The sequence below is a fragment of the Arthrobacter sp. ISL-65 genome (genome assembly GCF_018613795.1).
In the GTDB taxonomy this organism is placed as follows: Bacteria; Actinomycetota; Actinomycetes; order Actinomycetales; family Micrococcaceae; genus Arthrobacter.
Map to the genome: position 1 here is coordinate 1 of NZ_JAGGPN010000041.1, position 57,671 is coordinate 57,671.

A 57,671-nucleotide genomic window follows, 5' to 3' on the forward strand; every position below is an offset into this window, starting at 1 on the left:
GACGAGGTCGTTGAGCTGACTGGCTGGCACCGGGACTATGCCCGGGCGGTGCTGCGGCATGCCCTTGACCCGCCCAAACCCTGGCGGGTCAGGCCCGGCCGGGTACCGGTGTATGGTGCGGATCTGCAGCCGGCCCTGGTGTTTTGCTGGGCGGTGCTGCGGGCACCTGCCGGAAAACTCCTGGCAGCGGTGATGCCCGAACTCGTTCCGATGCCTCGCGAGGAAAAGGCCCTGGACATCACCGACGCGCAGGCGGAGCTGCTGCGGCGGATGAGTGCGGCTACAATCGACAGGCGCCTGGCCGGTGAACGGGCCAAGCTGCTGCCGCGCGGACGGTCCCACACCAAGCCGGGATCGTTGTTGAAATCGCAGATTCCGATCCGCACCTGGGCGCAGTGGGATGACGCCGTACCCGGGTTCGTGGAGATCGATCTGGTCGGCCATGAGGGGTCAAACAGTTCCGGGCAGTACTGTTTCACGCTCACCGTCACGGACATCGCCACCGGATGGACGGTGAACAGGTCCGTGCCGAACAGGGCGCAGAAGCACGTCTTCGCGGCCCTGCAGCACGTCCTGTCGGTCTTTCCGTTTCCCGTGGTCGGGATTGATTCGGACAACGGGGGTGAGTTCATCAACAACGAGCTTTTCGACTTCTGCCAAGAACACCAGATCACGTTCACCCGCTCCCGCCCCTATAACAAGAACGACGGCGCCCACGTCGAGCAGAAAAACTGGTCCAGGGTCCGCGAGCTGGTCGGCTACCTGCGCTACGACACCGCCGCGGAACTGGAACTGCTGAACCAGATCTGGGAGCTGGACCGGACCTTCACCAATTACCTGCTTCCGCAGCAGAAGCTCGTAGCCAAGACCCGCCACGGCGCCAAGGTGACAAAGATCCATGATGCTCCGGCCACCCCGCACCGGCGCACCGCCGGCGACCCTCGTGCTGACCGAAAGACAGCAATCCTCATGAACACCGAATACCGGAACGTCAGGCCAGCGGCGCTGTCCCGGCAGATCCTGTCCCTCACCGGCCGGCTCGAAACCCTGGCCACCGCCAAGCAAGCGGCACCCATCAAACCGCCGGTCAACGAGGACTGGAACCGACGCCCCAACCGGAGGTTTTCCAATGACGCAACGTATGCCCCTTCGCGGAGGTATTGACATGAGGCAACAGGGAGTGTTAGGGAGAGCGTTGGGCAGTGTATTCGGAACCGGGTACGTAAACGCACCGTTAGCCCGATGCCCTCTGCGTGTTCGAGTTGGAAGCGAGCACGTTGGGCGGATTAAGGAGGGGGCACGAGCCGCTCAGATGGCCTGAACTTTCCCGTCCAGCAACGGTTTTGTGTCTTCTTCAATTCTCGTCATTCGCCTGTCGTACCACCCTCTCCGGACGGCTGCCGATTCCTTGGAGACGTGGGCATCGGGCACCATCAGATCGGAACCATGAATTGTGCCCGCCCATTGGTGCAGGTCTGCTGTGCCTCCGGAACGCCAGATTGCCTGAGCCAAAGCCGTTGTGTCGTCTCGGAAGGCATCACTGGCGCCGCACATGAGAAATACGGGCGGGAAGCCGGAGAAGTCTTCGTCGACCAGTCGGCCAACAGCAAGGTGGGGATAGTCCGCAAGTATTGAGGGCGAGGCCTTTCCCAGGACGGCGTTCCACATCATGCGGTACATGCTGGCGACGTCTGCAGCACTGCTGTCCAATTGTTGATAGGAGAGCGAGCGCATCCGATCGTCAATCATGGCGCCGTCGATGACCAAGCCGGCATAGTCCAAGCCGGCGGCCCGCGCTTCAAATGCCACTGCGGCGGCCATACCTGCACCGCCGCTGAGTCCATGAAGGAACAGGGCGTTCCGTGGATAGTTGAGCTCGTTTGCATGGGTTGCGACCCATTTAAAAGGCATCGAGAGAATCCAGCATTCCCGCGGGGGCGGGGTGTTCGGGTGCCAGGCCGTATTCCACTGCAACGACGAGCAGGGACTCATCTTCAGCGATGTCCAAAACTTGGGGAAGATCCAGTGAGAGAGCCGCCCCGGAAACCATCCCGCCGCTATGCAACCAAACGATGGCACCACGTGCCGGTTGGTGTGCCGGATCTATGAGATGCATGGTCAGGAGCGTCCCTGCTGGCCCTGCATGACCCTCGTGCGAGCGGTGAACGTCCCATTACGAGTAATCTGATCCTCCCCTAGAACGCATTCCCTCTGGTGAATCATCGCTTCGAGCGCCGCCCGTTGGTCTTCATAGGCAGGGATGCTGGCCATGAACCGCGCAATTTCTGGATCATAGGGAGGGAGGGGACCGACGGCAGAGGGCTGAACTGACATTGACTAATCCGTTTCTTCGGGCGAATGCGGTACGAGTAATAGGGTGCAGGAATGAACCGCGCGGAGAGCCAAATGCAATGAGCCAGTATCCTACTGGTCCGGCACCAAAACGGGCGGTGTGAGCACATCCAGCTCAGGAATATCGCCTGACCATGCTTCAACCTCAACGAGCGCGTGCTGCGCAGTAGTGGCCTGCGAAAGAATTGAGGACGGCCTGTCGGATGTCAGCACATTGGGATTACCGTGGCGGCAGAACGATGGATCATCGGGTGCAGGGTCGTACCAGGCCCCTGCTGAAAGCTGGACAACTCCCGGACGTATGGCAGCGGAAACCACCAGGCCGGCCAGGCACCTTCCCCGGTCGTTTCGAACCAGGACAACCTGTCCGTCCGAAAGTCCCCGGGCGGCGGCATCTTCAGGATTCATTCGAAGGGGCTCGCGTCCCTGTATTTTGGACTTTTGACTTGTGGCCCCTATGTCCAGCTGGCTGTGTAGCTTGGTCTTAGGTTGATTCGCTATCAGGTGCAGCGGGTAATCGCCAGCCGACCCAAGCCACTCGTCGGGCTCAATCCAAACGGGATGGCCGGGACAATCAGGGTAGCCAAAACTTTCGATCGTCGAGGAGAAAATCTCAATCTTGCCGCTAGGGGTGGCCAGTGGATTCTCAATTGGATCGCGCCGGAATTCGGAAAAAAGTACCTGATCCGGCTTTATTACGGGGATCTCGATTTTCTCGCTCGCCCAAAATGTGTCGAAATCCACGACGACCGTTCCCTTGTCAGCGAGCCTCTTCTGCCACCCGTCGTATAGATGGCGAAGCCAGCCCATCGTGTCCCGGTTTTCGGTGAAAACATCACCCCGTCCCATCTTTTCCGCTACAGCGGCGAAGATATCGAAATCGTCGCGTGCTTCTCCAGCGGGTGACGTTAGAGCGTGCATGGGAAAGAACGTAGGGTCGTTACGGCCGGCCCCATAGTCGTTTCGCTCAAACGTCATGGTTGCAGGCAGAACTATATCGGCGTGCCGCGCGGTACTCGTCCAGAACTGCTCATTGACGATAACGGTTGCGGGTTTTGACCATGCTTTACGGAATTTGGCAAGGTCTTGGTGATGATGGAAGGGGTTGCCCCCGGCCCAATAGATCAGCTCGATTTTTGGCAGAATCAAACGATTGCCATTGAAGTCGATCTGGCTACCCGGTTCAAGCAGCATGTCCGAGATTCGAGCTACCGGGATATAGGACGGTTCTTGGTTTCGCCCTTGGGGAAAGGAGGGCGCGCTCGAGACTCGCAAGGGCAACCCGACGTCTGCTGAGGAGCCATATCCATGCTGGAAACCACCACCCGGCAGCCCGATCTGGCCGAGCATGGCTGCCAGCGTCACACCGAGCCAAACAGGTTGCTCGCCATGCTGCTGCCGCTGCATTGACCAACTGATGTTGATCATCGTCCGGGAGGCTGCCATCTCGCGCGCAAGCCGGACGATTCGCTCGGCAGGTATCGACGTCAACTTTTCTGCCCACTGGGGGTTCTTGGGCGCTCCGTCAACTTCACCGCGGACGTAGGACAAGAATTTATCCGCCCCAACGCAATAGCGGTCCAGGAATTGCGAGTCAGCGAGGTTTTCAGCATCCAGAACGAAGGCCAATGCCAGCATCAAAGCGGCATCACTGCCGGGAACGGGGGCGATCCATTCGGCCTGGGCCTCCCCATAAGTATCATCTGCGATTGGTGATACATCGATGAAGCGGCAGCCGCGCGCAACCGCGTCCTTAATTGCGTTGCGAGCGACGTGGCGGCCAATTCCACCAGGGCCTATTCCACTGTTCTTTTCTGACAATCCGCCAAACGCAACGAACAGTTGCGTGTTCTGGCTGACCACGTCCCAGGATGTTGCCTTCGCCATGATTTCAACCGGGGGAGCGATCACGTGCGGAAGCAGTACGCCGGAGGCCCCGTAACTGTAGTCGGTCACACCTGCAACATATCCGCCGAGGGAGTTCAGGAATCTGTGGATTTGGCTTTGGGTATGATGGAAGCGGCCGGCGCTGGCCCATCCATAGGAGCAGCCGTATACAGCCGTGGGGCCGTATTCCGCGTAGACACGACTGAGTTCCGCACTGACCAGCTCTATGGCCCGTTCCCAAGACACCTCAACGAAGGGTTCAGAACCACGTCCTGATCCACTCCCTGGTCCGTGCTCCAGCCATCCCGAACGAACGGCCGGGCGCAGCACGCGAGTTGGATGATGTTGCGCTGAGGCCACATTATTGAGAATGTCTCTGGGGTCCGGATCTCCAGACCATGGTTTGACGGACCGCAGCGACGTTCCGTCGCTCTCAGCTTCGAAGGCTCCCCAGTGTGTCAAATGCGTGCCCATGCTTTGGGTCCCCTTGCGTCATGTCGTGTACGTCGATCTGGATCCCGTTCACGTCGTTAGACGTACCAGTCCACTTTGAGAACAGACTAGATGCAGAAACGGAGTGGTGAACATTGGACTAGAGCCGACAGTCCGTTCGTATGCTCGGGGAAACTCCAAACCTGCTCTGATTGGAAGTTCCGATGCACTCGCTGCCGGACTCATGGCCCTTATCGTCGGTGTGTTCGTCTTAGGCGTTGTGACGGCGAGCGTCCATCGCCGTAAGAACGCTGATTTTTACAGCCGTATAGGCCGGCAGTAATCGTCATGTTCCGCAGGTGAATGACGACGGCGACGCGCACCTCGGAAGCGAGCTCGCCGTCGTCGTTTACTCAGTGCTGTTAGAGGCCAGATGGGGTGACTGGCCCGGAACCGATGGCCGTCCCCGATGCCCGGCAAGAAAAGCGAAAACGCTGGCCGGGACCATCAAGTCCCGGGTCAGCGCCTTCAAATGTTTCAGTTCTGGGTACTTGAACCGGAAGTCATGGAACCGTAGGTATGACGACAATCTTGCCAATATGGGTTCTCTTCAGCATCGTCTCCTGAGCCTTACTGAGCTCAGAGAGCGGAAAGACCTCTTCTACGAGAGGCTTGATCTTTCCCTCCTCGATGAGACGAACGAGACGCGCGAACGTCTCGGGCGTTGGGTTAGTGATCCCGTGCAACTCCAGATCCTTATAGATGAGCTCTCGAAGGTCGATACGGCTCACCGGTCCGCCGATGGCTCCCGCTGTCGCGTATCGACCCCCGCGCCGAAGCATGAGGAGCAAGCTCTCGAACATGCTGCCCCCGACAACATCGATAACGACGTCGGCACCACGTTCACCGATGACATCTGCTACAGCAGCTGCGAGGTCCGGTGCGTCTCGAGGGACAAATCCGTCGACACCGAGTTCCCGCAGTCGAGCCTCTTTGCCAGCACTCGCAATCGCGATAACACGGGCCCCACGTGCCTGCGCCAGTTGGATTGTAGCAGTGCCCACCCCGCCGGCTGCGCCGGTGACGACGACTGTCTCGCCATCGCTCAGTTCGGTCCGAGCCAGCATCTCCTCGGCAGTGTCGTAGGAGCAGGGGAAAGTGGCGAGTTCAGCGTCACTGAGGTCGGTGCTCACCCCATGCGCATTCACAGACGGCACATGCACATACTCCGCGAATCCTCCGTCCCGGTCACCACCCAGGTACTCAACAATCTGTGCACGGCGAGGAAGCTTCGGATCCCGAACAGACGGGTCCACGACGATTCGGGTACCAATCCGGCTCTCATCCACTCCTTCCCCGACTGCCACGATCGTTCCAGCCACCGAAGCCCCCTGAACCCGGGGAAACGACATCTTCGTGCTATTCCAGGTGGCACCGGCATCGTCGTCTCGCCCCGACCGACCAAGCTCCTCCGAGACAGACTCCTCTACCACCCGGTCGTACCATCCAGTGCGCGTGTTGATTTCGGTATTGTTGAGCGCGCACGCACCAACCTTGACCAGCACTTCTCCCGGCCCCGCCACAGGGGTTGGCACATCGGTCCGATACACCAGCTGGTCGAGACCGCCGTGGCCGAGCAGCTGAACCGCAGCCATCATTGTGGGAATGTTCGTAATCGTGGTCACTGATCTCTCTGTCATCTCTTAGTCCTCCCTGCTTCTTAAAGGTCGAGCCCTGGCTTGACCATGACGTGCTTGAGCTGGGAGTACTCGTCTAGGCCGTGCAGCGATAGCTCGCGGCCGTAGCCCGACTCGCCGTATCCGCCGAATGGCATTTCCGACACATTGGGCGTGTGCTGGTTGACCCAAACTGTGCCGAAGCGCAGTTCTTTCGTGAAGCGCAGCGTGCGCGCAAGATTGGTCGTCCACACGCTGGCCGACAGGCCGTAATTGACGTCGTTGGCGAGCTGCAGCATTTCGTCATCGCTTTTCGCCGACTGGATACTAACTACCGGGCCGAACACTTCGCTCTGAACGATCTCATCCGTCTGCTTTACGTCGGTGATCACAGTCGGCTCGATGAACCAGCCTGGACGATCTGCCTGTCGCCCGCCCGTCTTGATCGTGTTGCCGGCTTCCCTGGCGCGTTCGATGAACCCGAGGACTGACTTCAGTTGTTTTTCTGATATCACCGGCCCCAGAGTCGTGGCAGGATCGGATGGGTCGCCGAGGACAAGCTCGCTGACTTCCTTGCAGTACGCTTCGACGAATTCCTCGTAGACGGACTCTTCAACGATGATGCGGCAAGCAGCCGTGCAGTCCTGGCCAGCGCCCGAATACCCGAAAGTCACGAGGTCCTTGGCCGTCTTGCGAATTGGACTATCCGCGAACACCAGCACCGGTGCCTTGCCGCCGAGCTCGAGGCCCACCTTCTTGACGGTCTCTGCGGCCGTTGCTGCCACAAACTTGCCGGTCGAGGTTGCGCCGGTGAACGCGATCTTTCGAATTGCTGGGTGCTTGGCCATTGCGGTGCCCGCCGATCCACTACCGAGGATGAGGTTGATCACGCCTTCAGGAAGGAATCGGTTGGCGATCTCGACCAGCTTGAGGGTACTGAGCGGGGTCACCGTTGCCGGCTTGAGCAGCATAGTGTTGCCGGCCGCGAGAGCCGGCGCGATCTTCCAGGCTCCCATCAGTAGAGGGTAGTTCCAAGGTGTGATGAGTCCAACGACACCGAGCGGCTCCCGCCGAACCCATGAAGTGCTTTCGTTGTCGTACTCGTCGACGGCGGGCGCCGTCGAGATGCGAGCAGCACCCGCGAAGAATCGAAGAACATCCACGACAGTCGGCACCACGAAGTCGCGCACATCTCCGATCGGAAGGCCTACATTCAGGCTCTCGATCCGTGCGAACTCATCGGTCTCCTGCTCGACCGCGTCCGCGATTTTGAGCAGCGCGGCCGCGCGCTCAGCTGGGGAGGTGTTTCCCCAAGTCTTGAACGCCTCGGAGGCCCGCTGCGCGGCAGCATCGACGTCGGAGTCAGACGCTATGGGGAATCTGGCGATTACTTCGCCGGTCGCCGGGTTGAATACCTTCGAAGCGTCTTCACCGTTCGTATCAGCGAGGTACGTTTCCGCAAAGGCCATAAAGTCCATGCTTTCCAGGGTCATTGTCGAGTTGCTCCTCAGTGGTCGTGGTCGTGGTCGTCGTCCAGGTATGGTCACTGTCAAGCTCAATCATGGCTTTCCGCGATGGGCGCCGCCTCGTAGATTTTCTGAAACGAACGCAGAAAAGTGAGCCCTGGCACAACTGACCACGACGTATCGGCACCTGGATCGGCTTCCTGGGTCGCTCCGTCTGGGAACACGGAGACCCCGTGATCTGTCATCGCTCACAAGACGCCGTCCGGTACTTCGTAATCTTCCCTAGCCCCTCGCTCCGGCACTTGGGGAAGGATGTGAGTAAGACCACGGCTTTCGGTCGGATCGACGCCGATCGACAATGCCATCTACCAAGTGAGGACAAACAATGAAGCTTGACGCTTATGACTACATCATTGTTGGGGGAGGTTCCGCAGGTTGCGTCCTCGCGAACCGTTTGAGCGAAGATCCACAAAACCGAGTATTGGTCCTTGAAGCCGGTCACAGATACTCGTCACTTGATGTCCCCGTGCGAGTGCCGGCAGCATTCCTCTTCCTAATGGGCCACCCCTTGTATGACTGGCGTACCAAGTCGGAGCCGGAGACAGGGCTCAAGGGTCGTCGCATTGACCACTACCACGGCAGGGTCATGGGTGGAAGCAGCTCGATCAACGGGATGTTTTATCAGCGCGCCAATCCGCTCGTCTACGAGCGTTGGGCCCAAGAAACCGGAACCGAGGAATGGGACTACGCTCACGTTCTTCCGTATTTTAAGCGGATTGAGACGTTCAAAGGCTCGGATCCAACCGGTACGTACCGAGGTCGATCGGGACCTATTCCAGTTAATCAGCATCATCACAACGGCTCCCGAAACCCGTTGTTCGATGCGCTCTTTGAAGCGGCCGAGCAATCCGGCTACGAACTCGTCGACAACGTGAACGGCTACCGGCAGGAGGGCTTCTCCTCTTTCGATTCAAACATCGAGAACGGTGAACGCTACAACGCTGCGCGCACTTATTTTGCCCCGGTGAAGAAGCGGAAGAACCTCGATGTCATCACAGGCGCTCGAGCAACACGGGTGGTGTTCGAGGGGACACGCGCAGTCGGCGTCGAGTTTGCCACCCGGTTTCGGAAGCGGACCATCGCGAGAGGCGCTGAAGTCATTCTGAGCGGCGGCGCGTACAACTCGCCACAGCTGCTGCAGCTTTCGGGCGTCGGTAACGCCGCCGAGCTAAGGGAGCACGGCATCGACGTCGTCGCCGACCTGCCTGGCGTCGGCGAGAACCTGCAGGATCACCTTGAAGCGTTCATCATGTTCGAGTGCAAACAGCCCGTCTCCAACCAGAGCGTCGTCAAAAGGCACACCTATCCAATGACAGGTCTCAAGTGGTTGCTCAATAGGACCGGGCCGGGCGCGTCGAATCACTTCGAGGGCGGCGGGTTCGTCCGCTCGTTCGATGACGCCCCGATGCCGAACCTGATGCTCACCATGCTCACGCTTGGGGTGCGGAACGACGGCACCCCCGCAGAGACGCCTCACGCGTATCAGATTAACCTCGGGCCGCAGCAGCCACAGTCGAAGGGGCACATCAAGTTGCGGAACAGCGATCCGTTCGAACAACCCGTTGCGACGTTCAATTATCTGTCCACCGAACGTGATCGCCAAGAATGGATTGACGGTGTTCGCACTACACGAGCCCTCATGAATCAGCCCGCCTTCGCAGCATTCAACGGCGGCGAGCTCTCGCCCGGCCCCGAAGTCCAAACGGACAAGGAGATCCTCGATTGGGTATCCCAGGATGCCGAGACCACCTACCATCCGTGCGGGACCTGCAAGATGGGGAACGATGACCAGTCCGTCGTTGATCCCCACAGCTTCCGAGTACACGGCGTTGAAGGTCTTCGAGTTGTCGATGCGTCGGTGATGCCATCTATCCCGAATGCCAACCTCTATGCGCCGGTCATGATGATCGCCGAGAAAGCGGCCGACGTCATCCTCAACAAAGATCCGCTCCCCGCGGAGCACGTCGATTTCTACCGGCATACTGCGGCGGAGGATATGAGCCTCTAGCACGAGCATTCGGCCGGCTCGCGGGCTTGGGGGCGTCCGCAGCAGTCTGCCTCTTCTCCAAGGCACTACGACGGCGGGTGCGGCTTCTTGAGTTCTAACGGTCGTTGCGACACCTATAGATTTTGGGAGTTGCAACGACCGTGCCGCATTTAAGCGAAGTTTCGTCAAAGCCTCGGAAGTATTTGAGGTCGACTGTTCAGCAGAAGGAAGAGTTCTTCCGGGTTTTTGATCGACTGGGGAACGCGTCCGATGCCGCGGCAGAGCTCGGGCTGAACCGGAACATCTGCTACCAGTGGATTAGGAAAGCCGGCCTGGCCCGGAAGCGTTCGGAACGACCCACCCGGGAGGACTTCTTCCGGCTTCGCCAGTCCGGCGTTTCGCGCCGGGATGCTGCCAGGACATTGGGTATCCACCGTAAGACTGCCGATGAATGGGACACGGGCATCCGCAGGACTCAGAACGGCAGAATTTACCCTAGCGGCCGGGCGGTGGACTACAACAATGGAGTGACCACCACAATCCCAGCCACCGGAATCGGCATAGTTCCGCTGCCTGCGTTGGAGCAGGCTATTGATGAACGCTACCTCTCGATCAAGGAACGCGAGACGATCCGTGACCTGCTCACGGCCGGGAAATCGCAGCGGAAGATCGCCGAGGCCCTGGGCCGCTCCGTCTCTACGGTCAGCCGCGAGATCGCCCGTAACAGCACCCCTGAAGGCAGATACCATCCGTACGCGGCGCATCTGAACTCGTGCAGGATCTTGCCGGTTCCGAGATCACCGACCGACTTTGATGTGGTGCTCTTCCAGTCCGAGACTCTCGTATGCTTCCCGGCGATAAACATCACAGAAACATCATGCAACTTTATCAAGTTGCTTGTGTATAATTTCATGAATGAGCGACGTTATGACGTGTTCCTCTATGGAGAACCTGTATCCGCTACTTCAAACTCTGCATCCAGAGCGGACGATGCCTGTGGGCACGAATGGAACGTTGGACCGTCCCGCCGATATTCGCCGGACAACTACCTTCAACTTGACGCGGATAGTGCACGCAAGCTCAAACGGAATCCCGCGTGCCGTCCGTGAACTTAGGGGAAGCGAGCTCGTCTCGGGGATTGGAGACAGTGCGGCCCATCGGCCGAACCCGATCGGAAACACCGAGCCCGCACGCCACCGGCTATACAAGCAGTGGGTGGGAGGGCGCGAAACGGTGACTGACCTCGGTGTAGAAATATCGACGCTCCAAGAACGGACGACTATTGAAGTAGCAGTACCTGCCCCAAGGAAACTGGCATCGGATTCGTTCGATGACTGACTCGGCTGCGTCCTCCCGCCTGGTTCCGGCGCTGATTTATGCAGCGCTGTCGACTTCGATCGTGAGTTCGCTCGGCATGTTGCTCGTGCCTGCTATCTCTCGTGAAATGGACGTTTCCGTCAGTACCGCGCAGTGGATGCTCACTGTTAACCTCTTGTTTGGCGCGATTTCTACACCAATAATGGGACGTCTAAGCGATGGCCCTCACAAGAAGCTGCTTCTCTTGCTATCTCTGGCCGTTATTCTCGTTGGTTCCGTAGTGGCGGCCTTGGCACCAAACTTTACGGTATTCCTCATTGGCCGGGCCCTTCAGGGCTTGAGCTATGGAATCGTACCGGTCACAATTGCCCTTGCCCGGCGCTACGTTGCCGCTGACAAAGTGCAGCCTTCTATCTCAAGTTTGTCCGTAACGGTGGCTACCGGGCTGGGCATTGGGTACCCTCTCACGGGCGTGATCGCGGGCCTGACGGATTTTCGTATCGCTTTCTGGTTTGCCGTGCTTTTTGTAGTCTCCGCGATCGTTGTGGTCTTCGTTGCGGTGCCGGCAGGACCCGATGAGCAAGCCGCACGATTACCGTTCGACTACTACGGAGCCACGCTGCTTGGCTTGGGTCTAGGTGGACTGCTTATCAGTGTGAGCGAAGCTCCAACGTGGGGGTGGGCTTCTCCTTGGACTATGGGCAGCTTTGCTTTATCCGCTCTCTTCCTGGTCCTTTGGGTCAGGACGGGGCTACTGCTGCGGGACCCCCTGATCAACCTAAGAGTATTCCGACACGGTGAGGTCTTGCTCGCTAATGCCACCGGAACCGGATTGGGCGCCGCAATGTACATCGGCCTCTCAATATCAAGTCTCGTCGCACAAGCTCCCCTCTCGACAGAGTATGGCATGGCCCTCCCGGTCTTCTGGGCTGGATTCGTGATGTTGCCGCTATCCGTGGGAAGCTTCGCGGCTAACCGTCTCGTCCGGTGGCTCTCACGCCGAATAAAGCTAACAACGCTGCTGCCGATTGGTGCCGGCATTATGACCGGGGCTGGAATGTTGCTCTGGTTTGCTCACGACGAACTCTGGGAGATTCTCCTGGGGATGGTCACTTTCGGTGTCGGCATGGGGGCCAGCTACGCTGCAATGCCTGCCCTTATTGCGAGAAGCGTGGCAAGAGCGGAATTGGGAAGCTCCGTGAGCTTCAACCAGGTCCTACGGTCTGTAGGCGCATCCTTCGGCACCGCCGTTTCCGGCGCTGTGCTTGCAGCAAATATGGCACCGGATCTCCACGCAACCGGGGTCGGTATCCGAACGACCTTTGCCATCGGGGCGCTCATCTGTATGGCGGTATTCGTGGCGTTACTTGTCCACGCATTCGCCAGTCGTCGTCGCGTTACCGGCTAGGACCGTCGGTCATTTCCTGGCTGACCTGTTTAGGCTGGGCTGGGTAGTCTGCTCTGGTCATACTCGCAGCGGAACGTCAGTAACAACTTCGGCTTGGCGGTACTTCGATGCCGGTCCAAGACACCCTCCTACAGCAGCGAGAAGCACGATTCCATAGACACGCTATGTTCTTGGGAGGGCCTGCTCCGGCTGATGACTTACGTGCCCTTTCGTGCAAGAACCTTGGTGAATGACCAGCTCATTGCAGATGAGCTGGTTGGGGGCCCGACGCCGAGGGGTCGGAGGGTCTACTGATGCCGCATGAACGCGACGGAGGACTGGAGAAGAGCCGAGGCTGGGCCTATTCGCTTGGTTGGGTTCCAATGCCCGCGGTGAGGACGGGAGCCCATACTCGACCTATATGGGGAGGGAGAAGTTTTGGACCGGCAGGAGAGTACTCCGTCAGCGATCAGTGGCACAGTCGGGGCAGCGATGGTGAACATCCCGAAGACGCTCCCTCGGACTTCGACCGTTAGCGAAGTTCGTTCCCTATTCGCTGATGATCACGTGCACCTGGTCTTGGTTGTCGCGTCAGATCGACGGCTTTTGACCACCATCGAACGTTCTGACATTGCGGCGGAAGCACCCGACGAGGCGCCCGCAGTCCATCTGGGAAGGCTTGAGGGCCGGACGGCCTCGGAGTGGTGGCCCATCAAACGGACGACGGCGTGGCTCAAGTCCCAGGGACTGCGCCGGCTCGCCGTCGTCGACGCCGGTGGGTACCTAAAGGGCCTCGTCTGCCTCAAGCGCAGCGGGACAGGATACTGCTCAGACGCAGACGTGCTTGCCCGGCGGCGCGAACCCGCCGAAGAGCGGGGTGGAGAGCCTCCAAGCAGCACCTGAGCCTACCGTAGATTCTCCATTTTCCTCGCTGAGGTCCTCCACGTATATTCCTCTCAACTCTCCCTGAAGAAGTCAGAAATCATTCAGCAATTGAACGATAAACATCCCAGTATTTGCCGATGACTCTTCGGCAAGCGTCTGCGTAATAGAAGTTTGTTTGGAAAACAAGGACGACCGGTAGGTGCAACTCCCGAAGGAATCACTCTCCCTAGCCGGGATCTCAATAGCGACTACGACCCCCATCGTCGGGAGGAGCACTGAAACTCGCTCATGCGTATCTGCCGCGCGAAGCGCCCTGATGCTCCGAAATCGGACCTGACTATCGAATCTTTTGAAACCTGCCGCACTAGAGTGGGAATAGTAAGTTGATTTGGCCCCGGGTTCGCCGCTTGTTTTGGCCCCACCCTGTTGGTGTTCCGGTCAGTTTTGCCGGGACTTGTTGTTGATGGTCTGCTGGGTTGTTTTCAGCCGGTAGGAATCGGTGCCGGCGTTGATGATGTGGCCGCGGAAGGTCAGCCGGTCCACGACCGCCGCCGCGAGTCGCGGGTCGGTGAACGTCTGGCCCCACTCGCTGAACGGCGCATTGCTTGCGCAGGCGATGGATGCCCGTCCTTCCCTGGCCGTGATGATCTGGAACAGCAGCTCGGCGCCGTGGGTATCGAGCTTGACGTAGCCGACCTCATCGAGGCAAAGGAGATCCAGGCGCGCGTATTTGCCCACCAGCCTTGATAGCTCCTTGTTGTCGGCGGCCTCGACGAGTTCGTTGACCAGCGCTGCGGTGGTGATGTAGCGGACCCGCCGTCCCTGCTCGGCGGCGGCCATGCCCAGGCCGATGAGAAGGTGTGTTTTCCTGGTCCCGGAATTGCCGAGGAGTACCAGCGGTTCCCCGGCATCGATCCACGCGCCGGTGGCCAGTTGCGTCAGGGTCGCTGGCGGCAGGTCAGGGATCTGGGCCAGGTCCAGGTCTTCGAGGCGTTTGCTGCGCGGGAACTTCGCTTCCTTGATCCGCCGGGCCCGGGCGCGTCCCCCTCGCCGCCACGAAGGGCTATGCGCCCTCGGACTACTTTACTGTTGTCAACTGCAAGATACGTGATCCCCTTGCGGTCGGCCGACCTCTTCTCCCAATTTAGCTGGTGTCTCAGAAGTGCGCCCACGAGGAGTTTAACAGGTTGCGGGCCTTAATCCTTTTTGCTGACCTTAAGTTATTGGAGGATCAGTGGATCTGTTGGGTGGTAGTAAGCCGTGAGGCGCCGAGAGCCGTTGCGAATAGGTGAAGATCCGGATGATCATCCAGCGCCTCACGGCAGCTTAGGTGCCGATCTGTGGACCGGCGGTAAGAGGGAGCGCTCTTCAGGGCCGATGTAGGCGTTAAGGGGGCGGATCAGGGAGTTGGAAGCGGCTTGTTCGAGGATGTGAGCGGTCCAGCCGGTGATGCGGCTGGCCACGAAGATGGGCGTGAACGTCGGGGTGTCGAAGCCCATGAGGTGGTAGGTGGGGCCGGCCGGGTAGTCGAGGTTGGGCTTGATGGCCTTGGCTTCGTCGATGGCTTGCTGGAGTCCGTTGTACTTGCCCTCGGCCGTGGGATGTTCGGTGATGTCCGTCAGCCACAGCTCGTTGGGAGCAGCTGCGGTGAAGTCCCGTTCCACCAGGTCGTCGTGGACCGGCGGCCCGGGTCTGCGGTTCAGGCCGCGTTTCTTCGAGAACACCGACCAGATGCCGTGGTCCCGGCATAAGCGTTGGACCCTGTTCTGCCCGCTGCGATGCCCTTCTGAAGGAGTTCGTCGGCGATAAACCGGTACCCGAATGCCGGGTCGTCGGTGCGACTCAGCATCGTGGTGACACTTATGGCTCGACGCTCTGTTCGGAAACTTTCCAATGTTCATAGAGGGCGTCCCAGATGATTATGAGTCATGACCCACACCGTCAGGGATAGCGTCACCTTCCCGACGAAGGTCAGCCGAATTCTATGCATTCCCGGAAGATCGCCAAATCCCCGCGGAAGTGAACGTCGGAAAGATCCACATTGCACACCGGAGTGCCAAGAGTCTTGAACGTTACACAGCGCAAACCCTGAACTAAATGATGACCGTCAAGAGATGGTTGGACCGGATGGTTGAGCGTGAATGCGCGCGACCACGGATGACAGTAGGAGAAGGTTCCATGCAAGTTCTGAAGCAAGGTCGGACGATAGGAAAGGTACGCCGCGGTAGACGGCTCGCAGCGGGCTTGATCGCCGTGGCGCTTGGAGTGGCGGCCCTCACCGCGTGCGGCAGCGGCGGCTCCTCGTCAGGGTCGGCGTCCGACACACTCACCGTCGCACTCCCTATCGATTCGCCCACGAGCTTTGAGCTCACGCAGCAATGTTCGAGCCCGATGTTCCAGCTGGCCTACGAACCGCTAATTCGAATCACGAAGGACGGCGGCTACGAGCCCGGCATTGCTGCGTCATGGCAGTACTCGAGCGACAAAACGGTCTTCACGATGAAGATCCGCGGCGGGGTCAAGTTCGCCGACGGAACAGACGTCACGCGTGATTCGGTGCTGAACACGCTGAACTACTACAAGTCGGTGCCCGGGCTCAATGACGGCTACATCAAGCCGTGGAAAATCGCCGCGGTCGATAAGGACTCCATCGCGATCACGTCGCCCGCACCGTTCGCCGGTATGGAGTCGATCCTGTCGGACAGCGGTAACTGCAACAACGGCATGATCATCAGCGCTGCTGGGCTCGCCAACCCCGACAAGCTGAAGACCGCGACGTTCGGCGCGGGACCCTATGTCTACGACGCAGCGCAAAGCCAGAACGGCGACCACTACACGTACACGCCGAACCCGCTGTACTATGACAAATCGCGCCAGAACTACAAGAAAATCATTCTGCGTGTGATCGCAGACCAGAACACGGCGATGAACGCGCTGGCCTCCGGACAGATCCAAGTGAACATGACGGGTGGCGCCCAGCTGGCCGATCAGGCCAAGTCGAAGGGTTTCGACAGCACCGTAGGACGAGTGCAAGCAACCGCCATTATGCTGTGGGACAGGGCAGGCAAGCTCACCCCCGAACTCGGCGATGTGCGCGTGCGGCGGGCCATGGCACTGGCCTTGGATCGCGACTCGATCGCCAAGGCAGTTGGAACCGCGATCACCACACAGGACCAGTTCACCGGCGCCGGTTTCCCCGGCCACGACGACAACCTGCCCTCGAAGTACACCTACGACGTCAACCAGGCTAAGAAGCTGTTGGCCGACGCCGGTTACCCCGACGGTTTCTCGATGACTCTCGAAGTGAACAGCGACGACCCTGACGCGACCATCGCAGTGAACGCCGCAGCGGCGCAACTCGGCAAGATCGGCATCAAGCTCGACCTGAAGTCGCTCCCGAACTCGTCGTTCTTCACGGACTTCGCGGCCAAGAAGTTCTCCGCCGGCGCTGTTTCGTACGGGCTGTACGGCACGCTCCCGAACGAAGCGTACCGGCTGTACAAGCTGCCTTACTCTGCCGTATGGAATCCGTTCGCTTCGACCGATCCGGATCTCGATAAGGCGTACGACGCGCTGAACGCCTCCACAAAAGATACCTTCGAGGCGAACGCGAAGCAGTTCAACGACACGATGACGGCCAAGGCCTGGTACGTTCCGATCGTGGCGGTTCCCCAATTCATCTACTCCAAGGGCATCGACGTCGGAAAGCGCGATCCCATGGGTCAATTCGCCATCTCGGCCTGGGCTGCGAAGAAGTAGTTGGTCTGTCGCTGCGGCTCCCGTCGCCGGGGGCCGCGGCGCCACTTCAGCCGAGAGCACCTCGACTCGCGTCGAAGTGCCCTCGCCTGTTGTGATACTCAAGGAGAGATCATGCTAAGTGTCGTCATACGACGATTGATTGTGGCGGTTCCGCTAATGGGAGTGATCTCATTCATCGTCTTCGTGCTGAGTTCGCTCGCGGGCGGGAGCGTCGGGCAGGCCATCCTTGGCCCTACCGCTTCCGCGGCTTCTGTGGCTGCGCTCAACGCGAAGCTCGGGGCCGACCGGCCAGTACTCGTGCAATACGTTGATTGGCTCCGCCACGCGATCACCGGCGACTTGGGTTTGTCAGTCGTCTCTGGTGTGCCAGTGGCCGATACCATCGCGTCTCGAATCCCGGTGACGATGTCACTGGCCGTGGGGGCCTTGCTCCTCGTCATCATCCTCGGTGTGACGTCCGGCGCGATCGCTGCCATTCGCGGCGGCATCATCGGACGGTTGGCGGAGGTGCTCGCCGTCCTCGGTCGAGGCCTCCCCAGCTTCTGGCTCGCATTGATCGCCGTTCTCGTATTCGGCGTGAACCTCGCCTGGTTGCCCGTCTCCGGATACGTGCCCTTCGCTGATTCCCCATCGGGATGGATCCAATCGTTGATTCTCCCGGTGGTCGTCCTCGGCGTGTCGGAAATCGCGTTGGTCGCGGTCGTGACACGGGCCGAGATGTTGTCCGCGATGCGCAGTGACTACGTCCGCAGTCTCCGGGCGAACGGCTATCCGTGGAAGCGGATCGTGTTCAAGCACGTTGCGAAGAATGCCGCTGGGCCTGTGCTGACCATGGTCAGCCTGGTGTTCGTCAGCCTGATCGGCGGCACTATCCTCATGGAGCAGATCTTCGGCATGCCCGGTCTCGGCACTCTGATGGTGAGCGCCACCACCAAGCACGACCTGCAAGTCATCCAGGGTCTGGCGGTCTTCTACACGGCTATGGTCGTGGTGGTATTCCTCTTGACCGATATCGCTTCAGGTTACCTAAACGCGAAGGCGAGGGCGCGATGAGCGCAGTCATTGAAGGTGCAGCAATTCAAGAACAGTCTCGTCGGGCGGCCGAACGCGGGGCCGGTTTCCTCCCGCGTCTCGTCAGACAACCGATCGCCGTCGCATGCAGCCTCGTTCTGCTCGTGATCGTCTTGGCCTGCGTATTCGCCCAGTGGGTCTCGCCTTACGAGCCTCTCGACCAGGATTTGCAGAACACGGCCGCAGGGCCAAGCGCGAGCCACCTGCTCGGAACTGACCAGCTCGGCCGCGACATCCTGTCGAGGATGCTCCACGGTGGCCAGGTCACCCTGTTGGGAATCGTGCAGGCAGTGGTGGTGTGCGCCGTTATCGGACTGTTCCTCGGTCTGACCGCGGGTACACTCGGTGGGTGGGTCGAAACGGTCGCCATGCGACTGTGCGACTTGCTGCTCGCTGTACCGGGATTGGTGATGCTGCTGGTCATTCTCGGCATTTACGGGAACAACGAAGCCGCGGCCATGATCACATTGGGCGTGATCATGGCTCCGACACTGGCCCGAGTGGTGTATTCAGCCACGATCGCCGTTCGTGAGGAGCTCTACGTCGCCAGCGCGCGGGTGGCCGGACTGACGAGTCTCCAGATCATGCGCCGCCACATCCTTTCGGGCGTGACCGGGCCGGCGCTGACGCAGATCAGTATCGTGGCCGCTGTGGCGTGCATCGCCGAAGCAGGTATCGGCTACCTCGGACTCGGCGTTGCGCCTCCGGCACCGAGCTGGGGAAACCTGGTGACAGACGCCCAGAACGTGATGCCTATCAGTGCATGGATGCTCGTACCAACCGGTGGCATCATCGCCGTCGTCACTCTGAGCCTCACGCTTCTAGGAAACGGCATCCGTGATGCCTATATGGGCCGGTCGAGCGGTTCGGCGAAGGCTTTCAGCTGGCGCGCGCTCGCTGTGAAGGTCTCCCAAGCTGCGTCTCCGGCAGGCGGAGGAGCAGCACCCCTGGGGCAGGAATCGATCTTGAGCGTGAAGGGCATGACGGTCAGATTGCCGCGGGGCTCGAGCGAAGTCACGATCGTCGACGACGTCAACTTCCATGTGGCGCCGGGAGAGGCAGTCGCGATCGTCGGCGAGTCCGGTTGTGGAAAGTCGATGACCATCTCGGGAGTGCTTCGTGTGCTTCCCATGGGCGCCCACGTGGCAGCCGCCTCGATCTCGTTCAAAGGCGCGGAATTGACCTCGCTAAGCGAGCGCGAGATGAACGCCTACCGGGGAACGGGAATCGGGTTCATCTCGCAGGAGCCGATCTCCAGCTTGAATCCCGCATTCACGGTCGGCCATCAGCTGGAAGAGGCGGTCAGGTTGCATCGGGGTGTCGGCAAGGGCAAGGCACGCCAGATCGCCAGGGAGCTCATGGCCCGTGTGCGGCTGCCTGAGCCGGATGCGGTGGCCAAGAAATATCCGCACGAACTATCGGGCGGTATGGCGCAACGCATCGCCATCGCGCGGGCGCTAGCCGGCGAACCAGAACTCCTGATCGCCGATGAGCCCACAACTGCTCTCGATGTCTCGGTGCAGTGTGAGATTCTCGACCTGCTCAGAGACCTGCGCGAGCAGACTGGGATGGCGCTCATCCTGGTCACCCACGACTGGGGAGTCGTGGCAGAGGCCTGTGATCGCGCGCTCGTGATGTACGCCGGGCAGGTCGTCGAGAGCGCGGACGTGCGATCGATCATCGCCCATCCTGCGCACCCTTACACTCGGGCACTGTTGCAGTCATCGTCAGTCGGTATTGCTCCACGTCAACTCCTGCCGGTAATCGCTGGCACCGTGCCGGCGCCGGGTTTTTGGCCGCACGGGTGCCGGTTCGCCAGCCGGTGTGAGCTGGCGGAGGACGCCTGTCGCACAGGGCCCATTCCGATGGTGACGCTCGACGAAGGCTCCGCTGCGCGATGTATCCGTACCGACGTGGACGAATTGGTGAGAACATGAGCTCGTTGCTAGAAGTCCAAGACCTGACGGTGATGTACCGCGGACGAGGTCGCCGGAAAGACAAGGTGGCTCTCGAGGGAGTCAGTGTCAGCCTTAATGAGGGAGAAACCCTCGGGCTGGTCGGGGAATCCGGTTCGGGCAAGTCGACTCTGGGAAACACGGTGCTCGGGCTCGTGAAGCCGGAGCGAGGGACAATTGGCTTCGACGGTAGCGACATCGCTGGTCTCACCGGCGCGGCGCGTCGCAAGCTGAGCACCCAGATCCAGGCCGTCTTCCAGGATCCGTACACCTCGTTCAACCCGCATCGAACAATCGAACAGAGCATGGGCGAGACGTTGGCGAATTCGCCGCCGATGTCGCGGGGGGAGAAGCGGGCTCGGGTCGTCGCCATGCTGGATCGTGTCGGCCTCGATAGCTCGGCGCTGTCGAAGTTCCCCGCTCAATTCTCTGGTGGACAGCGACAGCGCATTTCGATCGCGCGAGCGCTCCTCCCCGAGCCGAGGCTCGTCGTCTGTGACGAGTCGGTCTCCGCACTCGACCTGTCGGTGCAAGCTCAGATCCTCAACCTGCTCCTGGAACTACAACGCGAGCGCGGAGTGGCCTACCTGTTCATCACGCACGACCTTTCTGTCGTGCGACACATGAGCACGCGCATCGCTGTACTCGAACACGGCAAACTCATCGAGCAGGGCGACGCCGCGGGAGTGACCGACGAGCCTTCTCAGCCGTACACCCGCCGACTCATTTCGGCGTCGTTGAGCGCCGATGCTGAGTTGCAACGAGACCGCCGATCAACCCGTCGGGCAATGACACGGCTTGCTGCGGATGCGACCGGTGACCGCAGCAAGCGGGCTGACGAGGTGCTCCGAACACTTGAACATCAAGCTGTGACCGAGGTGTTCGCCCAACCTGTTCCTCACTCTCAAGCGTTGGCGCTTCCGCTTTCCCGGGGCATTGCGGGAGTCGCCGATGTCGACGGCGTCACCGCGCTCAGGGCGGCTGTTCTCGAGCTGGCGCCCCGGACCGCTGAGGCCATGACCCCCGCAGCCATGTTAACTCTCGTCCAAGAGGCGCGAGCGAGAACGTGCAGCGCCCTGATCTCCCGTGGGCAGTCCGGCGTGCTGTACGGACGAATCCGAGATCTGGCGGTTGCAATCGAAACAGGCGATCGAGCACGCGCACTCGAGCTCGTCGGTTCATTCGACGAGCCGCACGAGCCGAGCCCTCATCCAAACGGAGCCAGGGCCGGAGCGCACACGATCGAAAGCCGAGCATGAACGAAGAAAGTGTCGCCGTGATCTCGTCAGTGACCGCCCAGCCGTCCGTGATCGTCGAGTTCGACGTTCCCGCGCGGATGCGCGACGGTGTTATCCTCCGGGCGGATGTGTACCGACCTTCGGGAGACGGGCCGTGGCCGGCTCTGGTCGTCCGCACGCCGTACAACAAGTCCGGCGCAGCTGACGACCTGTGGAACGGTTTCTCGCCGACCGAGGTTGCCCGCCAGGGCTTCATGATGGTGATCCAAGACGTGCGGGGACGCTATGCGTCCGACGGCGCCTGGGAGCCCCTGCGCCACGAGGGTCACGATGGCGCTGACGCGATCGCGTGGGCCGCGGAGCTTCGCGGCTCGAACGGTCGCGTCGGTATGCTCGGCGGCAGCTACTGCGGCCACACACAGTGGCGGGCAGCGATCGAGCAGCCACCCGCGTTGAAGGCGATCACGCCGTTGATGACCTGGGCTGAACCGAGCGAAGCCCTCGTCGCCCGGGGTGGCGCTACGCAGTTTTCGGTGATCGTAGGATGGGCTATGGCTGCGGCGTTCGACTGGTTGTCACGTCAAGGTCTGACGCAGGAGGAGATGGCCAATCGCTCGGCTGCGCTCATCAAAGATCTCGACAACCTCGAAGGACGGCTACTGGGGGCTACCGGTAACCGAGTTGCCCGTCTTAAATCACCACGGAATACCGGTCATGATCGATCTGGATCCGGCCACCGACGTCGAGGCGACGCAGCACATGCGCATCGCAGGCCGCCACGACCAGGTCACCATCCCGAGTCTGAACACGGGAGGGTGGTTCGACAGCTGCATCCAGGGCACACTCGACGCCTACACGACGATGCGCGATCTCGGACAAGAGTCACGGCTGATCGGAACTGTTGGTAGCGGCAAAGATCAGTATCGGCGCTGCTGACACCGGCAGGTAGATCGCCAAGCCATCGACGACGCCGAACGGCGGATCCGCACGGCTGTTCCAGTCGCGCGGGTTATCTACGTGGAGCCGGACCTCGAGCGCGTGCGGCTCGAACAGGCCTAGACATTAGCTGGCCAGTGGTCTCCTACGCTCAAGCGCGCCACTGATGACTGCAACTGCGAGGCCAAGCATCGACAGTACCGCACCGACGAGGGCGGGGCGGTGTATCCCTAGCCCCACTCGATCATTGTCCCGCCCAGGAAAGCGCCCAAGGCGTTGGCCACGTTCAGGGCTGAGTGATTCAACGAGGATGCCAAGGACGCGGCACCTGGGGCTGCGTCGTGGAGCCGTGTCTGCAGGGCGGGTTTGAGCATCGAGATAACGCACAACCACCATGACGACGTCGAGGATTTCACGTACGCCCACCAGCAGCCGTGGCGTGAGACCGAATCCTTAAGCTACGAGTCTGTGCGCTGGCTACAGCAGGACGACATCGACACCCCGGCTCCGGCGGCCAGTCCCTGCCGGAATCCCGCAGCCGCGGCGACCCGTTCCCCCGAAGGCTTTAACTGGCATGCATGGTTATTCGTGAGCCGGGAGTAGCCTCTGCCTGAGACAGGGGAGTCCTCGCCGGTGAAGAGCAGTTGCTCCTTGACGAACTCCACCGGCACGCCCTTTCGGGTTGAGGCGTAGGACCAGCGTGCGCAGGTCATCGAGGTTGCGCGCGAGTCGGTCCATGCTGTGCACGACGACGCTGTCCTGCGGCATGTTTTCGGTTTGGGTTCCAGGCAGCGGGTTAGTGTTCAACTCGCGCTGCCAAATATGGGAGTCATTCGCCGAGGGCCCGGCCTTCGCCTCGGCGAGGGACACCGTGACGCGCTGCTTCTTCCGCAGGAGAAGCAGGCAGCGGTGGCGCTGGCTGGCTGGGTATGCGTTTTAGGTTCATTCTGAGCCGGGCAGCGATTAGCAGGGTCACGGCGCCGGGCAGTGCTCCGCCGACCAGCATGCCGGTTTGGGGGCCGAGGTACTGGTCTATGGTGCCCACGAGGGGGCCGCCGAGAGCCATTCCCCCGGAATAGGCCAGTAAATAGATGCTCGCGACCCGCCCCCGGATGCTGCCGTGGGCAGCAGACTGGACAGTTGCGTTTCCCAATGTCTGCAACAGCAGGGTGCTTATGCCTACGCCGACCAGCAGAGCGCAGAAGACGGGCTGAGACAGTGCGGCGGCGCAGAGGAGATAGAGCGTTGAGAGCAGCGCTGCGAACAGCACCAGGGTGCGGAGCCGCGTGCGATGCAGGCGCAAGGAGATGAGGGCGCCAAGCAGCGAACCGGCGGCCACCATCGCGCTCAGTAGCCCGTACCCGCCTGGGCCCGAGTCGAAAACGGATTTGGCGTACACGGCCAGTGTCACGGAGAGGTTGCCGGTGAATATTGCGAACACGCCGATCAGGATCGTGGGCCAGAGCACGTCGGGCCGGCCTACGGCAAAGCGCAGCCCGGCGCGTAGTTGGCCCCGATTCGCCGGCACGGTCGGCAGCGTGTGTAGTTCCCGGGCGCGTAACAGCGCCGCCGCGACCAGGGGCACCATGTGGCCGATCGCGGCGATGAGGAAAGACCCGCCCGGACCGACTGCGACTATGACGAGCCCCCCGAGTGCGGGGCCGAGCAGCCCCGCGAGCTGAACCACGGAGGCGTTGATGCTGATCGCGTGGCGCAGGTGGTCGGGTCCGACCATTTCCGCGACGAATGCCTGCTCGGCGGGCCAGCCCAGTGCGTTCGCGATGCCCAATCCGGCGGCGATCAGCTGTACCTGCCAGATCTGGACTGTGTGCGAGAGGGTGAGGGCGGCGAGGAGGCCGGTCAGCGCCGTCCAGCTGATGTAGGTGAACTGTACGATCCAGCGTTTCGGGAACCGGTCCGCCAGCACACCCCCTGTTGCACCAGAGGGTAGTCGTAATCGTACTTTTCGTTGCCGATCAGGGCCAGGGATTCCTTGAGCAAAAGAACCTCATTAACACGGAACACTAGGTGACGTCCAAGGGCACTGCGTCGGCTAGGCGGCGCAGTGCCCGCGGAGTCACGCCGGCTGTTTCGCGTCCTTAAAGAAGATGATCCGCCAGTGGACCTCTCCATTGGACATTCCATGCTCCATTTTGCAAACGACCGTAGCTGGAAGGGGGAGAGTGCCGGCCGAATGACTGTATCGGCCGCTCTCCGAGGGGCACGTGCAAGACAGAAACAAGACGAGACCAGCTCCCAGAGCGAAGCCTAGATAGGTGGATCTCACGAGTCGTACGAAGAATCCGCGTCGGCGGTCCGGTGCGTATTTCCTAAGGAACGTTGTGCATAGCCCGGGAGAATGCCACAGGGATGGGCGATGGATGCAGTTGCAAAGGTTCGGTAGAGGTACAGGGGTAGGACGGCAGGATCCCGTCTTAGGCAATATGACGGGACCCTTGAGGATGATGACATACACAAACACATCACCGTCATCCCTGAGCCGTTGTCCGATGCTCAGCAGCGATGTTAAAGAGACACTTCGTAACCGTCAGCTACATGGAAGAGGCGCCGTTCCCCAACACATGATGTAACCCAGATGATATTCCGGTCCAAACTCAATGCATCTACTTTTCCAGCAAAACGGTGATTCCCATTTTCGAGAACCACGTCTTGCCCTTCTTCTAACAGTCCCCAGGGAGTGTTAGACGCTGGTGTCCCAGCCCGGGGAGACGTTCCCCTATTGATCGCGGCCAGACCTGTATTGGATGTATCTTCCATCATCGGGATTCAGTCTAAACGACTGCGTCGCGCCAGTGGACGGGGCTGATGGACAGAAGGAGCCGGGTGCCGGGGGTAGCACTGTACTGGACAGTGGTTCCCTTGGGAAGAACGAGCAATTCGTCGGCATCGCCGGTCAGGGTGTCCTTGTGTTCACCATTGATTATGACCAGCCGAGCCTGGCCCTCGATGACATAGATTGTTTCCTCGTACTGAACGGTCCAGGGATCGCTGAAGCCGTTTTCCTCAAAGGTCATGATGTATGTTCCAAGCTGCTGGAGCTGGCTGCCGGCCGTTCGATGTTCGATCTTTGCCGGACCAAAGTCGTTCACGTTCTTTGGATCAATTGCGGGTTTGTGGTTCAAAGAGATTGCCATGGAGGGCTCCTAACGCTGTAGTTCGTGCTTCGATGGCCAGCTCGTCGTGTCGAGACGGAGTATCTGGCTGTGTTGGATTGATAAAAAGGGTGGAGAAATTTAGGTCAGAGACGTGGATCAGCCCTGCAAGGCGCCATGGAGTGCCAGCGCGACGGCTTCCGGAAGTGGTCGAGAACGGGCCTGAGCTGCGTCGACGTTAACGTATACCAGTTCGACGTTCGCCACCTCCGTTCCACCACGAGCAATTGATACGTCGATCGCGAAGCTGGAATTCCCGACGTTTCGGCACTTGACGTCAACGTTGAGAATGTCGTCGAAGTAGGCGGGGGATTTGAAAGAAAGAACTGCACTGACAACCGAGGGATCCGTCCCTCCAGCGACCAGCTTCGGGTAGGGCCAACCAATGCTGCGGAAGAACTCCGTCATTGCTACGTCGGCGACCTCGAGATAGCGGCTGTTAAAGAGAAACCCCTGGGAGTCCACCTCGTGGTTCCTCACACGATGCTGGTACAGCGACATCAGGCTCCCATTTCTGCCTGGAGCTTGGCGTACAGATCCAGCCTACGAAGTGCCAAGCCGGGTGCTTCGGGTTTCGCCCGTGAGGCAACCAACAGGTCATGGTCCAAGTCGGCGACCAGCAATTCTTCGTCGGCTGATGCTGTGGTGGCCAGGATCCCGTCGTTGACTCCCACTGTCTTGTCCACGGGCCCGGCGATAAGGGCCTTGCCCACAGCGAACATCGGGGAATCGGTCGGAATGCCGCTTGTGCCGAACAGCGGAGACATCACGACGTACAGTTGGTTCTCAATAGCACGCGCCTGACATCCGGTACGTACACGGTGGACGCCCCGCCGGTTCCAGGTGAGGGAAGGGCAAAGGATCATGTCGACGCCTTTGTGGACAAGATAGCGTGAGAGCTCAGGGAACTGGATGTCCGCGCAGATCAGGAGGCCAACAGTAAACGGCCCAATCTTTGTCACTAGGAGTTCATCGCCACCGCGGGCGCCGAGAGCATGCTCCTGAGGTGTGAGGTGGATTTTGTCCTGGGATTCGATGCGACCGTCCGGGTGCGCGATGTACGCGGTATTGCGCAGCGAGCCGTCTTCGGCGACCCGGTTGTGGCTTCCACCAGCAACCACGATGTTGTAATCCCGGGCCATCCTGCGCATGCCCTCAACGACGTCATCCGTGAACTCCGGTAGGAACTTCCAATAGTCCGATGTGATTGTGGCGGTTGTGACTTCATGATCGGTGACAGCTCCGAGAAGCCCCGTACTTGCGAGCTCGGGGAAAAGCACGAGTTCGGCCTGTTGCTCCGCAGCGCGCTTTACTAGCCCCTCCATATGATCCAGATATTGCTGGAGGGTCGTCTCCGGCCGAAGCTCGAATTGAACGGTGGCTACCTTTAGTGACGCCTTGGTCATAGGAATCTCCTGTCTGAGAAGTCGGCCGTCTCTGATCGGCGATTCTTCCATTTATGTTCTTCCCGCGGTCGCGGACGAGTTGGTCGGCAGGTCGTAGACGCAACATTCAGGTGGTGCATGGCGTTTTTATGGCTATCCATGTGCCGGGCCGACTCATGCAATAGACGCTAATGGAGCGTCGAAGGGCTGAACACTAGAAGGATTCCGAAAGGGTGGTCAATGATTTGGTTCTTAGGCCAAAGGTCAGGACCACTGAGCCAGCCGCTAAGGCTTCTGACAGGGAATCGAGTACTGGAAGGCTACTCTCCCGCGACTCTCAGGGCCGGCCGGTTCATTTTCAAGGCACCAGCAAAGACGCTGGCCTCCCCTGCGATGACCTCCGCCATTACCTGGCCGCAGATGGGCCCGCTTGCGATGCCCCATGCGTGACCGACATTGATATAGGCGCCGTCAGCGCGATCGACGATGGGCAGGTTGTCACTTGTTTCGCTTCCGAGACCGGCCCAAAGACCGGTGACGCCGTATTCAGCCAGGGTTGAGTATCTGTCCAAGGTTGTGGAAACCATCGCGTTTGTAGCGTTAATGCTGATGTGGGGATTGAGGGAGCCCCGTCCGTCAAAACTGTTGCCAATGAATATTGACCCTCCGCGGTTTTGGGCGATCGAGTCGTCATAGTCAACGAACGAGGACCCAGACGTCCCGCCCGGGCCCTTTCCAGCACTGGAGCTGCTTGGGCGAGGAAAAACCGCGGCGTCATAAGTTGGAAGGTCAGTAAGCGCCCCGCATCCGTAAACTCCCCTGGGTCCATGCATTATGGCGTTCAAGTGCGTGTCTACGGGCTGAGTCAGCATCTGGCCTACTCTGGCGGTGCCGATCGGAACATCGATCCCCTCGGCCCGGAGGTTGGTTGACCAAGCGCCCGTTGCCCACATCACGCCTGATGCGTGAATTTCGCCCCGGACAGTGCGGACCCCTGTTACGGTTTCGCCATTTCGCAGGGTCGAAAGAACAGAGGTGTTTTCAAAAGTGCGGATGCCGGCCCGCACACAGGCGCTAGCCAGAGCGTTGACGAACTGCACACCATCTATCTGGGCATCATCGGCGCAAAAGACGGCTCCGAGAGCACCCTCCGGAAGGATGGAGCAGTGCTTCTGAGCCTCCTCCCGACTGATCAGGGTTGCATCCAGGCCAGCTGCCCGGCGGTCGGCAGCATAGTCTTCAAGAACTCGGCCCTGTGCTTCACTTTCGAAGAAAAAAAGGCCGCCTTGATTGCGATAGTCAAACACGTCGCCAAGTTCGCTTAAGTAGTCCTGGTACTTTTCCTTGCCGGCTTTAGCGAGTGACAGTTCGTCCCCTGTGCGCCGCGTCTGCAGCCAAAGGGAGCCCGGGTTTCGTCCGGAAGCACCGTAGGTAGGAAACCGCTGCTCCACGACGACGACGTCGAATCCCCGCTTGCGCAGCTCCCAAGCGGTGCAAAGCCCCACAATTCCTGCTCCTATGACGACAATGTCACCTGTCGCAAGTGTGTCAGCGCTCATGGCAAGATACCTTCTTCCTCGGGGCTGTCCTGTGGCCCTCTTCGTTAGTCTTCCAGATAGACGAATCCGATAGCAGGGTGAGAAGTCCTTGACGCTTGATTTTCCAGAGGTCAAGCCCATGCAACATGACCTACACGCCAGAGAAAGCAAGCAGGCCCCATATGCCAGCCGTAGGGTGTTCGAGTCTCTACCTGCGACGTTAGGAGCCCACCAGCACTGGTGTAATTGTTTCTTGTCCAACGTTCCTCGAAGAGCATTAGAATTCTCACAGGGGGAGGGCTAAATTTCTGGTCTAGTCTGGGCGAAAGCGGTAGGCGAGGCCAGCCGCCCGTCCCGGTCTCTTCCCGAAAGAGTTCCCTATGATAGATGATCCCACCTCCATACCACTTGGAGCTGTTCTCGCCGACTTGGGTCCTGCTGCGAAGCTCGTCGCGGGGGCCCCTTCCCAGCAGTCCAGGCAGGTTCGCGGCGCTGTTGTTTTGCTGAAGCCGGAAGACTTACCAGCCGACATCGATGTGGTTGTCATATGCCCAGGTGCCGAAAGCTTTAGAGACCTGGCTGCGGCCACCCACCACGGGCTGGGACGAGTAATCTTCGTTACGGCGTCCGAGTCATCCCTTTCTGAAGGGATCGAAGCCGTCGGGGAGCAGCACGTTGTCATCGCCGTTGATCCAGCCCTGAACGTCGCTGACGTCGTGATGTCATTTTCCCGATCGATGCAGATGCCTGAGGAGTCCGTTTCCCGTAGGTTGGCTTCCTTGCAGAGGGCCCTCAGTCAGGCGATGACGGAAACTGAGCCGATTCCGGCGCTACTATCCCGCTTGGCGCACGTGTGTAATTCCACCGCAGTCCTGATCGACAGATTCGGTAAGACTGTCCATGCCACCGGTCCCACACCTATGTCGCTTCTGTTTGAAGAGATCGGCCGCACCTCGGCCGACTCCCAGAACGTGGACGTGGACGGATGGCGGGGGGTGGCAGCCAGAATTTCGGCTCCTGACGAGGCTGACTCGCATTTCGGTTGGCTCGTCATCACAGCCCGGCGGGCGAATTTTCCGGATAGCCATTCAACCTCCGCGGCTCACGTGGCGGCAACCCTGGTGGAGGCCAGCCAGCGAATGGCCGTGGCAGCCCGACAGCAAGAACGAGCCATACGCACTGCAGTGCTTGAGGAAGCGCTGGCATTGCGCCGAGAGCCTCACAATCCCGAACTGGCTGCCCGGATCACGGCTTTCGGTCTATCTTTTGCGGACGAGTTGCGGACCATTGTTTTTCGGCCGATTCGTCCTGCAGTTGCATCGCGATCATTGCCAGCGATAGAGGATCTGTCGGAAATTTTGGGCAAAGCGCTGGAGTCGCAGTCCATCGCGTACCTCATGACCGCCAAGGACAAGACATTAACCATAGCGGCGCAGTGCAGCGTTCAGGCCTTCCGGCGTGTGATCGTGGCGGAAGGCTCGAAACTCCCGGGCGCCCTCATTGGAATCGGCCGCAGTGTGCACGGTTTAGGAGACATTCTGGACTCTTACCAGGATGCGCAGCTGGCGGTTCGGACCCTTCGCCGCAATTCGCGGGGTCCAAAAGTTATGGCCTACGAAGACTTCAACTACGCAACGAGGCTTTTCGCTGACGTGGGTTTCGACAAGATGATCAAATGGGCCCAGGAGTTCCTGAAGCCCCTGGAGGGACGCGAACTGCTTGTTGAGGGTCTTCAGACCTACTTTGAACATGCTCAAAACATCAATGCCGCGGCTGACTTTCTGGAAATCCACCACAACTCTTTGCGCTACCGGATAGCCAAAGCTGAAGAAATCCTGGGCATCAATTTGAGGGAACCTGGTGCCGTTTCTTCCGTCTTCTTGGCACTGACAGCCCTTGAGCTTGGACGGATTCAGCAGCCGCGGCCCAAGTCGTCGGGCGACACTGGACGAAGCCGTAGGCCATCGGACGTCGAAGCAAGCGATGTCCTGCCCTACTCGAGGCCATCCGCCGAACGAGCCGGCGTAGTTCATGCACCTGGCAGATGAATGGCGTCTACGACCGGGTCAAACGCTAATTTGCAGCGTTGTTGATCCACGTCTACGGCTTTAGGACGTGAGGCAGGCAGCTGCGCCGCCGGTCGCTCTGGGACATCACTTTGGTGCACCTCACGAACCGGTCGACGCCGCCTGACAGAACTCGGAATCAAACAAGTGACATTCAACCTGCGACCGCGCCGATGCTCGGCAGCACGCCTCCCGACGCCGAGAAGATAGGGGGCCAGCCGCCGCGTCCTTCGTCATCCTCGCCAGCGAAGACCACCCTGAGGAAGTCCTGGGCCTTACCGAGAAGTGCCTCGGCGCTCAGTGCCCTACGAGCCCACCGCCCGTGTGGTCGACGTCTTCAATCTCCGAGGTATCGAACCCGCCGGTGCGCCCCCTCAAACCTGTGGGTGGGTACAAGACAGCCACAACCAGAATGGTAAGTGGACTAACTTGACTTGGCGGCAGGTGAACAGCTAATTTTTAGATAAGTCGTTCGACTTACCTAATATCAGCGGAAAGTAATCAACATGAATCGTCTTGCTGGCAAGCGCGCCCTCATCACCGGTGGCACGAGTGGGATCGGTCTGGAGACCGCGCAGCGTTTCGTTGCGGAGGGAGCCGATGTGCTGGTCACGGGTGTAACCCCAGCCAGCATCGAAAGAGCGCGGCAGATCCTAGGGGAGAAGGTTCCTGTGGTGCAGGCCGATGCGCGCGATATTGACGCGCAGCGAAGCCTGGCCGAGCGTGTCCGTGAGCACTTCGGCGAGCTCGACGTTGCCTTCTTGAACGCCGGCGTCTCTGACTGGCGGCCGTTTGAGGACCATACGGAGGATAGTTTCGGACGGCTCTTCGATATCAACGTCAAAAGTGTTTTCTTTCTGACGCAGGCCCTGGTGCCGGTGCTGGCCAACCCTTCCTCGGTCATCCTTAACGCCTCCAACAGTGCTCATGGCGGCTATGGCCAGTCGAACGCCTATGCCGCGACCAAGGCGGCAGTGGCCTCCCTCATGCGGTCGTGGAACGCGGACCTGCTCAGGTCACACGGCATCCGGTTCAACGCGGTCAGTCCCGGGCCCGTGGACACCCCGCTGTACTCTAAACTTGGCATCGAGGATCCAGCGCATCAGACAGCGGTTTTGGAGGCGATCAGCTCCGGAATCCCGCTGGGCCGCATGGGGAGGCCTGAAGAGGTCGCGGAGGCAGTCGTTTACCTGGCCTCGGATGTCTCCGCCTTCGCAGTGGGTCAGGATCTTATCCTGGACGGTGGTCAGACCGTCCTCTGAAAGTTGGAATGTGGTTGAGATGCGGGGGAGGGCGTGGGAATGACGGAAGCGGACCGTGATCAAGCGGAAGCCGGTGGCGACTTGTGCAAGGCCGGCTATCACGCGCAGATCAAAGCGGAGAATCGCGCGCGCATTATTCGCGCCGCCCGCGACCTCTTTCTCGCCAAAGGGTACGACAAAACCTCCCTGGCCCAGATCGCCGGGGAGGCCCGCGTCTCCACCGGCACCCTCTTCAAGCGGTACCCTTCCAAGGCTGAGCTGTTCGCGGCCGTCAGCTCCGAGCAGTGGCAGTTGGATGTAGAGTACGCCGAACCGCCTCCTCCCGGTGATCCCGAGTACGGTCTGGACCACATCGGCCGCGACTACGCGTGCTTGATCTCGCGGACCGGCACCGCGGCGCTGTGCCGTCTCATCATCACTGAACTTCCCCAGATGCCGGAGCTTGCCGACATCGTCGGCACCGGCTTCGCCATCGACCGCGGTCCCTTCTTCGAGCGCCTGCGCGATTACCTCGACGCCGAAGCGCGGGCTGGCACACTCGACTTCCGGTCGGCCGACGGACAGAGGCAGCCGGCATCCGCAGTAGCCGAACAGTTCCTCGGCATGATTTGTGGCCAACTCCTGTGGCCTCAACTCGTGCGAACCGACTTTGTCCCGCCCGATCCCACCGACACCACGATTGTGGACGAAGCCGTAGCCCTCATGCTTACGCGCTATCGCGCTGGATCCTGAACTACGCACTTCCGACTCGTTGGTTCCGGGAGGTAGGCACCAGAGATCACAGACTCTGGCACAGCCGCGTTTGGTGACGCCTCAACGCCAATCTCCATTCACATGCTCTCCGTCCAGGCCGGTTGGGCCGGAAAAGGCCCCTCCTCCCGGTTGATTCCGGGAGGAGGGGCTGTCTCACGGAGAGTAGGTCCCCAATTTTTTGCGAAATGGGGTGGCAACTAGACCAGCAGCGTCCGCTCGAGGCCGCGACCGGCCGCTACGGTGGTCTGCCCTGACGACCATCCGAGCATAAGATCCAGTGTGGTCGAAACCCTGCCGGATACTTCCGAGATACTGCCGAGCCCCTCCACCTCCGTAACGATGCCGCGCTCGTTGTACCGGGACGTAACGGCGGTTGTTTGCTCGAAATACAGTTCCATCCTGCTTCTTATGACTTCCGCGGTGTCGTCCGAGCGGTTTTGGCGTTCGGCCCGCAGGAGCAAGCGCTGGACCAGCTCTTCTGTTTCAGCTGTGAGCTGCAGTACGAGGTCGAGTTCGTAACCCTTGGCTGCAAGGATCTCGTCGAGATAGTCAACCTGACCTAGAGTGCGGGGATATCCATCCAAAAGAAATCCGTTGTCCACGTCGTTTTGTTCCAGGCGCTCACGAACCATAGCGTTCGTCACCGCATCCGGTACAAATTGCCCTGCATCCAGATATGATTTGGCGGTTTGTCCCAACCGTGTCTCGTTTTTGACGTTTTCGCGGAAGATGTCGCCGGTTGAAATGCTGACGATCCCGAACCGCTTTGCAATGTACGTTGCTTGAGTACCTTTGCCAGCTCCGGGGGGACCTATGAGAAGCATTCTGATCACGGGAGCATCCTATCCAGCGGACCGAGGTCATCCTGAGCGGGCTTGGAAACAGCGGGGGAGGACGCCGCCACTGGCGTAGTGTCGTCTTGCCAGCAGTTGAAGAGCTCGGAAAGAGTGGGAAACCATACACCTTCGAATGAAGTGACGTGGTCGAGGAACTTTTCGAGCATTACTAGGTTGTGCGCTCGTCCAATGGTCTGCGGGTGCAGTGTCCAGGTCATTGCGCCCCCGGCGCATCGCTCGTATGCGAAATTGAAACTGTCAATCCAGCGAGCCAGAACAGTCTCGTTGCTCTGCATAAGCGGGCTGCCCTTAAAGGATTCAAGTTCCGGGAAATCGTCGAGGAACCAAGACACGGGGAACTCAAGCACGCTGCTCTCCGGACCGAAGGTGTTTCCCTCTTCCTCGCTAACACCGACGACCATTCGCGGCCGGTAGGGCTCGAAGTCTCGGCCCATTAGGGACGAATCCCAGTCAAACTCGAATTTCGCAAGGAGATCGAGGGTGTTGTCGGTAACGTCCAGTGCCGGTGAGCGGTATCCCCACGGACGTTTGCCCAGGAGCTTTTCGTGCTGGGCTATTTGCAGTTCCAGCAGCCGTTCTTCCTCGGCCCGATCGAGTGAAGGAACATATTCGTGGTAGACGCCGTGAGCGCCGATTTCATGGCCGGACTCGACAATGGCTTCCACTGAGCTGCGGAAAGTTTGCATCGTGTGTGTAGGCACACACCATGTCGTAGTGATTCCGTAGCGCCTGAAGACATCGAGAAGTCGAGGGGCACCGACCAGGGCACCAAATTCTCCTCTGGACATCAAAGACTGGGACGTTGAGCGAAAAGTGCCTAGCCATACGCTCTGGGCGTCAAAATCGGGGCTTAGAGAAACGGCCAGGCGTTTGCCCTCTGGTAGATGAAGAGACACTACGAGCAACTTTCTTTTTCAGGCAACGGAAACCGCCTTGATGAATTTTGAGGTTCGTGAACTGAGCCTAGACCGGGCGACGGGAAAGAAGGACGATCCAGTCGCCTTCCTGGCAGATCACGCCGTCCTGATTCAGAATTTGAACCCGGGTAGTCACAACTCCCCGGTCGGGCTTGCTGGCAGACGGCTTGATGCCAATCACTTCTTCGCGAACACTGATGGTGTCGCCAATACGGATAGGGGCACGGAGGTTCCAGTTGTCGATCCCCAGAAAGGCGATTGCTGAACCGTTCTTCCATCCCAGTGCCATTTCCAGCCCAAAGGCAATTGAAAGTGCGCCGGGACCATGAAAGAGCCTGGTGCCAAATTCTGTAGTTTTGGCGTACTCCTCGTTGGTGTGCAGCGGGTGCATGTCTCCGGACCATGTGGCGAAGGTTACGACATCGAACTCCGTGACGGTTCTTCCTGCGGAGGTCCACTGCTGTCCGAGATCCAGCTCTTCCAGGTAGCGCACGGCTGACTGATTGGTCGTGCCGAGTAGGTGAGTAGTCAATGTTTGATTCACTTCCGTATAGTTTCTGGTGCTCTGGTGGCGGGGTGGGTGCCAGAGCTAATAGCGAATGACTCCGTCTACCGGGGTGGTCAGGGACGGCCGGTACAGGGAAAGTTCCTCGAGGGAGTGGCTGAGGCGGTCGCCTGAGATCAGTTCGGCCACCAGCTTTCCCGTGATCGGGCCGGCCAAGTTGCCGTAGACGTGCCCGGTGGCCAGAACCAGCCCGGGAAGTTCCTCCACCTCGTCAACGATCGGGAGGGAGTCAGCTGTGGCGGGGACGAGGCCGGCCCAGGCACGTTCAATGCCAAGGGACCTGTAGTTGGGGAAAGTCTTGAGCAATGAATCAATGGCCAGCTTGAGACCGGCGGCAGGCAACCTGTCGTCGAGTTGGTCGGGGTAGTCCATCGGGCAGCCTATGAACAGGTTCCCGTCCTCGGTCTTGGCCACACACTCCATGTGCTCGAGACCCGTTGACTGGTCCTCTGAAGGGGAGGTGAAGTACTCATCCCTGTAACTGGGGAGGTTCCGAATGTGCGCGTATTGCTTCGCAGCCAGCGGTCCATTCAGGATTTTATCGAGCTTCTCCTCTACAGGAGCCAGAAGTACAGCCCCCAGCCTGTGTGGCTTGATGGGTACCGTTACGCCCTCTGTTTCGAGCATCGTAGACCAGACACCACCCGCCCAAACGACCTTATCCGCCGAAACGTTGCCGCCGACTGTCCGTACTCCGACTACCTTCGAGCCATTCCGCAGGAGTCCGAGGACCGGCGTGTTTTCATGGATTCGAACTCCCAGCCTTCGGCATTCCTGCGCCAAGGCGAGGACAAACTTCGGCGTCCGAATTTGGCCATCTTCCGGGCTGAACGTTGCCCCAATAACGTCGGGCGGCAATATCGGGGCGGCTTCGTGAGCGGCCTGGTCGTCCAGGAGTTCGGCTTTGAATCCGTCAGCGATCCGGGCTTCCACAAATTCCTTGTAGACCCGCCGCTGATCATCCGTGTAGAAGAACGTCATGGCGCCGTTGCTTCTATATTCGAAAGATGGCCCGAGGATATCTGCAAAGTCGTCGTACAGGGCCCTACCTGCACGGGTCAGTTCGACCGCGTAGTCTCCGTGGCGATTCTGCATATGAAGGAATCCGAGATTTCGCCCGGAAGCCCCGTGACCGAGTTCCCGCTGCTCGAGAAGCACAACATCGTGCCCTTTTGAAGCAAGAAAATAGGCGGTTGATACGCCCACTATTCCGCCGCCTACAACGACCACACCGGCCTTGTCGAGGTTCATTTCGTCATGTCCTAACTTCGTCTTGATGCAACACGTATGAGGGGTGCCGAATCGTGAATTGTCGGTGTATGAAGCTGGCTCTTATGCCCGGCCCTGGCTCATTTCCGTTGTCAACAGCGTGGCCACGTCCCGCCTGTTGACTTTGCCGGTTGTCGAATTCACGGGCAGGGAGTCGACGGCGATGAACTCGCTTGGGACCTTGTACGACGACAGGCGGGCCGCGGCGAATTCCTTCAGTTCGGCTTCGTCAAGAGGCGCCAGGCCCCTGGGGACGACGGCGGCTACCACGCGCTGGCCGTACACGTCATCGGGAAGACCAACAACTGCCACTTCGCCAACAGAGGCATGCTGCTGAAGTACACGCTCAACTTCCGCCGGCGAGATGTTTGTTCCGCCACGGATGATGACGTCTGAGAGCCGCCCAACGACGTAGACGAAACCGTCCTCATCCACCCGAACAAGATCCTTTGTGCGGTACCAGCCGTCTTCAGTGATGACTGTCCGCGTTTGTTCTTCGTCACGCCAGTAGCCGAGCATCAGCCCCGGTCCAGTCGAGTAGGCTTCCCCAACCTGCCCGGTTGGAACTTCCGCTCCGTCGGCGTCGAGAACTTTTAGTTTCGACCGCGGCACAAGCTTGCCTGCCGACCCGGGTTGGGGAGTTGGGTTCGCGACGGGGTCGTAAGTAACCAGTGGTAGGCATTCGGAGGCGCAATACGCATCCAGGACCGGTAGTCCAGTCTGGGCTTGCCAGCGGCTGAATGCGGCTTCGTTCCTGGGCTCACCGCCCGAGATGCACAGTCGAAGTGATGGGAATGCCGGCTTGTCCCCGGCTCGGAGTTCAGCGTACTGGGCCAGCTTTCCGAAAGTCGCCGTCACACCAGCGAGGAATGTGGCGGAATGCTCCTCAATGGCGGGAGCAATCATGTCTGGACGAGCCCTCCGGACTATCACAACTGTCCCGCCGCTTACCAGGACGGCCAGAGATGTGCTTGCAAGCCCATAGAGCCATGCCATCGGCAGACAGATAATCGCCTTGTCGTCGGGTGAAAGGTGCCATACTTCGCCGTACGTTTTCGCGCAGTTATATACAGCTGCAGCCGAAAGCATGATCGCTTTCGGGCGGCTCGTGGTGCCTGACGAGAAGCAGATCATGGACAAGGGTTCGCGAAGACCCTCAGGGTTGGGTAGAGCGTCGTGCCGAACCTCGGTTACCTGGAAGCCAACGATATCCACAATTGGGGCATTTCGTGCTGCAGGGGCGATATGCGCACGATCAACGCTTTCGGAGATGACTATCAGCGCAGGGTCACTCGTGGCAATGGAATATTCCAGGTCCTCTGGACCACTGGAAGGATAGACAGTAACCAGTACGCCGCCGCTGCGCCATACAGCGAGGGCTGTGGAAAGATAATCGGCTGAGCTTTCTGCAACGAGGGCAACCCGATAACCCGGCTTGAGGCCGGCCGCAAGCAGTACGGCTGAGCGGCGCTCGATCGATGCCTGGAGATCCTTATAACTGGTGAAGGTGTCGCCGTCGACAATCGCTGTTTTCTCAGGGTATTGACCGGCGATGTATTCCAGCGCGGAGACACAGTCCGTTAGCTCAGGCGACGATTTATTCATATCCGCTCTACTCTCATTTAATGGTTGGAAAATTCCAACTGGCCCGTTGAGCCGGTTTGGCCGGACTCAACGGGCCTCTTGGATTTGACGATTGAGATGCTTGCTAGTTTCCAGTCGCAAGTCGACGGAGAATTTTTTCTGCATCTGATGCCATATTCTCGACGATCTCACCAGCAGGCAGAATTTCGTGAACAAGCTGCATGGTCTGGCCCACCGGCATCATCCCGAAGTCCATGTCTCCGTCCAGATATCCTGTTTCGACGCGCGTGCCGGCGACGGCGTATTGTCCGGGGAAGCCTGCGGGTTTTTTATCCGAAGATTCCCATTCCGAGGTCCATTTGTTCTCGAATGCACGCATACGCTTACCGCTGTATGAGTAGGTGATGGTGCTGTCCTTGAAGGATCCTCCCACCACTCGGTTCTTGAAATTGTCGTGCCCGTAAGCTTCGGGGCTGGCAATGAAGCGCGTTCCCACCCAGACTCCTGCTGCGCCCAATGCGAGCGAGGCGGCCAGCCCGCGGCCATCGGCGATGCCGCCAGCGGCCAGGACTGGCTGATCCACCACATCAATAACGGCAGGGACGAGGGTCATAGTGGATGCGTATCCGGTGTGCCCGCCGGCCTCACTGCCCTGAGCGACAATAAAGTCAACACCCGCTGCACTAGCTTCCTGTGCCTTGCCCACTGAGCCGACAAGCGAGAACACCGTGATTCCGCGATCCTTACACTCTTTGATGAACCAATCCGGTGTAGCGAACGTCAAAACAACCGCGGAAGGTGCCGCGTCCAGGACGATCTGCACCTGGTCTGCTACGGCCCCCGGCGTCAAAAGCGCTTCTACACCTGCCATCTTTTCTTGGTCCGCTCCCGAAAGCGATTGCCACAGTTCGCGCACTGGCGCCCACTGTGCTTCGTCTTCAGTTGTAAGCGAGTCCGGTAGAAGGAGGTTAATTGCGTAGGGCTTGTCGGTTCCAGCTTCGATCTTCTTGATTTCGGCGCGAAGGTCATCCGGCATGAAGCTGACGCCGCCCAGGCATCCCAAGCCGCCGGCGTTACTGACCGCGGTCACGAGTTCGGCCTGCGCGACACGCGCCATGCCGGCGGAGCAGACGGGGTATCGGAGGCCGAGGGCTTCCGTCAATGCTGTCTTGATCACTTATACACCTTTCACTTCGGAGCTCAAGATCATCCTGGCTTCCGGATACTTCATGTTGACCCCAACGGAGAGTTGGCGGATTTCTGTTCTTAGCGGGCCATGCTCTCGGCCGGACTACGTCGCGTTCCAGCCGCCATCGACCTGGATAGTCTGGCCGTTCACATAGCCAGCAGCGTCGGACGCGAGGAACAGTACTACGCTCGCCACCTCTGAGGGTTCGCCCGATCGTTTTGCTGGAATGAGGAAGTCCATGATTTCGGGAGACACTCCGATGCCCCGCTGCTGCGTTGAGACGAGATCACCTAGAATTTCCTCGGAAGTGGCACGAAGGTTTGTCTTGATGACTCCTGGGGCGACAACGTTGGCCGTTACCCCGTGAGGGGCAACGTCGATGGCGAGACGTCGATTAAGACCCTCTATGCCCGCCTTGGATGCGACGTAGGAGATACCGTCTGCTGCACCCCTTTGGCCGGCGACGGAGCCGATTGTAATGATGCGGCCGGAGTTCTGCTTGGTCATTACCTGCGCTGCTGCGCGGCAGCCGTAGAACGTTCCGGTCAGGTTGACCCCAATAATTTTGGCCCACAACTCGGGTGTCGTTTCCAGCACGTCGGCATACCCGTCGAAGACACCTGCGCTGTTGACCATAACGTCAAGTTTGCCTGTCTTCTCCACAACCTCGTCCACCAAGGCAGACACAGAGTGGTAGTCGCTAACATCTACGACCCTCGTGTGGAGTGAGTCCGGGGAACCGAGTTCTTGCCTGGTCTCCGCTAGACGTTCCTCTGAAACGTCGCTCGCGTAGACTTCGTAGTCTGCTTCGACGAAAGCCTGGGCAATGGCCCGGCCGATGCCGGAGCCGGATCCGGTGATAATTACGCTTTTGCTTCCCATGCCCTACAAACTACGTTGGGGATCTTCCGAGTGAAACTGTCATCCTCACGGCTTTTTGCCGAGGTTATCGTGGAAGCTACAGGAGTCGAACTACAGGTTCGGTATCTTTGCCGGCCACCCTATGACTCGCAGGTGGTGGATGGGGATGAACCCGGCCCGGCCGGCTTTTTGTACTTTGACCAGGGTTGGGTGCCTGCCGTTGAAACAATTCCGGCCCGCCTCATCGTCCTAATGTTCAAGGGGCGGCTCTCCTCTCCTGAGAAGGCATCCACACGAGGAACCTACGCGCTTCAGCCCTATCCGGGTCCTCCAGCTGACCATACGCTGGGGGATCCGGCGCCAAACATGTCGCCTGAGCGGTCCGCGGGCGCACTAGCCAAGATGCACCGGTAATTTCTACGCCTGGACGCTGCGGCTTCGGAAAATCTCCAATGCCGGCACGGTTCGGTGGATTCTAAAGTTCAATAACACGGCCCACATACTTTGGAGCTTGGCTCGTCAACTTGCCTAGCACCGCAGGCCCCTTTGAAACATATGACGGTTCGGGAGAAACATTGGAAAACGATACTGCAGACCAGTCCGGGGCTTATTGGTCGTCCTCTGTTAGCCACGTCACTGATACGAATGTTTACGTTCGCGGCTACGACCTTGAGGACCTGATCGGGCAAATCCCCTTCACGGCAGCCATATTTCTAGTGATCCGCGGTCGGATCCCCTCCGACCATGAGATACGGGCGCTGGACGCAGTCCTGAGCGGCATCCTGGATTATGGTCTTGAAAAGCCCGGCACAGTGGCCGCGCGGTTTGCCGTCTCCGCCAATCCAAGTATGGCTATCGGCATGTCAGCTGCCTGTCTATCTGTCGGGAAGCACACGCTGGCGACTGAGGACAGCGGCCGCTTCATCCTCGCTACGCATGCTGAGTTTCTGGGATCCGGCCTCCCACTCGAAGCTTTTGCCGAGCAAAAGGTAAACCGCATGCGTGAAGCAAAGGAACGCATCCCAGGTTTGGGACATCCTGTTTTTAAGGTTGTTGATCCTCGCGCTGAACGGCTCCGGTCGATTGCTCTGCAGGAAGGCTTGTGGGATCAGGCGGCTGAAGTGTACGAGGCAGTGCACAGGGCCTTCACGAAACTCCCAGGTAAGTCGGACATCCCGATAAATGACGTTGGTGTGATGGCCGCGATACTGCTGGGGCTTGGCTTCACACCCGAAGAAGGAACAGGCGTTGCCCTGCTTTCGACACTCCCTGGCGTTATCGCACACGTATCTGAAGAACTCTCTGCCGGGAAGCCAATCCGGATTGTCCCGAGAGATTCAGCATCATATGAGGGGATCACTGGCCGGAATTTTGAAGCGGACCGACTCGAAGCTGGCTGGGAGCCTTCAAAATCCTAGGCGGTAACCGAACAGGAGCAAAGATGGATGCAGGAGCGGAGAATCGTCTGATCCCTTCAACAACTCGATTCTTTGAGGATCTCCAAACCGGAGATTCGTGGTCATCTCAGGGGCGAACGATTACAGAGACGGATCTGGTCGCCTTCGCGACGTGGTCGGGGGATATGCACCCCCTGCACACCAACCAGGAGTATGCCCGTGGTACTCAGTTTGGAGAACGGGTTTTCCATGGTCCGGGGACTCTTGCGATCGCTTTTGGCTTGGAAATGCGAATGGGCTGGAAGGAACGTTCGGCCATAGCATTTCTGGGCATTCATGACTGGAACCTCATTGCCCCTGTACGCATCGGCGACACAATTGCCGTAAGGGAAGAAGTAGTCGAGCTCCGGCCCTCTGCGACTAAGCCGGACCGGGGGATTGTGAAAACCAGACTTCAGATAGTCAATCAGCGAAGCGAGGTCTGTCAAGAGGGCTTCTGGGTTGTCCTTCTGTACCGCTCGGCGGCGTTTACGCCATGAAGTTGGAGAAATCGATGAGAGGTACTACGGGTGAGGAGATTGTCTCACACGTACCACCGGCTCCGCGGCGAGCGGTAAGCGTGGTTCTGATGCGGGATTCGTTCCATGGAGTTGAAGTGTTTGTCCAATGCAGGGCACTCACTATGGATTTTGCTGCCGGTGTGGTCGCATTTCCAGGAGGCAGGGTTGACGCTGTTGACTCGTCGCCTTCGGCGCTCAGCAGAGATCTATTGGATTCCCAGGTAAAGGCGTGGAGCCGGACCAGCGTCGGAACCGATGCAACTTACGCGCGTCACACTACCGCTTGCCTCTTATCTGCCGCCATCCGTGAAGTGGCAGAGGAATGCGATGTTGTCCTGCAACCGGAAGCTCTGGTCCCGTGGGCGAACTGGATCACACCTGAGGGCTTTCCCAAACGTTTCGATACGTTCTTTTTTGTGACTGCCGTAGGGCCGAAACTGGAGCCCCGGCATGTCACGACGGAAGCAACATCTTCGGATTGGATCCCCGTCCGAAAGCTCCTCCTGGACGAAGCGGCCGGAAGGCTTAAGATGCTTCCCCCAACGCTTGCCATTCTCGACGAGATCGCAGAGGCGGATACCACCGAGAAAGTCCTTTTGGTGAAACGGCACATCGATTCTGTGTGCCTTCGACTTGATGACGTGGAAGAGTTTCATCGCCGGCGGCGAGAGATCACGAGGGGTACAAGGACGCAGCCGTGATGCAACTTTGCGCTCCCTCAACCGATTGGGCAATAGCGAAATCCCCTCGTGTCGTGCCTCTTGCTGCGTTGGGGTAGACGTTGCTCGCCTGTACTACCGGGTCCTCACGAAAAAAATGCAGCTCACCCACCGCCAAGACTTTCACCAGAGTTTGAGTGAGGGTGTTGGTGCAATTCCAATAGCGTCGCTGGGGGCAGTCGACATAGCGTGACACATGTCCGCCGGGAGGGGGAACTTCATGAGGGCGAAGGAGCAGGGCATGGATGCAACTGAACTCGGATTCCGTAACGAGGTCGCAAAAGATGGCAACCTCGCTATGGCAAGGGCAGCATATGGGAGAACGGGCGCCAGCACATTTACTACAGCGACGCTCGCCTGTCGCACTTCGAGTTGCCTGTAATCCCGTCGTGAACCCTAACGCCGGCAAGGGAACGAGCTTGCAAAGAATAATGACCGGGCACTCGCCGGGACCGAAACTGGAGCCCTATAACGTTATGACTCAAGATGTCCTCTCCACACCGGGTAATGCACCGGTCCTTGCCCGGCTGGAAGCGGCGGGCGTGCTGGCTGAAGTAGCGGGCCACCGCATTGCTGCATATTCCTATGACGCGTCCAATTACCGGGTTCCGCCTGTTGCCGTGGTCTTCCCACGAAGCGTTCAGGACGTCGTCACAACCATGGCCGCATGTCGGGAAACCGGCACGCCGCTGGTGAGCCGGGGCGGCGGGACCTCCATGGCCGGCAACGCCATCGGCCCCGGCATTGTTCTGGACTTCTCCCGTTACATGAACCGCATCATCAGCCTCGATGAGGCGAGCAAAACCGCCGACGTCGGCCCCGGCGTCGTCCTCTCCCACCTCACCCTTGAGACCGAGAGGGTCACGGGCGGGAGACTCACGTTCGCCCCGGATCCTTCGTCAAAGAACCGCGCCACCATCGGCGGCTCTCTCGGGAACGACGCCTGCGGTAATCACTCCGTGCGCTACGGCCGCACCTCTGATCATGTGCTGGAGATCGACGTTGTCACGTCCGACGGTGCACAGTTGACCGCCACAGCGAACGGACTGCGTGCAACTGACCCGGCTGATACGTTCTCGGTCTCCCGCGCCTTTGAGCTGGGGGAGGAGCTTAGGCAACTCGCCCAGGACAATCTGGCAAGTTTCAGGGTGGAGCTGGGCCGTATCCAGCGCCAGGTATCCGGTTACCACCTGGCGAACCTCCTTCCCGAAAATAACTTCAACGTGGCCCGTGCCCTCGTGGGAACCGAGGGCACTTGTGCGATCGTCGTCCGAGCCCGCATGAAGCTCGTCCCCAAAGCACCCACCGCGCTCCTTGTGTGCCTCGGGTACGCCGACGTCGTTGACGCCGCCAAGGACATCGAAACCATCCTGGAATTTTCCCCTGCCGCCGTCGAGGGCATCGACGAGGCCATCGTGGACACGATGAAGCTGCGCCGCGGTGCTGACTCCGTGCTCGGCCTGCCCGAGGGCAAGGCATTTCTCTATGTGGACTTGGACGGGGACGACCCTGAGCAGGTAGCGGGGGAAGCGGCGCGGCTCCTTGAGCGGCTGGCCGCAAACGGACGGATGGTGGACGGGCGCGCGGTTCCAGACCTCGTGCAGCGCGCTACCCTCTGGCGGGTCCGGGAAGACGGGGCGGGTCTTTCATCCCGGCCGGCAAGCGGCGGGGAATCACAGGCAGGCTGGGAAGACTCAGCTGTTGCGCCGCAGAACCTGGCCGCATACCTGTCCGATTTCCGTGACCTTTTGACTGAGTTCGGGTTGACCGGAATTATGTACGGGCACTTTGGTGCAGGCTGCATGCACATCCGCATCACTTATGACCTGCGTAGCGAGGAGGGCCGCGCCGTCTTCCGCAAGTTCACCCGGACCGCAGCTGAACTCGTAGTGCGGCACGGTGGCTCATTGTCTGGTGAGCATGGCGACGGACGCGCCCGGTCCGAGTTTCTGCCTGTCATGTATTCCCCAAGGATGATCGCAGCATTTGAGACCTACCGTGGACTTTGGGACCGTGCCGGCATCCTGAACCCAGGATCCATGACAGATGCAGACCCCATTGATGCCAACTTGGCGCACGAAGGTATTCCCCAGCGCGAGTGGCGAACCCACTTTGAGCTCCGTCCGGTCGAAGCCGCAGCTGCCGGGGCTGATCCGTGGGTTCACGCTGTCCAATCCTGCATTGGCGTGGGCAGGTGTCGGTCCGATGCCGGAGGCGTCATGTGCCCGAGTTACCGGGCCACAGGGGACGAAAAGGATTCAACGCGCGGCCGTTCCCGTGCTCTGCAGGACATGGTCCGCGGTGCCAAGGGCATCGACGAAGGCTGGAAGTCGAAGGACGTCCGGGAAACACTGGATCTCTGCCTGGCCTGCAAGGCATGCTCGAACGATTGCCCCGCTGGCGTGGACATGGCCACGTACAAGTCGGAGTTCTTCTCCCACTACTACGAGGGCAAGCTCCGCCCGATGTCGCACTTCTCCCTCGGCTGGTTGCCGCGCTGGCTGAAACTGACCACTCTGATCAGCCCGCTGGTGAACCTGGCCCTGACCAGTCCGCTGGGCAAGGTCGTGGCCGCGGCTGGTGGGCTCACCACGCACCGGAAGATGCCGAAGTTTGCCTCCCGGGCGATGCTCCGAAAGGAGCTGGCGCCCTACGTCAATCCCTCGTACCCCGCAGATGCTGTGCTGTTCGTCGATTCGTTCACCAAGGGTTTCAGGCCCGAAGTAGCTGGGGCAGCAGCGCGCGTCGTGGAAAGCACTGGACGCACTGTCGGCTGCGAATCCGATGCCTGCTGCGGTTTGACGTGGATATCCACCGGTCAGCTGGACACCGCCAGAAAACTCATGGGCAAAGCGGTCGCGAAGCTCGACGACGGGACCGACACACCCATCGTGGTGATTGAACCGAGCTGCGCCGCGGCGTTGAAAAAGGACGCACCCGAACTTCTCGGCACCGAAGCGGCCGAACGTGTCTCCCACAGGATCCGCAGCTTCGCCGAGGCCGTCAAGGAATGGGTCGACGGCGGCTGGACACCACCTGCCATGCCGATGGACGTCACGGTGCAAACCCACTGCCACGAATACTCCACCTTCGGGGCTACCATACAACGCAAGGCCTTGGCTGCCCTTGGCGTCGCCAACGTGAACGAAGCGACCGGCTGCTGCGGAGTCGCCGGCAACTTCGGTTTCGAAGCCAACCACTACGAGATCTCCATGAAGGTCGCCGAACAAGCCCTGGCGCCCGCCTTGGCCAAAACAGCTTCCGACGTTCCCATCCTTGCCGACGGCTTCAGCTGCGCTATGCAGGTCAAACAGTTGGACCCGGACCGCAGGAGCCTGCATTTGGCCGAACTGCTCGATCAACGCCCCCCAGGAAGTGAAATGCAGTGAAGAAGTTAGAGCCAGCAACAAGCTTTCCGGCCGCAGTCGAACCCCACACCCCATGCTTGCCCCTCTTTTTCGACCCGTTGGTAGAGCTGACAAAACACCCCCCGTCCTGCAGTCCGCAATCTGAACTCGCCGGCCCTAAGAAGTCAGCTCCCCGACGCGGACGACAGCGGAACGGATCCCGTGACAGGTCAACTGACAGAAGCGCCATGATCGGCTTGGTCGTCCATGACCTGCACGCCCTTGATGCCCGACTCCACAGCAGCGCTGCCCTTTCATTTCAGCACTCGTGCTACGGTCGGAAGGTGCGTGCAGAGCTCCTTCTCCTTAGCTGCCGCGGCGAGGCCTCAGGCGCAATCTAGCGCAAGGCCCACCCTCGTCGCGGAGTTTGTGTTGCCCGGCCACCCTTCAATGAAGAACTCAAGAAAAGGCCCCACGTAATGCGAAACGCACAGAAGCCCTCGGGTATGCCGATCCACCGTTACATCCCGTTCCAGGACCAGATCAAGGTTGATCTGCCGGACCGGACCTGGCCTGACAAGGTCATTACCAAGGCGCCCCGCTGGTGCGCGGTGGACCTGCGGGACGGCAACCAGTCGCTGATCGATCCCATGAGCCCGGCCCGCAAGATGAAGATGTTCGACCTGTTGGTCCGGATGGGCTACAAGGAGATCGAGCTCGGGTTCCCGTCCGCCTCTCAGACCGATTTCGACTTCGTCCGCCAGCTCATCGAGGGCAACCACATCCCGGACGATGTGACTATCCAGGTCCTCACCCAGGCCCGCGAACACCTGATTGAGCGGACCTACGAATCCCTGGTGGGCGCCAAGCAGGCGATCGTCCACCTCTACAACGCTACCTCCGTCCTGCAGCGCCGCGTGGTGTTCAACCAGGACGAGGACGGCATCCTGGACATCGCCCTCCAAGGCGCGCGGCTCTGCAAGAAGTACGAGGAGACGCTGGGCGACACCCACATCACCTATGAGTACTCTCCCGAATCCTTCACGGGCACCGAGCTGGAGTACGCGGTCCGCGTCTGCAACGCTGTGGCCGACGTCTTCGAGGCGTCCGCAGACCGCCAGGTGATCATCAACCTGCCCGCCACGGTGGAGATGGCCACCCCCAACGTCTACGCCGACTCCATTGAGTGGATGAGCCGCCACCTGCACCCGCGCGAGGGCATCATCCTCTCCATGCACCCGCACAACGACCGCGGCACCGGCGTGGCCGCGGCCGAGCTGGGCTACATGGCGGGCGCCGACCGCATCGAGGGCTGCCTGTTCGGCAACGGTGAGCGGACCGGCAACGTGGACCTGGTGACCCTCGGCCTGAACATGTTCGTGCAGGGCGTTGACCCGATGATCGACTTCTCGGACATCGACGACGTCAGGCGCACCGTGGAGTACTGCAACCAGCTGCCCGTGGCGGAGCGTGCACCGTACGGCGGTGACCTCGTCTTCACGGCATTCTCCGGGTCCCACCAGGACGCCATCAAAAAGGGTTTCGAAGCGTTGGAACGGGACGCCGCGGCCGCTGGCAAAGCCGTGGAGGACTTCACCTGGCAGGTTCCCTACCTGCCCATCGACCCGAAGGACCTCGGCCGCAGCTACGAGGCCGTGATCCGTGTCAACTCCCAGTCCGGCAAGGGCGGCGTGGCCTACCTGCTCAAGAGCGAGCACAGCCTGGACCTGCCGCGGCGGGCCCAGATCGAGTTCTCCGGCGTCATCCAGCGGCGCACTGACACTGTTGGCGGCGAGGTCAGCGGTGCCCAGCTGTGGCAGCTGTTCCAGGACGAGTACCTGCCCTCCGCCAAGGCGGAAAGCCAGTGGGGCCGGTACTCGCTCGGCTCGGTGAAGACCGAGACCGATGAGGACGGCTTCATGACCCTGCACGCCTCGCTCGGTGTCGACGGCACCCACGTCAGCCGCACCGGCACCGGCAACGGCCCCATCGCCGCGCTGTTGGACATCCTCGGCCAGGACGGCGTGGATGTGCGGGTCCTGGACTACAGCGAGCACGCCCTGTCTGAGGGCGGCAGCGCCCTCGCCGCGGCCTACGTTGAATGTGCCGTGGGGGAGCGTGTCCTGTGGGGCGTCGGCATCGATGCCAACACCAGCACGTCTGCGCTGAAGGCAGTCATCTCCGCCGTCAACCGGGCCATCCGCGACGCCCAGGCCTGATGCCGGCCGTCCGTTGACGGCCTCGCTGTTTCCGGACACGGCTGGACGTACCTCCAGCTGTGTCCGGAATTCCTCACGCTCGTCATGGGCACTTGGGCAAACGTTTGCGATCACAGGAAGTATGGGGCGTGCGGCTTGAATTGCTATGGCTGGGAGCGGCGATCACGGTTGTTACCAGCCCGGTGTTTAGTTCTCGGCCTTACCAAACGCCCTGTTCAAGAGTGACCACGACGCGCGGCATTCCTGCCGCCGTCGTCAGCCCTCCGGCAGTGAGCCGGGCCAACGCCTCCCGAATGGGGCGTGCGGGGGACGCCGCGGCGCTCTGACTCCTCCACTGCCGGGGTGTAATACACAGCCACCTTGGCGCTGCCCTGGGTACGGACGTTTCTTGTTAAGTTTGCCTGTTAGGACTCGACACACGATTTATCAGGAGAAGCCCAATGCTTTTTTGAGTGAGAGAACAACCAGCTTGATCAAGCAGGTTGTATATTCGAGTTATGATCGACCAGACGAAAATGACACGCTCCTTCTTCGAGACGCTGCACCCCTTACTGTCGCGGTTGAACGCGGAACGGACTCTCTCGCCCGGCAAGCTGGGCGTTCTCCGATATCTGTCGGAGCATGGGCGCGCGACGACTTCGGAACTTGCTTTGGCTGGACGGGTCAGCCCTCAGGGCATTTCGCTCGCTGCCCGTGAGCTCGAACGGCTACAGCTTGTGACCCGCGTTCCTGACAACGTGGATCGTCGCCGGGTCTGGATCGAACTTACGGACGAGGGTAGCCGAAAATTCACTCAAGAGGTGTCTGCCGGGTATAGCTGGCTTGACCGGACAGTCAGGGAACGATTGACGCCGGAAGACTTCAAGGCGCTCGAAGCAGTCATTCCCGTTCTCAGCAAGCTGGCGTCGGAGGCGACTAGCGGCTGAACGGGTGGCGTGGTCCTCGTCTTAGTTTGAATGCCCTGGAAGGCCCGCAGTGGAGCGGCCACCGACGAACTCCTCCATCCCGTCTATGGGGCTCACGCACGACGATTAGAAATCTTCATGCGTTGGCCCGCCTCGAACGGGGGTACAGGCGGGTTCTGACTTCATACCCGCTCAAGGCGTCGATAAATTGCCGCTGATCTGCGGCCTCGGCAGCGAGCCATATCCCGGAAGCATCAGCCATGGCACCATCTACCAGCCCCTTGCGATACAGCGACCCATCGAGCCAAACTTCGACGACTTCGCCAACGAGCGACTGCCATTGGTCTGTGCGCTGCATGCTAACACGGGCGACTACCTGGGATTCCATTAGCTTATGCCTTCCATCACGTTACCGTGAATAGGGGATCTCACAACGGGAATACTAGGACTAGGGCACGGCACTTGAGGTGCACAGGCAATACAGTCGTCACGCTCATACATCTTGGTGGCGAACGACTGTTCTTTGAACTACAAACTCGGGGGTACCGGGGAGCGCCAGCCGGGAGCCGGACTCGAGTCCAACGCTCGGGTCCGGTCAACTCGAGTCCTGTTAGAAGGAGTGTTCGGTCGATGGAAATTTCCCGGAGCGTACTTCGTCGCCGTATGCCCGGGCCGCGTCGGCCAACACGGACCGAAGACTTGCATACCGTTTTACGAACCTAGGCATTTTCCCACCGCGTAGGCCGGTCATGTCTTGCCAAACCAAAACCTGCCCTGTGGTTGCATTACCTGCCCCGATACCGATCGTAGGGACCCGAACGGCCGCATCTACTGCTGCCGCGGCGACGGCTGGCACCATCTCCATAAGAACACAAAAAGCACCGGCCTCCGCAAGGGCTACGGCGTCGTCAACAAGCATTTGAGCGCCGTCGCCTCGTCCCTGCACGCGGTAGCCTCCAAGCGAGTGCTCACTTTGGGGTGTGAAGCCAATGTGGGCCATGACCGGAATGCCGGCGCCAGTCATGGCCCGGACTGTTTCCGCGTATGAGCTGCCACCCTCGATTTTGACGGCGTGCGCTAAGCCCTCCTTGAGGAACCGGACGCCGGTGCTGACTGCTTGTTGGGCAGAAACTTCGTAACTGCCAAACGGCAGGTCGGCGACCACCAAGGCCCGTCTGGCCGAACGCGCAACCGCCCTGGCCAAAGGTATGAGTTCGTCCACCGTGACTGGCAGGCTGGTCTCATTGCCAAAAACGTTGTTGGAAGCTGAGTCACCGACCAGAAGTACCTCAATGCCCGCCTGGTCGAATACCTCTGCTGTGTATTGTTCATACGCTGTGAGCATGGCGAAACGTGCCCCGTTATCCTTGGCCTGCTGCAAGTGGTGGATCCGTATCCGGCCGGCAGGCTTCTCGGCGGGCGCCAAAGCACCAGCGTCACGGCGAGAGGGGCCTGTTCCATAGGGGCCGGGAAGTTCCGCGGGCAAGCTTGGCGCGGCGTCGGTGCTGCGGCTCATGGTCTGGTCCTTGATGAGGAGTCCAAAGCGAATGGCGGGCGCATTAGCCCTGGTATTGGGCTTTCAGCAGGGTCAGTGCCGAGCTGCATAATTTTATTGTGCTGGTCCACATGGACCACCTGGGGGACATAAACGACGGCGTCCTCGGCGTTCATGTGGGCATAGGTGATGAGGATGACCGTGTCATTCACATGGATCAGGTGCGCCGCAGGTCCGTTGATACCGACTACGCCGGACCCACGTTCACCCGCGATGGTATAGGTTTCCAGACGCGCACCGTTAGTGACGTCGACGATCGAGACGAGTTCACCGGGCAGGATATCAGCTGCGTCCAACAGGTCGAGGTCCACAGTCACAGAGCCGACGTAGTGCAGATCTGCATGGGTCACGGTCGCGCGGTGGATTTTGGACTTGAACATTGTTCGGCTCAAGGGCATGGTCACTACATTTCTTCGGTGTTATGGAGATATCGGTCCCGCCCAGCATGTGGGCGATTCATGTCGGTGGCTGAAAAGTCCCTGCTCCGGCGCTCTGCTCTTTGACTGGTACGTGCTTCGTAGCATCCGTGCTACTCAGTCCTCCTCTTGGACAAAGTTGCGCGTGGGATAAATGACATCGCCTTGCAAACGCTACGCCCGAACGTCATAGTTGTGCAACAAGTATTATCTTCAAGAAAGGGATAGGACGGATGCGACGTGTCGGGCATCACCCACAGACCCGGCCCACCATCAGTCGGCCTTTGGCGCGGCGGCGTGAGGAGCCGCGCCTCGCTGAAGAAATCAAGATCTGGCCCGCGAGGATTTTTGCGCTTGCCCACCACCTTTTGCTGTAAAGAGCCACGATCTGACCGTGTCGGACTGCTAAACGTGACTCTCTCAACCCTAGGAATGACGAATGACAATGCCGACTCGCCCAGTGACTCAAGGCCATGATCGTAATGCCCATCCCGCCCGTGGGCTTTCTGCCAATGCATGCCTGACAGAAGTCCAACTGCCTGGAGGACGCCCCTTCGCTCTAATCACGCTGACAGGTGGAGAGGGAAGCAAGCCCGCCACCTTCAGCCCGAAATCGCTGCAGGCCCTCAAGGTGCTGCTTGAGGAAGTCGCTGAGCGTGTGGCCGCCGGAGAATTCGCTGGCGTTGGCATCACCGGCGATGACCGCTTTTTTGTGGCCGGCGCAGACCTTACCGCCCTGAAGGGCGTGAAGGACCTGGAATCGGCCCGGGAGATAGCGCGGCTGGGTCATCAAGTGTTTGGCGCACTCGCAGCCATGGACGTTCCAACCTTCGCTTTCATCAATGGGGCTGCCATCGGCGGCGGCCTGGAAATCGCTCTAGCAGCGGGTTACCGTACAATCTCGGGGGGCGTGAACGGGATTTCGCTCCCCGAGGCCTACCTTGGCCTAGTGCCGGGGTGGGGCGGCGTGTACCGACTTCCTCGGCTCATCGGGCCGGCTAATGCGGTTAAGGTGATGATCGAGAACCCCTTGGCTAACAACAAGGTTCTTGACGGCAGGTCAGCGTATGACCTTGGTGTTGCCGACGCATTATTCGACCCTGCCGATTTCCTGAGCCAGTCCCTGGCCTGGGCGGACGGCATCATTACCGATGGTGGACGCAGGGAAGAACTTGACGTACGGCGGGCCTCGATAGCTGGCTGCACCAAGGAAGAGTGGGACGCCGCCGTGGCCGCAGGCCGGGCCATTGTTGAGGCAAAGACCTCGAATGCTGCCCCTGCCCCTGCTCGTCTTCTGGACCTGCTCGAATTGGGCCCGAGCCTGGACCAAGCCCAGTCCGCGGAGCTGGAAGTCGACGCACTTGGCGAGCTGATCCTGACACCGCAGTTCAAGAATTCCGTGTATGTATTCCTCGAGCTTTTACAGCGTCGAGCCAGGAATCCGTTCGGCGCCCCTGATCCGGCGCTGGCGCGGCCCATCAACAAGGTTGGAGTTGTCGGCGCGGGCCTGATGGCCGGCCAGTTGGCCCTACTATTTGCACGGCAGCTAAAGGTACCCGTCGTGATGACGGACATCGACCAGGACCGCGTGGATAAGGGTGTAGGTCACGTCCACGCCCAGGTGGACAAGCTGCTTACCCAGAAACGCATCTCCCTGGTCGACGCCAATCGGCTCAAGACCCTCATTAGCGGCTCTGTGTCCAAGGCCGCCTTTACCGACGCTGACTTCGTGATCGAGGCGGTCTTCGAAGAACTCTCCGTCAAGAAGCAGGTCCTCGCAGAAGTCGAGTCCGTCGTTTCCGAAAAGTGCATTCTCGCCACCAACACGTCCTCGCTGCGGGTGACGGACATGGCCGCAGACCTGCTCTACCCGGAACGCGTCATCGGATTTCACTTCTTTAACCCGATTGCCTCTATGCCCTTGCTGGAGATCGTGCGGGCCTCCAAGACCAGCGACGAAGTCCTCGCCACAGCGTTCGTCCTCGGCAGGGCATTGAAGAAGACTGCGGTCCTCGTCCTTGATGCCCCCGCCTTTGTCGTCAACCGCGTGCTGCTGCGACTGATGGCGGAGATCTTGAAGGCCTTTGACGAGGGCACCCCTGCTGAGATCGCAGACAAAGCACTCAAACCCATGGGCCTGCCAATGACCCCATTCACACTTTTGGCCATGATCGGCCTGCCAGTTGCACAGCATGTTATCGAATCGCTCCATAACGCCTTCGGCAACCGGTTCCCCGTCTCGGCGAATATCCAGAGACTCATCGACCACGGCATCACCTCGCTCTGGGCCACCGAACACGACGCCAGCAGCCCGCGCATCCCACCATCCACCCTAGGCCGACTGGAATTCGGTCACTGCCCGGCCACCTCGGAACAACTGCTTGAGCGCGTCCAGGACGCCCTGGCACAAGAGATTGGTCTTCTTCTTGAAGAAGGCGTGGTGGCCTCCGCGCAGGATGTGGACCTGTGCATGCTAGCCGGCGCTGGCTGGCCTCTGCACCTGGGCGGCATCACCCCTTACCTGGACCGGACGGGCGCCTCCGAGAGGGTCAACGGCAAACCCTTCCACATGGACAGTCGCTAAGCCGTAGCGCAGAGCAACTCCGGAAGTCTCATGAATGATCGGCAGCGGCTTATACGACACCGCGGGGATTACAGAGTCGATGGCGCGTGCCGAATGAACCGCTGATTGGCGAGAGGACTTGGGCTAATCGATTGCGGGTCGGCTGTCGCACATGGGCTCTGGTCCTTCCTGTCCCACGTCGTCCCTGGCAGGAGCTTACAAAACTCTTGCGGCCGAGACGGGGTTGGCTCCGATGCTGCGTGGGCGATAACCGCGTCGGCTGCGGGCGCACTCCCGCCCCGGGTCTCGCAGAACCAGCGCGTCGAAGTGAAATCCGGGTTGCGACTATCCGTTCGCAGGCGAGAGGTGCTCGAATTTGCTGGCGGCGGACGGCGCCGACCTCAAGACTTTTTCACACCATTTGTCAGCTTTGCCCGCCAGCATCGAAGTCATCGACCTGCTAGATTCAATCTTTGATTGATAATCAATTAACAACTTTGTGATTGCTGAACAGTAGTTGTTGCGCTGGGTTGTTCCAAGGAGTAAGACATGGGTAAAGAGCAGGCTGTGCAAGAAGCGGCGGGGTGGCTTTCACGCAGTGCGGCCGGTCAAGACAAGAGTGAGTTGCAGAGACCGGCCGACCGGGGGCGTGAGGGTGCAGCAGCTGGGGGGGTGCAGTCCGCGGCGCCGAGGCGTCGCACGCAGCAGGAGCGGCGCGAGGAAGCCGAGACCCGGCTCCTTGCCGCCGCGCTCACCCTGCTTTCGCGCAAGGGTTGGGTGGGAATGACCCTGGCGGAAGTCGGCCAGGCAGCTGGTTACAGCCGGGGGCAGGCTGCTCACCATTTCGGTAGCAAGGGTGCGCTGTTGCGGGCCCTGACTCTGCACATCAATCGGTCGTTCGCCCAGGAGATGCAAGCCGCACCTACGCCCCCCGCTGGCCTCCAGGCGGTACTCGGCTATGTCCGCGTCTACCTGGGCCGCAGTGATCCGAAGTGGACAAACACCCGTACACTCCTCTTGCTGCTGGCGGAGTCCTTACTGGAGAACTCAGAGACAGCCGGAGTCGTCGCCGAATATAACCGTGAGATGTTTGCTTGGCTGGAGGACAACCTACGGGTGGGCATTGCCCGGGGCGAGGTGCGCGGCGATATCGATCCCGCGCTTGGAGCCGAGTTCGTCGTTGGTGCCATGCGGGGGCTGGCATTGCAGCGCCTCCTGCAAGGCCAGGTGGCAGACATACGTGGAATCAGGGATCAGGTAGTGCAACTAGTCGAGCATACGTTCGCAGCACCCACCGATCGTGAACAGGAGGAAGGAGCAAATGATGGACGATGACATTCGAGAGATGCTCCTCGAAACGTCGGGGAGATCTTTGCTGATGAACCCTCTGACTCTCAGGTGCCGGGGAGTAAGGGCGGCGTCAGCGTGATCTGCGCAGTCGCACGTGAAGTCCTGGGGATCGTAGGCGAGCACGCCGCTCCCGCGGAGTTGGCCGAAGCAATTATTGGCCAGGTTCGTAACTCCTACAGGCCCTGAAGACCCAAGGCCACTCGCAGATTTCCGCGGTCCAATGCTACGACACGACGCCCTCCGGCTCGGCTTTGGTTGGTCGCGGCTTTGTCGCTGCGCCCGCGTCCGCGCGAACAACTCGTCGCCTCTAAAAGTCATGGCTTATTTCAACTTATTCGGAGATCACCAGAGGTTTCTGTCCGGGGTTCGTAGTCACCAGGGTGCTCAGCGCCAGTCCGATCGCCCGATCCTTTGGGTCTTCGGGGACTGGCCTTCGTGGCAGACCAGATCGATGTCCACGAAACCGGTGCCGCGTCGTTCCCGTCGGCCCACGTCCGGATAGGGATCTGGGCCTTCAGCAACGACCCGGGCTTGGTGCGGGAGCGTCCGGGCAGTCGCATCTTCTCCCGTTCACGGGCCAGTCTGTGGTCGATCGTGGCGGTACCCATGCGCACCAACAGATCCGCCTGAGCATCGGTGATCACCCAAGGCCCGCTCTGCCCGCAGCATCGCTACGAGGTAGTCGGTCGCGGCGGCCAGAAGCTTCCCGGCCGGACCCCTGAGCGCCGAACAGCACTACGCGAGGGACGGTTGGAGATCCGCCCGACAGACAGGCTTCCGTCCCGGCCGCGCCGTCCGTGGTCGGGGCGGCTTGAGAGCATGGCGCAGGGCGCACCGGGGCATAATCCCGGCGTCAGCCGGTCAGGTCGACTAGCTCGGTGAGGATCTGATCCTTCGCCGTCCGGTCCGCCGCGTGGTAGCGCAACGCCAGATGCTTCTCACTGCCTTGCACTCACCCACGCTCAGCCCCATCCACAACAATCACGCAGCAACAAGCTCCGGACAACCCTGCCCAGCCGGAGGTTTTCCGATGAGACAAGCTACAGTCGAGCGGAGCCTCTTACGATCCATCAGCTACTTGATGACTGACCAGTAAGTGATAGGGTGGCCGTGCGTAGTGCGATGCCTTGGCGGGACGCGGCCGCAGGGGTAATCCCCATCCTCGGAGCGTGAGATGCATCGGACAGTTTCTCTGCCGGACTGTGGGCGGCGCGACGGCACATGCACCAGCCCCTCCGACCCGGGGGCGCGGACGGGAGTCAATGTAGATCGCGCACGAGATTATGAGATGGAGCCTCCGAGCGTATGGAGGCTTGAGGAAGGGACTGGGTCGATGATTCGTTTCGAAGAACGCCTGCTTACAAGTTCGGGACAGCGCACCGCGGTGCTGGGTTTTGGCGCGATGGAGTGGCGGGGGCCTCGCACCGCGTGCCCCGTTTCCTCGATGCGGGAGTTGCTGAATTACTGCTCAATACCGTGCTGGACGAAGGCATTCGGTTCATCGATACTTCCATCGACTATGGCGGGAGTGAGGGGCTCATTGGGCGCTACATAAGTCATCGTCGATCGGAGTACCTGCTCGCGTCCAAGGTGGGCTGCCCGCTTGACCACCAACCTGGTGGCCCGTCCAAACGGACCCCTTGACCATGACTATTCGCCCGCAAACATCCGGGCAGGAATCGCCCAAAGCCTCCGGCGTCTGCGCACCGATTATCTGGACCTGGCACAGGTCCACATTGGGCCTTCCGTGGCGGTTCTGCAACGCGATGACGTGCTGGGGACGTTGGAACGTGCACGGGAGGAGGGCAAGGTGCGGGCGATTGGCATATCCTCGACTCTTCCGGACCTCCTTGATCACATCAACCTCGGCGTATTCGCGACGTTTCAAGTGCCTATTCGGCACTCGACCGTGCTCTCGAAGATTGCCTTCCGTTGATCAACGCGACCGGTGCCGGTGTCATGGTGCGTGGACCACGGGCTAAAGGGATGGTCGACAGCCGGCACGCGTCGTGGGCGGATCTTAGCCTGGACGATCTGTTCGATGGGGATAACTTGCAGGGATTCCTCCTTCGCTTCGTCATGACCCGCGCCGAGGTGTCCACCGTGATCGTCGGAACAGCCTCACCCGCCCACGTACGGGAAAATGCCAAGACAGCAGCTCGAGGAGGCTTTGCGGGGGATGTTTACGCCGAGGCGCAGCGGCGCTTGGACCTTGCCGGATTCCGCAGTTCGGATCCGCGTAAACAAGCCTTTTGATTACGCCTACCGCATGGATTTGGCTTTACACCCGCAAAGGGCTGAATGGTGAACGAGCCGAATAAGTGCACCGCCCGTGAGGCTCGGTCGCTGTCGCGAATCCAGCCCTCAGCACAACAGAAAGCATGTGATGAAAAGCTCCACATTTCTCGTGACGACGCCCATCCCTGAGCCAGGCATGAGCATCCTGGCAGAGGCCGGCAAAGTTGTATCGCCCGCTGTATGTCCGACGCCTGACCTGCTCCGGGAACACTGCTCCTCCGGGGCATTCGACATCTTGGTGTCCCAGTTGAGCGACAGGCTGGACGCGCCGTTGCTGAAATCTGCGAAAATAAGGGGAATCTCGAATTATGCAGTGGGCGTAAACAATATCGACATCGCGGCCGCGACCATGCGCAGCATCATGGTCGCCAACACACCCGGAATTCTTACCGATGCGACCGCGGACATCACTATGCTCCTTATCCTCGGAGCCGCGCGCCGAGTGGTCGAGTCCGACCAGTTTCTCAGAGCGGGCAAATTTACCGGATGGCAGCCGGATCTTTTGCTCGGCCGCG

General features: G+C 60.1%; 46 protein-coding genes and 5 pseudogenes (1 of these 51 running past the window's edge). 28 read left to right on the forward strand and 23 right to left on the reverse strand.

The annotated features are described in order from the left end of the window. Positions 1-1,164, forward strand: a 1,164-nt coding sequence (locus tag J7I85_RS18170) for a DDE-type integrase/transposase/recombinase (RefSeq protein ID WP_214854475.1), incomplete at its 5' end; no start/stop codon positions are given. A gap of 144 nt (positions 1,165-1,308) precedes the next feature. On the opposite strand, the gene J7I85_RS18175 is transcribed toward J7I85_RS18170, so the two are convergent. The 5 genes from J7I85_RS18175 to J7I85_RS18195 form a co-directional block, all read right to left on the reverse strand. Continuing rightward, positions 1,309-1,911, reverse strand: coding sequence for an alpha/beta hydrolase fold domain-containing protein (locus J7I85_RS18175; protein WP_214854478.1), 603 nt, complete (start codon positions 1,909-1,911; stop codon positions 1,309-1,311). Next, positions 1,901-2,050: an alpha/beta hydrolase fold domain-containing protein gene (locus J7I85_RS18180; RefSeq protein WP_214854481.1), complete on the reverse strand. Its 150-nt coding sequence runs from the start codon at positions 2,048-2,050 to the stop codon at positions 1,901-1,903. Before J7I85_RS18180 ends, J7I85_RS18175 begins: the two co-directional genes overlap by 11 nt. Before the next feature lie 374 nt (positions 2,051-2,424). Continuing rightward, positions 2,425-4,713 carry a molybdopterin-dependent oxidoreductase gene (locus J7I85_RS18185; protein WP_214854484.1) on the reverse strand — a complete coding sequence of 763 codons (2,289 nt, stop codon included), beginning with the start codon at positions 4,711-4,713 and terminating at the stop codon, positions 2,425-2,427. Positions 4,714-5,234: 521 nt separating this feature from the next. Beyond that, positions 5,235-6,371 (reverse strand): alcohol dehydrogenase family protein, encoded by a 1,137-nt coding sequence (locus tag J7I85_RS18190; RefSeq protein WP_214854487.1) that lies wholly within the window; start codon positions 6,369-6,371, stop codon positions 5,235-5,237. 20 nt (positions 6,372-6,391) lie between these two features. Next, complete coding sequence (locus J7I85_RS18195; RefSeq protein WP_214854490.1) at positions 6,392-7,840, reverse strand: aldehyde dehydrogenase family protein; 1,449 nt, start codon at positions 7,838-7,840, stop codon at positions 6,392-6,394. Positions 7,841-8,198: 358 nt separating this feature from the next. On the opposite strand from J7I85_RS18195, the gene J7I85_RS18200 reads away from it, so the two are divergent. The 4 genes from J7I85_RS18200 to J7I85_RS18215 all read left to right on the forward strand — a co-directional run bounded on the left by J7I85_RS18200 (position 8,199) and on the right by J7I85_RS18215 (position 13,467). Then, positions 8,199-9,881 (forward strand): choline dehydrogenase, encoded by a 1,683-nt coding sequence (locus tag J7I85_RS18200; RefSeq protein WP_214854493.1) that lies wholly within the window; start codon positions 8,199-8,201, stop codon positions 9,879-9,881. Between the two features lie 506 nt (positions 9,882-10,387). After that, complete coding sequence (locus tag J7I85_RS25985) at positions 10,388-10,969, forward strand: helix-turn-helix domain-containing protein (RefSeq protein WP_214854496.1); 582 nt, start codon at positions 10,388-10,390, stop codon at positions 10,967-10,969. Between the two features lie 221 nt (positions 10,970-11,190). After that, on the forward strand, positions 11,191-12,585 hold the full coding sequence (locus J7I85_RS18210) for an MFS transporter (protein WP_214854499.1): 1,395 nt from the start codon (positions 11,191-11,193) through the stop codon (positions 12,583-12,585). Between the two features lie 585 nt (positions 12,586-13,170). Further along, on the forward strand, positions 13,171-13,467 hold the full coding sequence (locus tag J7I85_RS18215; protein WP_214854503.1) for a hypothetical protein: 297 nt from the start codon (positions 13,171-13,173) through the stop codon (positions 13,465-13,467). Positions 13,468-13,887: 420 nt separating this feature from the next. Here J7I85_RS18215 and istB read toward each other — a convergent pair. Next, positions 13,888-14,487: pseudogene (gene istB, locus J7I85_RS18220) on the reverse strand (IS21-like element helper ATPase IstB); the annotation flags it as partial. 278 nt (positions 14,488-14,765) lie between these two features. Then, positions 14,766-15,286: pseudogene (locus J7I85_RS25990) on the reverse strand (citrate/2-methylcitrate synthase); the annotation flags it as partial. A gap of 260 nt (positions 15,287-15,546) precedes the next feature. Here J7I85_RS25990 and J7I85_RS18235 point away from each other — a divergent pair. The 6 genes and pseudogenes from J7I85_RS18235 to J7I85_RS25165 all read left to right on the forward strand — a co-directional run bounded on the left by J7I85_RS18235 (position 15,547) and on the right by J7I85_RS25165 (position 22,408). Next, positions 15,547-17,208 carry an ABC transporter substrate-binding protein gene (locus J7I85_RS18235; protein ID WP_214854505.1) on the forward strand — a complete coding sequence of 554 codons (1,662 nt, stop codon included), beginning with the start codon at positions 15,547-15,549 and terminating at the stop codon, positions 17,206-17,208. 111 nt (positions 17,209-17,319) lie between these two features. Then, complete coding sequence (locus J7I85_RS18240) at positions 17,320-18,261, forward strand: ABC transporter permease (protein ID WP_214854507.1); 942 nt, start codon at positions 17,320-17,322, stop codon at positions 18,259-18,261. Beyond that, positions 18,258-20,216, forward strand: coding sequence for a dipeptide/oligopeptide/nickel ABC transporter permease/ATP-binding protein (locus J7I85_RS18245; RefSeq protein ID WP_214854509.1), 1,959 nt, complete (start codon positions 18,258-18,260; stop codon positions 20,214-20,216). The genes J7I85_RS18240 and J7I85_RS18245 overlap by 4 nt, the downstream gene beginning before the upstream one ends. After that, a complete protein-coding gene (locus J7I85_RS18250; RefSeq protein WP_214854511.1) occupies positions 20,213-21,493 on the forward strand; it encodes an ATP-binding cassette domain-containing protein in 1,281 nt (426 codons plus the stop codon). Before J7I85_RS18245 ends, J7I85_RS18250 begins: the two co-directional genes overlap by 4 nt. A gap of 77 nt (positions 21,494-21,570) precedes the next feature. Next, positions 21,571-22,104: pseudogene (locus J7I85_RS25995) on the forward strand (CocE/NonD family hydrolase); the annotation flags it as partial. Between the two features lie 82 nt (positions 22,105-22,186). Continuing rightward, positions 22,187-22,408 carry a hypothetical protein gene (locus J7I85_RS25165; RefSeq protein WP_251024534.1) on the forward strand — a complete coding sequence of 74 codons (222 nt, stop codon included), beginning with the start codon at positions 22,187-22,189 and terminating at the stop codon, positions 22,406-22,408. Between the two features lie 126 nt (positions 22,409-22,534). On the opposite strand, the pseudogene J7I85_RS25175 reads toward J7I85_RS25165, so the two are convergent. Then, a pseudogene (locus J7I85_RS25175) lies at positions 22,535-22,785 on the reverse strand (MFS transporter); the annotation flags it as partial. Between J7I85_RS25175 and J7I85_RS18260 the strand changes: the two are divergent. Continuing rightward, entirely contained in the window at positions 22,775-23,011 is a 237-nt protein-coding gene (locus J7I85_RS18260) for a hypothetical protein (RefSeq protein ID WP_214854516.1), read from the forward strand. The pseudogene J7I85_RS25175 and the gene J7I85_RS18260 overlap by 11 nt on opposite strands. Positions 23,012-23,019: 8 nt before the next feature. Here J7I85_RS18260 and J7I85_RS25180 read toward each other — a convergent pair. The 6 genes and pseudogenes from J7I85_RS25180 to J7I85_RS18285 form a co-directional block, all read right to left on the reverse strand. Continuing rightward, positions 23,020-23,167, reverse strand: a pseudogene (locus J7I85_RS25180) (recombinase family protein); the annotation flags it as partial. 70 nt (positions 23,168-23,237) lie between these two features. Further along, entirely contained in the window at positions 23,238-24,335 is a 1,098-nt protein-coding gene (locus J7I85_RS18265) for an MFS transporter (RefSeq protein WP_214854519.1), read from the reverse strand. Between the two features lie 865 nt (positions 24,336-25,200). Continuing rightward, positions 25,201-25,563, reverse strand: a complete 363-nt coding sequence (locus J7I85_RS18270; RefSeq protein ID WP_214854523.1) for a hypothetical protein — start codon at positions 25,561-25,563, stop codon at positions 25,201-25,203. Positions 25,564-25,680: 117 nt separating this feature from the next. Continuing rightward, positions 25,681-26,082: a thioesterase family protein gene (locus J7I85_RS18275; RefSeq protein ID WP_214854552.1), complete on the reverse strand. Its 402-nt coding sequence runs from the start codon at positions 26,080-26,082 to the stop codon at positions 25,681-25,683. Then, the gene (locus J7I85_RS18280; protein WP_214854565.1) at positions 26,082-26,987 is read right to left on the reverse strand and encodes a nitrilase-related carbon-nitrogen hydrolase; all 906 of its coding nucleotides are present in this window, start codon (positions 26,985-26,987) and stop codon (positions 26,082-26,084) included. The genes J7I85_RS18275 and J7I85_RS18280 overlap by 1 nt, the downstream gene beginning before the upstream one ends. Positions 26,988-27,286: 299 nt before the next feature. Next, positions 27,287-28,525: an FAD-binding oxidoreductase gene (locus J7I85_RS18285; RefSeq protein ID WP_214854568.1), complete on the reverse strand. Its 1,239-nt coding sequence runs from the start codon at positions 28,523-28,525 to the stop codon at positions 27,287-27,289. 359 nt (positions 28,526-28,884) lie between these two features. On the opposite strand from J7I85_RS18285, the gene J7I85_RS18290 reads away from it, so the two are divergent. The 3 genes from J7I85_RS18290 (at position 28,885) to J7I85_RS18300 (ending at position 32,564) form a co-directional block, all read left to right on the forward strand. Continuing rightward, positions 28,885-30,552: a CdaR family transcriptional regulator gene (locus J7I85_RS18290; RefSeq protein WP_214854572.1), complete on the forward strand. Its 1,668-nt coding sequence runs from the start codon at positions 28,885-28,887 to the stop codon at positions 30,550-30,552. A gap of 524 nt (positions 30,553-31,076) precedes the next feature. Next, positions 31,077-31,832: an SDR family oxidoreductase gene (locus J7I85_RS18295; protein ID WP_214854584.1), complete on the forward strand. Its 756-nt coding sequence runs from the start codon at positions 31,077-31,079 to the stop codon at positions 31,830-31,832. A 39-nt stretch (positions 31,833-31,871) separates the two neighbouring features. Continuing rightward, on the forward strand, positions 31,872-32,564 hold the full coding sequence (locus J7I85_RS18300) for a TetR/AcrR family transcriptional regulator (protein WP_214854586.1): 693 nt from the start codon (positions 31,872-31,874) through the stop codon (positions 32,562-32,564). Positions 32,565-32,782: 218 nt separating this feature from the next. On the opposite strand, the gene J7I85_RS18305 is transcribed toward J7I85_RS18300, so the two are convergent. From J7I85_RS18305 to J7I85_RS18335, 7 genes are all read right to left on the reverse strand, one after another. Further along, positions 32,783-33,409, reverse strand: coding sequence for an adenylate kinase (locus tag J7I85_RS18305; RefSeq protein WP_214854808.1), 627 nt, complete (start codon positions 33,407-33,409; stop codon positions 32,783-32,785). Positions 33,410-33,414: 5 nt separating this feature from the next. After that, positions 33,415-34,230: a polysaccharide deacetylase gene (locus tag J7I85_RS18310; RefSeq protein WP_251024537.1), complete on the reverse strand. Its 816-nt coding sequence runs from the start codon at positions 34,228-34,230 to the stop codon at positions 33,415-33,417. A 175-nt stretch (positions 34,231-34,405) separates the two neighbouring features. Further along, positions 34,406-34,903, reverse strand: coding sequence for a MaoC/PaaZ C-terminal domain-containing protein (locus tag J7I85_RS18315; protein WP_214854590.1), 498 nt, complete (start codon positions 34,901-34,903; stop codon positions 34,406-34,408). Between the two features lie 45 nt (positions 34,904-34,948). Beyond that, entirely contained in the window at positions 34,949-36,175 is a 1,227-nt protein-coding gene (locus J7I85_RS18320) for an FAD-binding oxidoreductase (protein WP_214854594.1), read from the reverse strand. Between the two features lie 81 nt (positions 36,176-36,256). After that, positions 36,257-37,798 carry a class I adenylate-forming enzyme family protein gene (locus J7I85_RS18325; RefSeq protein WP_214854602.1) on the reverse strand — a complete coding sequence of 514 codons (1,542 nt, stop codon included), beginning with the start codon at positions 37,796-37,798 and terminating at the stop codon, positions 36,257-36,259. A 103-nt stretch (positions 37,799-37,901) separates the two neighbouring features. Then, positions 37,902-38,954 (reverse strand): nitronate monooxygenase family protein, encoded by a 1,053-nt coding sequence (locus tag J7I85_RS18330; RefSeq protein WP_214854605.1) that lies wholly within the window; start codon positions 38,952-38,954, stop codon positions 37,902-37,904. A 114-nt stretch (positions 38,955-39,068) separates the two neighbouring features. Beyond that, positions 39,069-39,848 carry an SDR family NAD(P)-dependent oxidoreductase gene (locus J7I85_RS18335; protein WP_214854608.1) on the reverse strand — a complete coding sequence of 260 codons (780 nt, stop codon included), beginning with the start codon at positions 39,846-39,848 and terminating at the stop codon, positions 39,069-39,071. A gap of 554 nt (positions 39,849-40,402) precedes the next feature. Here J7I85_RS18335 and J7I85_RS18340 point away from each other — a divergent pair. From J7I85_RS18340 to J7I85_RS18365, 6 genes are all read left to right on the forward strand, one after another. Further along, the gene (locus J7I85_RS18340) at positions 40,403-41,245 is read left to right on the forward strand and encodes a citryl-CoA lyase (protein ID WP_214854611.1); all 843 of its coding nucleotides are present in this window, start codon (positions 40,403-40,405) and stop codon (positions 41,243-41,245) included. Between the two features lie 23 nt (positions 41,246-41,268). Then, positions 41,269-41,763, forward strand: a complete 495-nt coding sequence (locus J7I85_RS18345; RefSeq protein ID WP_214854614.1) for a MaoC/PaaZ C-terminal domain-containing protein — start codon at positions 41,269-41,271, stop codon at positions 41,761-41,763. Positions 41,764-41,906: 143 nt separating this feature from the next. Then, positions 41,907-42,485, forward strand: a complete 579-nt coding sequence (locus J7I85_RS18350) for an NUDIX hydrolase (RefSeq protein WP_214854617.1) — start codon at positions 41,907-41,909, stop codon at positions 42,483-42,485. 494 nt (positions 42,486-42,979) lie between these two features. After that, on the forward strand, positions 42,980-45,892 hold the full coding sequence (locus J7I85_RS18355) for an FAD-binding and (Fe-S)-binding domain-containing protein (protein ID WP_214854620.1): 2,913 nt from the start codon (positions 42,980-42,982) through the stop codon (positions 45,890-45,892). Positions 45,893-46,329: 437 nt separating this feature from the next. After that, positions 46,330-48,069, forward strand: coding sequence for a 2-isopropylmalate synthase (gene leuA, locus J7I85_RS18360; protein WP_214854633.1), 1,740 nt, complete (start codon positions 46,330-46,332; stop codon positions 48,067-48,069). Between the two features lie 497 nt (positions 48,070-48,566). Next, positions 48,567-48,995, forward strand: a complete 429-nt coding sequence (locus tag J7I85_RS18365) for a MarR family winged helix-turn-helix transcriptional regulator (protein WP_214854642.1) — start codon at positions 48,567-48,569, stop codon at positions 48,993-48,995. Positions 48,996-49,584: 589 nt separating this feature from the next. On the opposite strand, the gene panB is transcribed toward J7I85_RS18365, so the two are convergent. Then, positions 49,585-50,490: a 3-methyl-2-oxobutanoate hydroxymethyltransferase gene (panB, locus tag J7I85_RS18370; protein WP_214854651.1), complete on the reverse strand. Its 906-nt coding sequence runs from the start codon at positions 50,488-50,490 to the stop codon at positions 49,585-49,587. Beyond that, complete coding sequence (panD, locus tag J7I85_RS18375; protein ID WP_214854657.1) at positions 50,487-50,921, reverse strand: aspartate 1-decarboxylase; 435 nt, start codon at positions 50,919-50,921, stop codon at positions 50,487-50,489. Before panD ends, panB begins: the two co-directional genes overlap by 4 nt. Before the next feature lie 469 nt (positions 50,922-51,390). Between panD and J7I85_RS18380 the strand changes: the two genes are divergently transcribed. The 7 genes from J7I85_RS18380 to J7I85_RS18410 form a co-directional block, all read left to right on the forward strand. Then, complete coding sequence (locus J7I85_RS18380) at positions 51,391-53,529, forward strand: 3-hydroxyacyl-CoA dehydrogenase NAD-binding domain-containing protein (protein ID WP_214854834.1); 2,139 nt, start codon at positions 51,391-51,393, stop codon at positions 53,527-53,529. A 528-nt stretch (positions 53,530-54,057) separates the two neighbouring features. After that, on the forward strand, positions 54,058-54,843 hold the full coding sequence (locus J7I85_RS18385; protein WP_214854659.1) for a TetR/AcrR family transcriptional regulator: 786 nt from the start codon (positions 54,058-54,060) through the stop codon (positions 54,841-54,843). A gap of 450 nt (positions 54,844-55,293) precedes the next feature. Continuing rightward, positions 55,294-55,488 (forward strand): hypothetical protein, encoded by a 195-nt coding sequence (locus J7I85_RS18390; RefSeq protein WP_214854671.1) that lies wholly within the window; start codon positions 55,294-55,296, stop codon positions 55,486-55,488. Positions 55,489-56,286: 798 nt separating this feature from the next. Then, the gene (locus tag J7I85_RS18395) at positions 56,287-56,502 is read left to right on the forward strand and encodes an aldo/keto reductase (protein WP_308159542.1); all 216 of its coding nucleotides are present in this window, start codon (positions 56,287-56,289) and stop codon (positions 56,500-56,502) included. Beyond that, a complete protein-coding gene (locus tag J7I85_RS18400) occupies positions 56,462-56,794 on the forward strand; it encodes an aldo/keto reductase (protein ID WP_214854707.1) in 333 nt (110 codons plus the stop codon). Before J7I85_RS18395 ends, J7I85_RS18400 begins: the two co-directional genes overlap by 41 nt. Further along, positions 56,791-57,114, forward strand: a complete 324-nt coding sequence (locus J7I85_RS18405; protein ID WP_214854710.1) for a hypothetical protein — start codon at positions 56,791-56,793, stop codon at positions 57,112-57,114. Before J7I85_RS18400 ends, J7I85_RS18405 begins: the two co-directional genes overlap by 4 nt. Before the next feature lie 130 nt (positions 57,115-57,244). Continuing rightward, positions 57,245-57,671: the start of a D-glycerate dehydrogenase gene (locus tag J7I85_RS18410; RefSeq protein ID WP_214854712.1), read on the forward strand. 626 nt of this gene lie beyond the right edge of the window; only the first 427 of its 1,053 coding nucleotides appear in the window; the start codon lies at positions 57,245-57,247; its stop codon lies off the right edge, out of view.

Excerpts from the sequence above, each read along its gene's own strand:
- J7I85_RS18310 (WP_251024537.1), bottom strand. The coding sequence starts at position 34,230 with ATGTCCAGAGGAGAATTTGGTGCCCTGGTCGGTGCCCCTCGACTTCTC.
- J7I85_RS18380 (WP_214854834.1), top strand. The coding sequence starts at position 51,391 with ATGCCGACTCGCCCAGTGACTCAAGGCCATGATCGTAATGCCCATCCC.
- J7I85_RS18250 (WP_214854511.1), top strand. The coding sequence starts at position 20,213 with ATGAGCTCGTTGCTAGAAGTCCAAGACCTGACGGTGATGTACCGCGGA.
- J7I85_RS18235 (WP_214854505.1), top strand. The coding sequence starts at position 15,547 with ATGATGACCGTCAAGAGATGGTTGGACCGGATGGTTGAGCGTGAATGC.
- J7I85_RS18185 (WP_214854484.1), bottom strand. The coding sequence starts at position 4,713 with ATGGGCACGCATTTGACACACTGGGGAGCCTTCGAAGCTGAGAGCGAC.
- J7I85_RS18295 (WP_214854584.1), top strand. The coding sequence starts at position 31,077 with ATGAATCGTCTTGCTGGCAAGCGCGCCCTCATCACCGGTGGCACGAGT.
- J7I85_RS18190 (WP_214854487.1), bottom strand. The coding sequence starts at position 6,371 with ATGACAGAGAGATCAGTGACCACGATTACGAACATTCCCACAATGATG.
- leuA (WP_214854633.1), top strand. The coding sequence starts at position 46,330 with ATGCGAAACGCACAGAAGCCCTCGGGTATGCCGATCCACCGTTACATC.
- J7I85_RS18285 (WP_214854568.1), bottom strand. The coding sequence starts at position 28,525 with ATGAGCGCTGACACACTTGCGACAGGTGACATTGTCGTCATAGGAGCA.
- J7I85_RS18240 (WP_214854507.1), top strand. The coding sequence starts at position 17,320 with ATGCTAAGTGTCGTCATACGACGATTGATTGTGGCGGTTCCGCTAATG.
- J7I85_RS18180 (WP_214854481.1), bottom strand. The coding sequence starts at position 2,050 with ATGGTTTCCGGGGCGGCTCTCTCACTGGATCTTCCCCAAGTTTTGGAC.
- J7I85_RS25165 (WP_251024534.1), top strand. The coding sequence starts at position 22,187 with ATGATCGATCTGGATCCGGCCACCGACGTCGAGGCGACGCAGCACATG.
- J7I85_RS18175 (WP_214854478.1), bottom strand. The coding sequence starts at position 1,911 with ATGCCTTTTAAATGGGTCGCAACCCATGCAAACGAGCTCAACTATCCA.
- J7I85_RS18200 (WP_214854493.1), top strand. The coding sequence starts at position 8,199 with ATGAAGCTTGACGCTTATGACTACATCATTGTTGGGGGAGGTTCCGCA.
- J7I85_RS18275 (WP_214854552.1), bottom strand. The coding sequence starts at position 26,082 with ATGTCGCTGTACCAGCATCGTGTGAGGAACCACGAGGTGGACTCCCAG.
- J7I85_RS18300 (WP_214854586.1), top strand. The coding sequence starts at position 31,872 with ATGACGGAAGCGGACCGTGATCAAGCGGAAGCCGGTGGCGACTTGTGC.
- J7I85_RS18335 (WP_214854608.1), bottom strand. The coding sequence starts at position 39,848 with ATGGGAAGCAAAAGCGTAATTATCACCGGATCCGGCTCCGGCATCGGC.
- J7I85_RS18385 (WP_214854659.1), top strand. The coding sequence starts at position 54,058 with ATGGGTAAAGAGCAGGCTGTGCAAGAAGCGGCGGGGTGGCTTTCACGC.
- panB (WP_214854651.1), bottom strand. The coding sequence starts at position 50,490 with ATGAGCCGCAGCACCGACGCCGCGCCAAGCTTGCCCGCGGAACTTCCC.
- J7I85_RS18305 (WP_214854808.1), bottom strand. The coding sequence starts at position 33,409 with ATGCTTCTCATAGGTCCCCCCGGAGCTGGCAAAGGTACTCAAGCAACG.
- J7I85_RS18320 (WP_214854594.1), bottom strand. The coding sequence starts at position 36,175 with ATGAACCTCGACAAGGCCGGTGTGGTCGTTGTAGGCGGCGGAATAGTG.
- J7I85_RS18365 (WP_214854642.1), top strand. The coding sequence starts at position 48,567 with ATGATCGACCAGACGAAAATGACACGCTCCTTCTTCGAGACGCTGCAC.
- J7I85_RS18280 (WP_214854565.1), bottom strand. The coding sequence starts at position 26,987 with ATGACCAAGGCGTCACTAAAGGTAGCCACCGTTCAATTCGAGCTTCGG.
- J7I85_RS18345 (WP_214854614.1), top strand. The coding sequence starts at position 41,269 with ATGGATGCAGGAGCGGAGAATCGTCTGATCCCTTCAACAACTCGATTC.
- J7I85_RS18195 (WP_214854490.1), bottom strand. The coding sequence starts at position 7,840 with ATGACCCTGGAAAGCATGGACTTTATGGCCTTTGCGGAAACGTACCTC.
- J7I85_RS18355 (WP_214854620.1), top strand. The coding sequence starts at position 42,980 with ATGACTCAAGATGTCCTCTCCACACCGGGTAATGCACCGGTCCTTGCC.
- J7I85_RS18325 (WP_214854602.1), bottom strand. The coding sequence starts at position 37,798 with ATGAATAAATCGTCGCCTGAGCTAACGGACTGTGTCTCCGCGCTGGAA.
- J7I85_RS18350 (WP_214854617.1), top strand. The coding sequence starts at position 41,907 with ATGGATTTTGCTGCCGGTGTGGTCGCATTTCCAGGAGGCAGGGTTGAC.
- J7I85_RS18245 (WP_214854509.1), top strand. The coding sequence starts at position 18,258 with ATGAGCGCAGTCATTGAAGGTGCAGCAATTCAAGAACAGTCTCGTCGG.
- J7I85_RS18290 (WP_214854572.1), top strand. The coding sequence starts at position 28,885 with ATGATAGATGATCCCACCTCCATACCACTTGGAGCTGTTCTCGCCGAC.
- J7I85_RS18210 (WP_214854499.1), top strand. The coding sequence starts at position 11,191 with ATGACTGACTCGGCTGCGTCCTCCCGCCTGGTTCCGGCGCTGATTTAT.
- J7I85_RS18270 (WP_214854523.1), bottom strand. The coding sequence starts at position 25,563 with ATGGCAATCTCTTTGAACCACAAACCCGCAATTGATCCAAAGAACGTG.